At 70.8% G+C, this 56,448-nt stretch carries 51 protein-coding genes and 1 tRNA gene; 27 read left to right on the forward strand and 25 right to left on the reverse strand.

The features are described 5' to 3' along the window. Positions 1-113 precede the first annotated feature (113 nt). From GWK15_RS19515 to GWK15_RS19530, 4 genes are read right to left on the reverse strand one after another with little or no spacing between them, the layout of a single operon-like run. Entirely contained in the window at positions 114-1,085 is a 972-nt protein-coding gene (locus GWK15_RS19515) for an NAD-dependent epimerase/dehydratase family protein (protein ID WP_168043062.1), read from the reverse strand. Continuing rightward, positions 1,082-1,666, reverse strand: coding sequence for a D-sedoheptulose-7-phosphate isomerase (locus GWK15_RS19520; RefSeq protein ID WP_168043063.1), 585 nt, complete (start codon positions 1,664-1,666; stop codon positions 1,082-1,084). Before GWK15_RS19520 ends, GWK15_RS19515 begins: the two co-directional genes overlap by 4 nt. Before the next feature lies 1 nt (position 1,667). Next, the gene (locus tag GWK15_RS19525; RefSeq protein ID WP_168043064.1) at positions 1,668-2,636 is read right to left on the reverse strand and encodes a Bug family tripartite tricarboxylate transporter substrate binding protein; all 969 of its coding nucleotides are present in this window, start codon (positions 2,634-2,636) and stop codon (positions 1,668-1,670) included. A 57-nt stretch (positions 2,637-2,693) separates the two neighbouring features. Beyond that, complete coding sequence (locus GWK15_RS19530; RefSeq protein WP_168043065.1) at positions 2,694-3,578, reverse strand: LysR substrate-binding domain-containing protein; 885 nt, start codon at positions 3,576-3,578, stop codon at positions 2,694-2,696. A gap of 122 nt (positions 3,579-3,700) precedes the next feature. Between GWK15_RS19530 and GWK15_RS19535 the strand changes: the two genes are divergently transcribed. Together GWK15_RS19535 and mgtA are read left to right on the forward strand one after the other, a co-directional pair. Continuing rightward, positions 3,701-3,922, forward strand: coding sequence for a DUF1127 domain-containing protein (locus tag GWK15_RS19535; RefSeq protein ID WP_168043066.1), 222 nt, complete (start codon positions 3,701-3,703; stop codon positions 3,920-3,922). A 79-nt stretch (positions 3,923-4,001) separates the two neighbouring features. Continuing rightward, positions 4,002-6,563, forward strand: a complete 2,562-nt coding sequence (gene mgtA / locus GWK15_RS19540) for a magnesium-translocating P-type ATPase (protein WP_209442315.1) — start codon at positions 4,002-4,004, stop codon at positions 6,561-6,563. On the opposite strand, the gene cysE is transcribed toward mgtA, so the two are convergent. Further along, positions 6,550-7,203: a serine O-acetyltransferase gene (gene cysE, locus GWK15_RS19545; RefSeq protein WP_168043068.1), complete on the reverse strand. Its 654-nt coding sequence runs from the start codon at positions 7,201-7,203 to the stop codon at positions 6,550-6,552. The genes mgtA and cysE overlap by 14 nt on opposite strands. A 4-nt stretch (positions 7,204-7,207) precedes the next feature. Then, positions 7,208-8,230 (reverse strand): cysteine synthase A, encoded by a 1,023-nt coding sequence (locus GWK15_RS19550; RefSeq protein WP_168043069.1) that lies wholly within the window; start codon positions 8,228-8,230, stop codon positions 7,208-7,210. Between the two features lie 207 nt (positions 8,231-8,437). Here GWK15_RS19550 and GWK15_RS19555 point away from each other — a divergent pair, with 207 nt between their 5' ends. The 4 genes from GWK15_RS19555 (at position 8,438) to GWK15_RS19570 (ending at position 14,628) form a co-directional block, all read left to right on the forward strand. Continuing rightward, positions 8,438-9,178 (forward strand): ImuA family protein, encoded by a 741-nt coding sequence (locus GWK15_RS19555; protein ID WP_168043070.1) that lies wholly within the window; start codon positions 8,438-8,440, stop codon positions 9,176-9,178. A 155-nt stretch (positions 9,179-9,333) separates the two neighbouring features. Next, the gene (locus GWK15_RS19560; RefSeq protein WP_168043071.1) at positions 9,334-10,884 is read left to right on the forward strand and encodes a Y-family DNA polymerase; all 1,551 of its coding nucleotides are present in this window, start codon (positions 9,334-9,336) and stop codon (positions 10,882-10,884) included. Further along, complete coding sequence (locus GWK15_RS19565; protein ID WP_168043072.1) at positions 10,881-14,102, forward strand: error-prone DNA polymerase; 3,222 nt, start codon at positions 10,881-10,883, stop codon at positions 14,100-14,102. Before GWK15_RS19560 ends, GWK15_RS19565 begins: the two co-directional genes overlap by 4 nt. A 61-nt stretch (positions 14,103-14,163) precedes the next feature. After that, positions 14,164-14,628 carry a hypothetical protein gene (locus GWK15_RS19570; protein WP_168043073.1) on the forward strand — a complete coding sequence of 155 codons (465 nt, stop codon included), beginning with the start codon at positions 14,164-14,166 and terminating at the stop codon, positions 14,626-14,628. On the opposite strand, the gene GWK15_RS19575 is transcribed toward GWK15_RS19570, so the two are convergent. From GWK15_RS19575 to GWK15_RS19590, 4 genes are all read right to left on the reverse strand, one after another. Continuing rightward, a complete protein-coding gene (locus tag GWK15_RS19575; protein WP_168043074.1) occupies positions 14,588-16,597 on the reverse strand; it encodes an acetyl/propionyl/methylcrotonyl-CoA carboxylase subunit alpha in 2,010 nt (669 codons plus the stop codon). The genes GWK15_RS19570 and GWK15_RS19575 overlap by 41 nt on opposite strands. Then, on the reverse strand, positions 16,597-18,141 hold the full coding sequence (locus GWK15_RS19580; protein ID WP_168043177.1) for a carboxyl transferase domain-containing protein: 1,545 nt from the start codon (positions 18,139-18,141) through the stop codon (positions 16,597-16,599). The genes GWK15_RS19575 and GWK15_RS19580 overlap by 1 nt, the downstream gene beginning before the upstream one ends. A 62-nt stretch (positions 18,142-18,203) precedes the next feature. After that, positions 18,204-19,376, reverse strand: coding sequence for an isovaleryl-CoA dehydrogenase (locus tag GWK15_RS19585; RefSeq protein ID WP_168043075.1), 1,173 nt, complete (start codon positions 19,374-19,376; stop codon positions 18,204-18,206). A gap of 59 nt (positions 19,377-19,435) precedes the next feature. Further along, on the reverse strand, positions 19,436-20,176 hold the full coding sequence (locus tag GWK15_RS19590; protein WP_168043076.1) for a glycerophosphodiester phosphodiesterase: 741 nt from the start codon (positions 20,174-20,176) through the stop codon (positions 19,436-19,438). A gap of 183 nt (positions 20,177-20,359) precedes the next feature. On the opposite strand from GWK15_RS19590, the gene GWK15_RS19595 reads away from it, so the two are divergent. The 7 genes from GWK15_RS19595 to GWK15_RS19625 all read left to right on the forward strand — a co-directional run bounded on the left by GWK15_RS19595 (position 20,360) and on the right by GWK15_RS19625 (position 30,590). After that, positions 20,360-21,430 (forward strand): TRAP transporter substrate-binding protein, encoded by a 1,071-nt coding sequence (locus GWK15_RS19595; RefSeq protein ID WP_338147298.1) that lies wholly within the window; start codon positions 20,360-20,362, stop codon positions 21,428-21,430. A gap of 2 nt (positions 21,431-21,432) precedes the next feature. Continuing rightward, the gene (locus tag GWK15_RS19600) at positions 21,433-24,330 is read left to right on the forward strand and encodes an ATP-binding protein (protein WP_168043078.1); all 2,898 of its coding nucleotides are present in this window, start codon (positions 21,433-21,435) and stop codon (positions 24,328-24,330) included. Between the two features lie 58 nt (positions 24,331-24,388). Further along, the gene (locus GWK15_RS19605) at positions 24,389-25,279 is read left to right on the forward strand and encodes an alpha/beta fold hydrolase (protein ID WP_168043079.1); all 891 of its coding nucleotides are present in this window, start codon (positions 24,389-24,391) and stop codon (positions 25,277-25,279) included. Then, positions 25,276-26,160 (forward strand): DMT family transporter, encoded by an 885-nt coding sequence (locus tag GWK15_RS19610; protein WP_338147299.1) that lies wholly within the window; start codon positions 25,276-25,278, stop codon positions 26,158-26,160. The genes GWK15_RS19605 and GWK15_RS19610 overlap by 4 nt, the downstream gene beginning before the upstream one ends. A gap of 76 nt (positions 26,161-26,236) precedes the next feature. Further along, the gene (locus GWK15_RS19615; RefSeq protein WP_168043080.1) at positions 26,237-28,129 is read left to right on the forward strand and encodes a tripartite tricarboxylate transporter substrate-binding protein; all 1,893 of its coding nucleotides are present in this window, start codon (positions 26,237-26,239) and stop codon (positions 28,127-28,129) included. A 66-nt stretch (positions 28,130-28,195) separates the two neighbouring features. Further along, on the forward strand, positions 28,196-29,371 hold the full coding sequence (locus GWK15_RS19620; protein ID WP_168043081.1) for an acyl-CoA dehydrogenase family protein: 1,176 nt from the start codon (positions 28,196-28,198) through the stop codon (positions 29,369-29,371). A gap of 4 nt (positions 29,372-29,375) precedes the next feature. Next, a complete protein-coding gene (locus GWK15_RS19625) occupies positions 29,376-30,590 on the forward strand; it encodes a CaiB/BaiF CoA transferase family protein (protein ID WP_338147300.1) in 1,215 nt (404 codons plus the stop codon). Here GWK15_RS19625 and GWK15_RS19630 read toward each other — a convergent pair. The 8 genes from GWK15_RS19630 to GWK15_RS26070 form a co-directional block, all read right to left on the reverse strand. Further along, on the reverse strand, positions 30,577-31,389 hold the full coding sequence (locus GWK15_RS19630) for an enoyl-CoA hydratase-related protein (protein WP_168043083.1): 813 nt from the start codon (positions 31,387-31,389) through the stop codon (positions 30,577-30,579). The two genes, GWK15_RS19625 and GWK15_RS19630, sit on opposite strands and share 14 nt — an antisense overlap. Before the next feature lie 12 nt (positions 31,390-31,401). Beyond that, entirely contained in the window at positions 31,402-32,247 is an 846-nt protein-coding gene (locus GWK15_RS19635; RefSeq protein ID WP_168043084.1) for an SDR family oxidoreductase, read from the reverse strand. A gap of 1 nt (position 32,248) precedes the next feature. Further along, the gene (locus GWK15_RS19640; RefSeq protein ID WP_168043085.1) at positions 32,249-33,049 is read right to left on the reverse strand and encodes a crotonase/enoyl-CoA hydratase family protein; all 801 of its coding nucleotides are present in this window, start codon (positions 33,047-33,049) and stop codon (positions 32,249-32,251) included. 63 nt (positions 33,050-33,112) lie between these two features. Next, positions 33,113-34,102: a Bug family tripartite tricarboxylate transporter substrate binding protein gene (locus GWK15_RS19645; protein WP_245211768.1), complete on the reverse strand. Its 990-nt coding sequence runs from the start codon at positions 34,100-34,102 to the stop codon at positions 33,113-33,115. Beyond that, entirely contained in the window at positions 34,099-34,602 is a 504-nt protein-coding gene (locus GWK15_RS19650; protein WP_168043086.1) for a GAF domain-containing protein, read from the reverse strand. The genes GWK15_RS19645 and GWK15_RS19650 overlap by 4 nt, the downstream gene beginning before the upstream one ends. 46 nt (positions 34,603-34,648) lie before the next feature. Further along, entirely contained in the window at positions 34,649-36,193 is a 1,545-nt protein-coding gene (locus GWK15_RS19655; RefSeq protein WP_168043087.1) for a coiled-coil domain-containing protein, read from the reverse strand. A 138-nt stretch (positions 36,194-36,331) separates the two neighbouring features. Next, positions 36,332-37,186 carry an NUDIX hydrolase gene (locus GWK15_RS19660; protein ID WP_168043088.1) on the reverse strand — a complete coding sequence of 285 codons (855 nt, stop codon included), beginning with the start codon at positions 37,184-37,186 and terminating at the stop codon, positions 36,332-36,334. Between the two features lie 52 nt (positions 37,187-37,238). Further along, positions 37,239-37,403 (reverse strand): hypothetical protein, encoded by a 165-nt coding sequence (locus tag GWK15_RS26070; protein WP_245211769.1) that lies wholly within the window; start codon positions 37,401-37,403, stop codon positions 37,239-37,241. Between the two features lie 3 nt (positions 37,404-37,406). On the opposite strand from GWK15_RS26070, the gene GWK15_RS19665 reads away from it, so the two are divergent. The 6 genes from GWK15_RS19665 (at position 37,407) to GWK15_RS19690 (ending at position 42,456) form a co-directional block, all read left to right on the forward strand. Then, the gene (locus GWK15_RS19665; protein WP_245211770.1) at positions 37,407-39,281 is read left to right on the forward strand and encodes an ABCB family ABC transporter ATP-binding protein/permease; all 1,875 of its coding nucleotides are present in this window, start codon (positions 37,407-37,409) and stop codon (positions 39,279-39,281) included. 66 nt (positions 39,282-39,347) lie between these two features. Beyond that, positions 39,348-39,605, forward strand: coding sequence for a hypothetical protein (locus tag GWK15_RS19670; protein ID WP_168043090.1), 258 nt, complete (start codon positions 39,348-39,350; stop codon positions 39,603-39,605). A gap of 96 nt (positions 39,606-39,701) precedes the next feature. Continuing rightward, the gene (gene rpmB / locus GWK15_RS19675) at positions 39,702-39,995 is read left to right on the forward strand and encodes a 50S ribosomal protein L28 (protein WP_168043091.1); all 294 of its coding nucleotides are present in this window, start codon (positions 39,702-39,704) and stop codon (positions 39,993-39,995) included. A 152-nt stretch (positions 39,996-40,147) separates the two neighbouring features. Then, entirely contained in the window at positions 40,148-40,717 is a 570-nt protein-coding gene (locus GWK15_RS19680; RefSeq protein ID WP_168043092.1) for a NifU family protein, read from the forward strand. Positions 40,718-40,873: 156 nt separating this feature from the next. Next, on the forward strand, positions 40,874-41,470 hold the full coding sequence (locus tag GWK15_RS19685) for a malonic semialdehyde reductase (RefSeq protein ID WP_168043093.1): 597 nt from the start codon (positions 40,874-40,876) through the stop codon (positions 41,468-41,470). A 125-nt stretch (positions 41,471-41,595) separates the two neighbouring features. After that, the gene (locus tag GWK15_RS19690; RefSeq protein WP_168043094.1) at positions 41,596-42,456 is read left to right on the forward strand and encodes a DUF6683 family protein; all 861 of its coding nucleotides are present in this window, start codon (positions 41,596-41,598) and stop codon (positions 42,454-42,456) included. 12 nt (positions 42,457-42,468) lie between these two features. Here the strand turns inward: GWK15_RS19690 and lhpI are convergent, their stop codons facing one another. Continuing rightward, complete coding sequence (lhpI, locus tag GWK15_RS19695) at positions 42,469-43,407, reverse strand: bifunctional Delta(1)-pyrroline-2-carboxylate/Delta(1)-piperideine-2-carboxylate reductase (protein ID WP_168043095.1); 939 nt, start codon at positions 43,405-43,407, stop codon at positions 42,469-42,471. A 255-nt stretch (positions 43,408-43,662) separates the two neighbouring features. On the opposite strand from lhpI, the gene GWK15_RS19700 reads away from it, so the two are divergent. The 6 genes from GWK15_RS19700 (at position 43,663) to GWK15_RS19725 (ending at position 50,382) form a co-directional block, all read left to right on the forward strand. Then, positions 43,663-44,667, forward strand: coding sequence for an amino acid ABC transporter substrate-binding protein (locus GWK15_RS19700; RefSeq protein ID WP_245211778.1), 1,005 nt, complete (start codon positions 43,663-43,665; stop codon positions 44,665-44,667). A gap of 91 nt (positions 44,668-44,758) precedes the next feature. After that, a complete protein-coding gene (locus tag GWK15_RS19705) occupies positions 44,759-45,961 on the forward strand; it encodes an amino acid ABC transporter permease (RefSeq protein ID WP_168043097.1) in 1,203 nt (400 codons plus the stop codon). A 10-nt stretch (positions 45,962-45,971) separates the two neighbouring features. Further along, positions 45,972-47,114, forward strand: coding sequence for an amino acid ABC transporter permease (locus GWK15_RS19710; RefSeq protein ID WP_168043098.1), 1,143 nt, complete (start codon positions 45,972-45,974; stop codon positions 47,112-47,114). A gap of 67 nt (positions 47,115-47,181) precedes the next feature. Then, a complete protein-coding gene (locus GWK15_RS19715) occupies positions 47,182-47,979 on the forward strand; it encodes an amino acid ABC transporter ATP-binding protein (protein WP_168043099.1) in 798 nt (265 codons plus the stop codon). 130 nt (positions 47,980-48,109) lie between these two features. Further along, positions 48,110-50,008, forward strand: coding sequence for a potassium transporter Kup (locus tag GWK15_RS19720; protein WP_338147301.1), 1,899 nt, complete (start codon positions 48,110-48,112; stop codon positions 50,006-50,008). 2 nt (positions 50,009-50,010) lie between these two features. Continuing rightward, positions 50,011-50,382 (forward strand): hypothetical protein, encoded by a 372-nt coding sequence (locus tag GWK15_RS19725; protein WP_168043101.1) that lies wholly within the window; start codon positions 50,011-50,013, stop codon positions 50,380-50,382. A 65-nt stretch (positions 50,383-50,447) separates the two neighbouring features. Here GWK15_RS19725 and GWK15_RS19730 read toward each other — a convergent pair whose 3' ends face one another. Beyond that, a complete protein-coding gene (locus GWK15_RS19730) occupies positions 50,448-51,023 on the reverse strand; it encodes a PDDEXK family nuclease (RefSeq protein WP_168043102.1) in 576 nt (191 codons plus the stop codon). 124 nt (positions 51,024-51,147) lie between these two features. Next, a tRNA-Ala gene (locus tag GWK15_RS19735) sits at positions 51,148-51,223 on the reverse strand. Positions 51,224-51,346: 123 nt separating this feature from the next. Here GWK15_RS19735 and GWK15_RS19740 point away from each other — a divergent pair. Together GWK15_RS19740 and GWK15_RS19745 are read left to right on the forward strand one after the other, a co-directional pair. Further along, positions 51,347-52,084, forward strand: a complete 738-nt coding sequence (locus GWK15_RS19740) for a CoA transferase subunit A (protein WP_168043103.1) — start codon at positions 51,347-51,349, stop codon at positions 52,082-52,084. 13 nt (positions 52,085-52,097) lie between these two features. After that, positions 52,098-52,751, forward strand: a complete 654-nt coding sequence (locus tag GWK15_RS19745; RefSeq protein WP_168043104.1) for a CoA transferase subunit B — start codon at positions 52,098-52,100, stop codon at positions 52,749-52,751. Here GWK15_RS19745 and GWK15_RS19750 read toward each other — a convergent pair. Genes GWK15_RS19750 through phbB form a run of 4 tightly spaced genes read right to left on the reverse strand, consistent with a single transcriptional unit; the run spans position 52,735 to position 56,403 of the window. Next, a complete protein-coding gene (locus tag GWK15_RS19750) occupies positions 52,735-54,303 on the reverse strand; it encodes a hypothetical protein (RefSeq protein WP_168043105.1) in 1,569 nt (522 codons plus the stop codon). The two genes, GWK15_RS19745 and GWK15_RS19750, sit on opposite strands and share 17 nt — an antisense overlap. Positions 54,304-54,324: 21 nt before the next feature. Further along, positions 54,325-54,972 carry a YciI family protein gene (locus GWK15_RS19755; RefSeq protein ID WP_168043106.1) on the reverse strand — a complete coding sequence of 216 codons (648 nt, stop codon included), beginning with the start codon at positions 54,970-54,972 and terminating at the stop codon, positions 54,325-54,327. 52 nt (positions 54,973-55,024) lie between these two features. After that, on the reverse strand, positions 55,025-55,627 hold the full coding sequence (locus GWK15_RS19760) for a YciI family protein (RefSeq protein ID WP_168043107.1): 603 nt from the start codon (positions 55,625-55,627) through the stop codon (positions 55,025-55,027). A 53-nt stretch (positions 55,628-55,680) separates the two neighbouring features. Then, positions 55,681-56,403, reverse strand: a complete 723-nt coding sequence (gene phbB / locus GWK15_RS19765; protein ID WP_168043108.1) for an acetoacetyl-CoA reductase — start codon at positions 56,401-56,403, stop codon at positions 55,681-55,683. Positions 56,404-56,448 lie beyond the last annotated feature (45 nt).

Raw genomic sequence — 56,448 nt, forward strand, 5'->3', positions numbered from 1 at the left:
CCAGCGAAACCCCGCTTCCTCAGCGGGCCAACGAACCTAAGGCACCAACCCCAGCCCGTCAACCCCGCCCCACCAGCGGCGTGGCGGGCTTCTATGCCCCCTGGCGAAACCGGTCAACCCCCCTTCCGCCAGGAAAGATACCATTCCGCAAAACGCGGGATCCCGACCTCGATCGAGGTGCGCGGTTCGAAGCCGCACACCGCGCGGATCGCCTCGATATCGGCGAAGGTTTCCTCGACATCCGTCGCCGGGCGCGGCGTATCGACCACGGCCGCCTTACGCCCCAGCGCCGCTTCCAGAACCTCGACGAAGCGGCGCACCTCGACGCTGCGGTGGTTGCCGATGTTCAGCAGCCGCGGCGCATCACCGGGGGCCGGATGGTCGAGGCAGCCCAGCACGCCAGCGGCGATGTCCTCGACGAAGGTGAAGTCCCGCTTCAGCCGCCCGCCATCGTAGAGGGTGATCGGCCGGCCGGAGAGAATCGCATCCGCAAACAGCCAGGGCGCCATATCTGGCCGCCCCCACGGTCCATAGACCGTGAAGAACCGAAGCCCGGTCTGCGGCAGCCCGAACAGGTGCGCGTAGGATTCGCTGATCAGCTCGGCCGAACGCTTGGTCGCGGCATAGAGCGATACCGGGTGATCGACCCGGTCCGATTCGGCGAAAGGCAGCTTGCGGTTGCCGCCATAGACCGAGGAGGACGACGCATAGACGAAATGATCGACCCGCTTCAGGCGTCGCGAGGCTTCGAGCATCACGAGATGCCCCATCACGTTCGCCTGGACGTAGGCATAGGGATCGACCAGCGAATGCCGCACCCCCGGCTGAGCCGCGAGGTGTACGATTCGCGTCGCGTCCGGTTCCCGTTCCGCCAGCGACAGCATCGCCTCGCGATCCGCCACATCGGCCTCGACGAAGGCAAAACCGGCGTGGCCCTCCAGCCGGGCCAGGCGCGCCCGCTTCAGCCGGACGTCGTAGTAGGTCGAGAGGTTGTCGACGCCGATCACCCGCTCCCCGCGCGCGACGAGCGACTCGGCGACATGCATGCCGATGAAGCCCGCCGCGCCGGTCACCAGGACGGTCATGCGCGGATCAGCCGGTCCTCGAGCAATTCCATCACGGCATGCCCCAGCGCGATGTGCGCTTCCTGCACCCGTGCCGTCACCGGGCTCGGCACCAGCAACACATGGTCGCACAGCGCCCTCGCCGGCCCGCCATCCACGCCGAGCATCCCGACCGTGACGATGCCCATCTCCCGCGCCGTCTCGAAGGCCCGCAGCACGTTGGGGGACTTGCCGCTCGTCGTTATGCCGAACAGGACGTCGCCCCTTCGTCCAAGGCCGGACAGCGGCCGCGCGAAGACCTGCTCGAAGCCGTAATCATTGCCCCCGGCCGTCAGCGCCGTCGGGTCGAGCGTCAACGCGATAGCGGGCCAGGATGCCCGCTCCACACTGGACCGCAGGCGGATCAACAGCTCGGTCGCGAGATGCTGCGCATCTGCCGCGCTGCCGCCATTGCCGCAGAAGAACAGCCGCCCGCCGCCGCGAATCGCCGCCTCGCAGGCCGCGACGACTCCGAGCACGGCATCCGCGGCCTCGCCCGCGAGGCGACGCCGCAGCACGGCGCCCTCCTCCATCATCGCCGCGAAGCGGGCGGCCTCGTCCATCTCAGCTGTCCGCGGTGATGCCGTTGGTGCGGATCACGCGACCCCACTTGTCGATCTCGGCCGCGAGGAACCTCCCGCACACCTCGGGCGAGGAGGCCTGTACGTCGCAGCCCTGCTCCTCGATCTTCGCCTTCACATCGGGGTCGAGCACGGCACGCGTCAACGCCTCGTGCATCCTGCGCATGATCGGCTCCGGCGTGCCGGCGCGGCCGAGGAAGGCCCACCAGGTCGGCGCCTCGAAATCCGCGAGGCCCTGCTGGGCGAAGGAGCGCACGCCGGGCACGTGACGCGTCTCCTCCTTCGTCGTCACGCCGAGCGGCCGCAGGATGCCGCTGCGGATGTGCTGGCTGATGATGACGACGTTCGACATGAAAAGCGGCACGTTGCCCGCGACCGCGTCCTGCACGGCAGGCCCGCCGCCGCGATAGGGCACATGGGTCAGCCGGATGCCGGCCTCGCTCGTCAGCAGCGTCGTCGAGACATGCGCCAGGCCCCCCACGCCCGAGGTGGCGTAGCCGATCGTGTCCGGCGCGCGCTTCGCCGCATCGACCACGTCCTGGAAGGTCCGGTACGGCGTGTCCTTGTGCGCCACGAGTGCGAGCGGTCCCGTCGCCACCAAGCTGACCGGCGCGAAGGCCTCCATCGCCCGGTAGGGCAGGCGCATGACGGTCTGGTTCGTCGCCTCGTTGTCGTAGGCGAGCATCCAGGTGTAGCCGTCGGGCTGGGCGCGGGCCATCTCGATCCCGCCGATCGACCCGGAAGCGCCGCCGCGGTTGTCGATGATGACCGGCTTGCCGAGACCCTCGGACAGCTTCGCCTGGAACAGACGCGCAATGGTGTCGGTCGACCCGCCCGGCGGGAACGGAATGATCACGCGCACCGGTCGCTCGGGCCAATTGCCCTGGGCCAGCCCCAACCGCGGAGCGGCGAGCCCAACGGCCGCGATGGCCAGCATTGCGCGACGATTCATCCCTGGGCACTCCCGATAGCAACGTTGCGGGGCAGATGACACGGCGGCGCGGCGCGCTCAAGACTGGGTGACCGCGGCCTCCGCGAATCCGGCCCGTATCGCTTCGGCAAGGGTCTCGACGACCGAGCTGCTGCCGGCGCCGGTGAAAAGCAGGATCGCGAAGTCGGGCAGCGAAGGCATCCCGTCCTCGGCCCCGAGGAACCGAAGCCCGGACGGCAGCGGCCCCGGCAGCCCGATGGTGACCGCAAGCCCAGCCAACGCCGGCGCCAGCGTCCCGGCCTGGGAGGTGCTGGTATAGGCGACGCGCCAAGGCAGGCCGGCCTCGTCCAGCGCCTTCACCGCCGCCCGGTGCCAGACGCAGCGCGGCTGCGCGGTGGCAAGCGGGATCGGGGACCGACGATGCGTCGCGTGCTGGGTCGACCCGATCCAGCGCAGCCCGGCGCGCCACAGCGGCTGCCCCATCATCCCCGGCCTTTCATTGCCCTCGGAGAGCAGCGTCAGGTCGATCTCGTCATCCTCGAGTCGCTGGACCAACTCGTTGGATGGCGCACAGGTGACCTCGACCTCGACCGCCGGATGGACCTCGGCAAAGCGAGCCAGGATCCCCGGCAGCCAGCGCAACGCGTAGTCATCCGGGGTGCCGAGCCGCACCGTCCCCGAGACCGCCGGCGTGCGGAAGGTCGTGACGATCTCGTCATGCATGGCGAGCAACCGCCTGGCCCGGTCGAGCAGCCAAGCGCCATGCGGCGTGGTCTCGACCCCGCGCGGTCCGCGGAGCAGCAGAGGCTGGCCTAGTGTCTCCTCGAGCCGACGGATCTGCATCGACACCGCGGATTGCGTCCTCCCGACGGCATTGGCCGCGCGGGTGAAGGACCCGCCCTCCGCGATCAGCACGAAGGAGCGCAGCAGGTCGGGATCGATTCCAGGGGGAATGGACAGCATGGAATTGCCCTCCAGGCAGTCGATATCAATGATGCTGATCTTTAACGTCAAGCGATTTCGTTTTTCTGATGCTGCATGTGCTGCCAAGTTCCGGGCCCAGGCGCTTTCAGGAGGACCGCCACATGACGACCCGCAGCCTTGCCACCACCCTCACCGTCCGGACGCTCGCCGTGCAGGGCACGGCCTGGATCGCCTGGCTGCGACGCGTCCTCCAGGCCGCCGAGAGCCGCCGCCACCTCGCCGAGATGGATCGCCGGATGCTCTCCGACATCGGCATCACGCGGTCCGAGGCGCTCGAGGAAGCGGCCCGCGCGCCCTGGGACCTGACGCCCTCGCGCCGCTGAACGACCACGGGCATGCGGCGGCGCAAGACGCCGCCGCACCGGCTGCGGCACCATGCTCCGGGATCTTCCGGAGCGCCGCATGCCCGCCCCCATCCGCCCCGATTTCTGGGCCGCCCCGGCCGAGACGGTCTTCGCCGACCTCAGCGCATCACCGAGCGGGCTGACGCATGAGGACGCCGCTCAGCGCCTTGCTCTGTACGGGCGCAACAATGCCGGCGCCCCGGCGGCGCGGCGCATCCCCGCCCGCATCCTGGCCCGGCTGACCGAACCGCTCGTCGCGATCCTGATCGTCGCCGCCCTCATCTCCGGCGCAACCGGGGACTGGGCGAGCTTCACCATCATCCTCTGCATCCTCGCCGCCTCCGTGGCGCTCGACGTGGTGCAGGAACACCGGGCCGAGGCCGCGGCCGAGGCGCTGCGCCGCTCCGTCGCCATCCATGCCGTCGTATTGCGCGACGGCGCCCCCACGGAGATCCCGGCCGAGGAGGTCGTCCCCGGCGATATCGTAGACCTCACCGCCGGCGACCTGGTGCCGGCCGACGGCATCGTTCTTTCTGCCCACGCCGCCCAGGCGAATGAGGCGCTGCTGACCGGCGAGCCCTACCCGGTCGAAAAGCGCCCGGGCCCGGTCGCCGCCGAGACGCCAGCCGAGGCGACCTCGGCCCTGTTCGGCGGCACCTCGATCGTCGCCGGCGAGGCCCGGATGCTGGTGGTCGCGACCGGCGCCGCCGCGCGCTTCGGCGGCATCGCCGCGGCGCTCCGGGCCGAGGCCCCGCCCTCCGCCTTCCAGCGCGGCCTGCACGATTTCGGCGTGCTGATCCTGCGCCTGACCGGCTTCCTCGTGCTCTTCGTGCTGCTGACGCACCTTGTCTCGGGACGGCCGGCGCTCGAATCCTTCCTCTTCGCCGTCGCCCTCGCGGTCGGGCTGACGCCCGAGCTGCTGCCGATGGTGATGACCGTGACGCTGTCGCGCGGCGCGCTGCGCATGGCGGCGCGGCGCGTGGTGGTGAAGCGGCTCGCGGCTGTGCACGACCTCGGTTCGATGGATGTGCTCTGCACCGACAAGACCGGCACGCTGACCGAGGCACGCATCGCCCTGGTCGGCCATCCCGGAGCGGACGGCGCGGAGGATCCGCGGGTGCGCGACCTCGCGGCGATCGCGGCCGGGCTGGGCACCGGGCTGCGCAGCCCGCTGGACGCAGCCATCCTCGCAACCGCGACGCCGGCCGAGGGCTGGCGCCACATCGCCGACGTGCCCTTCACCTTCGACCGCCGGCGTAATTCGGTGCTCGCCGGCCAGGACGGGCGCCGACTGCTGGTCGTGAAGGGCGCGGCCGAGGAGATCCTGCCCCATTGCATCGCGACCGGCCTGCCGGACGGGACGCCCGCACCGCTCGACGCCGCAGGACGCGCGCGGATCGCCGCGCTCGAAGAAGCCAAGGCCGCTGACGGTCTGCGCTGCCTCGCCGTCGCCTGGCGCGCGATGCCGGTCGACGCCGACGATGCTGCCATCGAGGACGAGACCGACCTCGTCTTCGCCGGCTTCTGCGTCTTCGTCGACCCGCCCAAGGCGGGCGCGGCGGAGGCGATCGCGCGGCTCGGGCGGCTCGGCGTGCGGGTGAAGATCGTGTCGGGCGATTCGCCAGCCGTGGTGCGACATCTGGTGGACACGCTGGGCATCAAGGCGCATGGGCTGCTGACGGGGGCGGAGATCGCGCACCTGTCGGACGGGGCGCTCGCGGCGCAGGCGCTGCGGACCGACCTCTTCGCCCGCGTCTCCCCGGACCAGAAGACGCGCATCATCCGGGCGCTGAAGGCACGCGGGCATCGCGTCGGTTTCCTGGGTGACGGAATCAACGACGCGCCGGCAATCCATGCCGCCGATGCCGGCATCTCGGTGGACGGCGCGACCGATGTCGCACGCGCGGCGGCCGACATGATCCTGCTCGACCACGACCTCGGCGTGCTGGCGGACGGCGTGGAGGAGGGCCGCCGCACCCACGCGAACATCATGAAGTATGTCCGGATGGGCACCTCCTCGAACTTCGGCAACATGCTGTCGATGGCGGTCGCCTCGCTCGCCATCCCCTTCCTGCCGCTGACGCCGATCCAGGTGCTGCTCAACAACCTGATCTACGACCTGAGCGAGACCGGCATCCCCTTCGATTCAGTCGACCCGACCGAGGCCGCGCGGCCGCACGGATGGAACATGGCCGAGGTGCTGCGCTTCACCCTGGTGCTCGGGCCGCTCTCCTCGGTCTTCGACCTCGCGACCTTCGGCATCCTGATCTGGGGCTTCGGCGCGGCGCCGGAGGAATTCCGCACCGCCTGGTTCGTCGAATCCATGGCGACGCAGATCCTGGTGATCTTCCTGATCCGCACCTCGGCGCCGGCCTGGCGGTCGCGGCCGAACCCGATCCTGGTCGCGACCTCGCTCGGCGCGCTGGCCGTCGCGCTGCTGCTGGCACTGACGCCGGTCGGCGCGGCCTTCGGCTTCGCGCCGCTGCCCGGGTCGCTGCTGCTCGCGATGGGCGGGCTGGTGGTGCTGTACTTGGCGGCAGCCGAGATGCTGAAGCGCGTGGCGATGGCATCACCGCGGCCGCATGGCCGCCACACGCACCGACACCTCAGCGCATCGTGACGGGCTGGCGTTCCAGTTCCGCGACGCGCGAACGCAGCGCGGCAAGTTCCGCCCGCATCGCCGCGATCTGCTCGCCCACCGGATCGTCCTCGGGGTGCGTGATGCCATAGCCGACGGTCGGGTCGGCGCAGAGCGAGCCGGCCGGCGGCCGTGCGGGGATGCCGACGACGGTGCAGCCCGCGGGAACGTCCTTCGTCACCACGGCATTGGCGCCGATGCGCGCCCCGTCACCCACCAGGATCGGCCCGAGCACCTGCGCCCCCGCGCCGATCGCCACCCCGTTGCCGACCGTCGGGTGCCGCTTGCCGGGCTGGCCCGACAGACCGCCGAGCGTGACGCCGTGATAGATCAGCACGTCGTCGCCGATTTCCGCCGTCTCGCCGATCACCACGCCCATGCCGTGGTCGATGAACAACCGTCGCCCGATCCGCGCACCGGGATGGATCTCGATCCCCGTGAGGAAGCGGCCGATATGCGAGACGAAGCGCGCGAGCCCCTTCAGCCCCGACCGCCACAGCCCATGCGCCAAGCGGTGCCAGAGCACGGCATGCAGCCCGGCGTAGCAGAGGATCGCCTCCGGCCAGGACGGCCGCGCCGGGTCGCGGTTGCGGATCGTGCGCGCGAGTTCGACGGCTTCCATGGGATCACGCCAGCCAGGGCGGCACGGGCAGGCCCTTGCCGCGCAGGAATTCCGGATTGAACAGCTTGGACTGGTAACGGGCGCCGCCGTCGCAGAGCAGCGTCACGATGCGGTGCCCAGGACCGAGCGCCTTCGCCACCTTGATCGCCGCCGCAACGTTGATGCCGGCCGAACCGCCGATCGAGATCCCCTCATGGATCTGCAGATCGAAGACCTGCTCCAGCGCTTCCTCATCCGTCACCTGCACGGCGTCGTCGATCAGCGCGCGGTCGGGCTCGAGGTTGCCGGGCACGCGGGCGGCCTGGCCGATACCCTCGGTGATCGAGTTGCCCTCAGCCTTCAGCGTGCCGGTCTTCACCCAGGAATAGAGCGCGCTGCCCATCGGATCCGCGAGGACGATGCGCACACCCGGCTTCCGCGCCTTCAGCGCCCGCGCCACGCCGGCGAGCGAACCGCCGGTGCCGCAGGAACAGGTAAAGGCGTCCACACGCCCATCCGTCTGGGTCCAGATCTCCGGGCCCGTCGTCGCCTCATGCGCGGCACGGTTCGCCGTGTTGTCGAACTGGTTGGCATGGACGGCGCCGAGTTCCTCGGCGAGTCGCCGGCTGAAATGGACGTAGTTGCCAGGATCGGAATAGGGCTTCGCCGGCACCAGGCGCAGGTCGGCGCCGATCATGCGCAGGAAGTCGATCTTCTCGCGGCTCTGGGTCTCAGGGATGACGATGACGGCGCGATAGCCGCGCGCATTGGCCACCAGGGTGATGCCGATTCCGGTGTTGCCCGCGGTGCCCTCCACGATCGTGCCCGGCTTGCCGGGAGTGAGCAGGCCGCGCTTCTCGGCATCGAGGATGATGCCGAGTCCCGCGCGGTCCTTCACGGACCCGCCGGGGTTCATGAACTCCGCCTTGCCGAGGATCTCGCAGCCCGTCGCCGCGCTGGCCCTCCGCAGGCGGATCAGCGGCGTGTTGCCGACCGCGCCTTCGAAACCGTCCACGATGCCGGTGGCCGGGGGCGGGACTGCGTCCATGAGGGGCGTTCCTTACTCTCTTATAGGGTGATGGTCGGGTGGCGCGCGCGGCGGGACAAGGGGCAGGAAATCCTTTCTCCTGAAGGCTTTGCGGGCAGAAATCCTTGGCGTTTCCACCCACCGCGAGGCCAAACCATCCGCGGTCCTTGACCTTCTGGCAGGCGATACGAGAACATAAAGCGAACATCAACGGCCCCATCCCAGGCCATGTCCGCCCCCCCGACCCAAGCCCCGCTCGACCGTCCCGCCCTGATCTCCGCGCTGCGCGCCCGCATCGCGCGGCTGGAACGCGCCGGCGCGGCCGAGGCCCTGGCGGCCCGCGGGGAGGAAGTGGTCCCGCTCTCCCCCGCCATCGACGCCGCGCTGCCCTGGGGCGGCCTGCCGCGGGCGGCCCTGCACGAGGTGCTGGCCGCCGAACCCGGCGCGGCCGCTGGCTTCGCCGCGCTGGTGCTGGCGCGCGCCGGCGGCACCGTGCTCTGGATCGCGCCGGAGCCGGATGCCTGGCCGCCGGGCCTCGCACGCTTCGGCCTCTCCCCCGCGCAGCTCGTCCTGGTGCGCGCGCCGCGCGAACAGGACGCCCTCTGGGCCATGGAGGAGACCCTCCGCTGCCCCGCCGTCGGCGCCGCGCTGCTGGTCGCGGGCGATCTCGACCTCACCGCGGCCCGTCGCCTGCAACTGGCAGCCGAGGCCGGTGGCGTGCTCGGCCTGCTGCTGCGGCCGGACGAGGACAACGCCGCCCCGACTGCCGCCCTGACCCGCTGGCGCATCGGCGCCGCGCCCTCCGGCAGCCGCAGCCCGCATGACCTCGGGGATCCGGCCTGGGCGCTCGACCTGCTGCGCTGCCGCGGCGGCAAGCCGGCCACCTGGCGCGCGGCCTGGCACGGCGACCGGCTGGTGACCGAGGACGGGGCGGCGGCGCGGAACGCGCCGGCACGGAGGCGGGCGTGAGGCGGCGATGCTGCAGGCCGCCGCGGATGGGGATGTCGGCGGCGGGGGGCCAGCCCCCCGAGCCCCCCGCCGGGAGGCAAAGGCCTCCCGGACCCTCGATTCCGTTGGGGCGAGAAGAGGCAGGGCGCGCCATGCCTCTCCCTCTCTTCGCCCCATTGACCGCGGGGTCCGGGGAGGCCGCAGCCTCCCCGGCGGGGGTCCAGGGGGCGGCGCCCCCTGGCCGCGCCCCCCAACCGCAGCGCCGCACCCTCGCCCTCCTCCTCCCCCGCCTGCCTGTCGAGCGCCTGCGTCGTCCCGGCCCGGTCGCCGTCTGGGCGCAGCGTGGGGCGCGGCGGGTGGTGGTCTCGGTCAGCGCCGAGGCCTCGGCTGCCGGGCTGCGGGCCGGCCAGGCTTTGGCGGATGCGCAGGCGATCCTGCCGGAGGTGGTGCTGGTGCCGGAGGATCCGGCCGGCGACGCCGCGGCGCTGGAACGCCTGGCGCTCTGGGCACTGCGCTTCACGCCGCTGGTGGGGCTGGTGGCGGAGGACGGGTTGATCCTCGACATCACCGGCGTGGACCATTTGTTCGGCGGCGAGGCCGCCCTGCGGGAGGAGGTGCTGGGCCGGCTCGGGCGCATGGGGCTGACAGCCCGCGGGGCGGTCGCAGGGATGGCGGGCACGGCGGTCGCGCTGGTGCGGGGCGGCTGGGAGGGCGTGCTGCCCACGAGGCAGGAGGCACCCGCGGTCGCGCCGCTCGGCCTCGCGGCGCTGCGGCTGGAACCCGATCTCGTCGGGGCCTTGCAGGGGCTGGGGCTGCGCGATGTCGGCAGCGTGGCGGCGCAGCCCCGTGCGGGGCTGGTGCGACGCTTCGGTGCCGGCCTGGCACGCGCGCTGGATGAGGCCCTGGGCCACGCCGCGCGCCCGATCACCCCCATCCGCCCGCCGCCGGAGATGGCAGTGGCGCGCGACTTCGCCGATCCGGTGGTGACGCGGGAAGGGATCGAGGCAGCGCTGGCCGGCCTGCTGGACGATCTGTGCCGCGCGTTGCGCGAGGCGGGACGCGGCGCGCGGCGGATGCTGCTGCGCACGCACCGCGTGGATGGGGAGGTGCAGGACATCGCGATCGGCACGGGCCTCGCGACGCGGGACCCGAAGCACCTCGCGCGCCTCTTCCAGGGGAAACTGGACCGCCTGGCGCCGGAGTGCGGCTTCGAGCGGATCACGCTGGAAGCGCCACGCACGGATCCGCTGACCGGCGCGCAGGAAAACCTCGGCACGGCGGGACGCACGGCGCGGCAGGAGGAACTGGCGCAGCTGCTCGACCGGCTGTCGCAGCGCCTGCCGGTATGGCGGCTGGCGCCGCGCGCGAGCCACTGGCCGGAACGCGCCATGGCGCGCGCCGATCCCTTCGCGCCGGTGGCGGTGCCCGAGGGCTGGGCGCCGCGGCCGCGACCGGTGCGGCTGCTGCGCAAGCCGCCGGCGCTCGAGGTGATGGCGGAAGTGCCCGACGGCCCGCCCTTCCGGCTGCGCCTCGGCCGCGCCTGGCAGCGCGTACTGCGCGCCGAAGGCCCCGAGCGGATCGAACCGGAATGGTGGCGTGACCGGCCCGACCGGCTGCCGCGCGACTATTATCGCGTGGAGCTGGAATCGGGCGCGCGGCTCTGGGTCTGCCGCGCCGGTCCGATGGGGGCCGAGGCGCGCTGGGTGCTGCACGGGCACCTCCCGTGACCGGCTTCGCCGAGCTCGGTGCGCTGACGAATTTCTCCTTCCTCGAGGGCGCGTCGCATCCGCACGAGATCGTCGCGACGGCGAAGGCGCTCGGCCATGCCGCGATCGGCGTGGCGGACCGCAATTCCTTCGCCGGCGTGGTGCGCGTGCATGTCGCGGCGCGGGAGGAAGGGCTGCGCTTCGTCCCCGGCGTGCGACTCTGCCTGGAGGATGGCTTCGACTACCTCGCCTGGCCGACCGACCGTGCGGCCTGGGGGCGGCTGACGCGGCTGCTCTCGGCGGGGCGCATGGCGGCGCCGAAGGGGGAATGCCGCATCGATCGCGCGGCGCTGGTCGCGCATGCGGCGGGCAGCGTCATGGCCCTGGTCGCGCCCGCGGCGGCCGGGGCGGATTTCGCGGCAAGGCTGCGTGCCGATGCCGCGGCGCTGCATCCGCATCTCGCCCTGCCGCTCTTCTGCGCCGTCGCGCATCGCTTCCGCGGGGACGACCGCAAGCGGCTCGATGCGCTGGCGCGGATCGGCCCGCCGCTGCTCGCCGCCGGCGGTGCGCGCTTCCACGGGCCGGAACGACGGCGGCTGGCCGATGTGCTGACCGCAATCCGCCTGCGCACCACGGTCGATGCGCTCGGCTTCGCGGCGGAAGCGAATGCCGAGGCGCATTTGAAGCCGCCGGCCGAGATGTGGCGCCTCTTCCAGGGGCACGAGGAGGCGGTGGCGAACACGGCCCGCGTGGTCGAGGCCTGCCGCTTCAGCCTCGACGAACTGCGCTACGAATACCCGAAGGAGGTCCTCGACGCCGGCCGCACGGCGCAGGAGACGCTGCAGGCGCGCATCGCGGAGGCGCTGCGGGCACGCTGGCCGAACGGCCCGTCGGCGAAACTGCGCCGGCTGCTCGACGAGGAACTCGCGCTGATCGCGCAGCTCGACTACGCGCCCTATTTCCTCACGGTGCACGAGATCGTCCGCTTCGCGGAAAGCCAGGGCATCCTGTTCCAGGGGCGCGGCTCGGCGGCGAATTCTGCGGTCTGCTACGTGCTCGGCATCACCGCGGCGGATGTCGAGACGCATAACCTGCTCTTCGCCCGCTTCCTCTCGACCGCGCGCAACGAGCCGCCCGACATCGACGTGGACTTCGAGCATGAGCGGCGCGAGGAGGTGATCCAGCACATCTACCAGCGCTACGGCCGCGACCGCGCCGCGCTCTGCGCCACGCTGAACCGCTACCGGCCACGCGGCGCGATCCGCGAGGTCGGCAAGGCGCTCGGCCTGACGGAGGACATCACCGCCGGCCTCGCCAAGGCCGTCTGGGGCCCGCGCGGGGACCGCGACATGACGGAGGTCGCGGCCGAGAAGGGCCTCGACGCGGCGGCCGACCCGCGCCTCGCGCTCGCGATCGAACTGGCGGAGGAGATCCAGGACTTCCCCCGCCACCTCTCCACCCATGTCGGCGGCTTCGTCATCACCGAGGGGCCGCTGGTCGAACTCGCCGTCGTCTCCAACGCGGCGATGGAGGACCGCACCACCCTCGAATGGGACAAGGACGACATCGAGGCGCTGCGCATGCTGAAGGTCGATGTGCTCGGCCTCGGCATGCTGACCTGCCTGAAGCGCGGCTTCGCGTTGATCGAACGACACCACGGCAGGCGCATCGGGCTGCGGGACCTGCCGCCCACGGATCCCAGGGTCTATGCGATGCTGCGCAAGGCGGACGCGGTCGGCGTCTTCCAGGTGGAAAGCCGCGCGCAGATGAACATGCTGCCGCGCCTCAAGCCCAAGGAATTCTACGACCTGGTGGTGGAGGTCGCGATCGTCCGCCCGGGGCCGATCCAGGGCGACATGGTGCATCCCTACCTGCGACGGCGGGACGGACTGGAACCCGCGGACATCCCCTCCCCCACCCAGGGCGATCCGAACGAGCTCAGGGCCGTGCTGCAGCACACCTACGGCGTGCCGCTCTTCCAGGAACAGGCGATGCGCATCGCCATCGTCGCCGCCGGCTTCACGCCGACCGAGGCGGATGCGCTCCGCCGCGCCATGGCGACCTTCCGCAACGAGGGCAAGGTCGCCGCCTTCCGGCAGAAATTCATCGGCGGCATGCTCCGCCGCGGCTATCCGGAGGACTTCGCCGAGCGCTGCTTCCACCAGATCGAGGGCTTCGGCAGCTACGGCTTTCCGGAAAGCCACGCCATGTCCTTCGCCCTGCTCGTCTACGCGAGCGCCTGGGTGAAGTGCCACCACCCCGCGGTCTTCGCCTGCGCGCTGCTCAACAGCCAGCCCATGGGCTTCTACGCGCCGGCGCAGATCGTGCGGGACGCGAAGGACCACGACGTCGCGGTGCGCGCCATCGACGTGACCGCGAGCGACTGGGACTGCACCCTGGAGCACGATCCGCGCAGCGCGGAGGGATTCGCGCTCCGGCTTGGCCTGCGCCTGGTGACGGGCTTGGGGTCTGAGGATGCGCGGAAGCTCGCGGAGACGCGGGCAGAAGCGCCCTTCGCTTCCATCGCGGATCTCGCGCAGCGGACGCGGCTCGACCGCGGAGCGCTGGAGGCGCTGGCGCAGGCGGACGCTTTCCGCGGCCTCGGCCGTGACCGCCGCGCGGCACTCTGGGATGCCGCAGCGCTCTCGGTGCCAGCGCCCCCGCTCGCCGCGCATGAAGGCGCCGAGGCCGCCCCGCGCCTGCCGCGTGCGACGGCCGGCGAGCAGACGGTGCTCGACTATGCCGGCACCGGCCTGACGCTGCGCGCCCATCCGCTGGCGCTGCTCCGCCCGCAGTTCGAAGCGCTGCGCCTCGCGGACACGCGCGCGCTCGCGGCCGGGCGGCAGGGGCAAAGGCTGCGCCTGCCCGGCCTCGTCCTGGTGCGCCAGCGCCCCGGCAGCGCCAAGGGGGTGGTGTTCTTCACCATCGAGGACGAGCACGGCATCGCCAACCTCGTCATGTATCCCGACATCGCCGAGCGCTTCCGCGCCACGGTGGTCGGCGCGCGCCTGATCGTCGCGGAAGGCACCGTCGAGCGACACGACGCCTCCGAGGTGCCGATCCTCCACCTGCTCATCCGCCGGGTGGAAGACCGGACCGACCTGCTGGAAGGCCTGCACCTGCAGGAGACCCCCCGCTGGGACGCCGCCATGGCCCGCGCGGACGAGGTGCGTCGCCCCGACTACCGCCGCGATGCGCCCCCGCGGCTGCGCATGCCGCCGAGCCGCGATTTCCACTGACATCTAGTGTTATTGCGAATCATTCTCATTTGCTGTAGTCATGGCCCGGAAAGGAGTCCCGATGAGCACAGCAGGCATTCCCCGCTGGCCCTGGGCCGACGCCGAGACGGACGATCTGCCCCCGCCCGAGCGCCTGCTGCTGGACGCGATCCGCGCCTGGCACGCGGCCGCCCGCGCCGCCACGCCGCCCTTGCCCGCAGCGCAGATGGTGCTGGTGACCGAGGAAGCCGGCATCGCCGCCCCGATGCTGGATGCGCTGCTGCGTGCCGCCCCGGTCGCCGCGGGCTGCCCGCTCTGCCCGCGGGTGACGCTGCAGGAAGCAGCGCTGCTGCTCGCCTGCGCCCTAGCCCAACGCGGCGCGCGCAGCGAGGCGCTCGCCGCGCTGCTCCGCCTCGTGCCACTGCAATCGGCCTATGGCGCGATGCCGCCGGCGATCCACCTCGGCTGCGCGCTGCGCCGCGCCGGCCTGCTGATGCGCCACCCGATCAGGGAGGCGATCCGTCCCCGTCCAGCGGCGCGAGGGTGACGATCTCCGTTCCTTCCTCGACGCTGTCGCCCGCCGCGCAGCCGACATGGGCGACGATGCCGTCGGCCGGCGCGGCGATGCGCAACTCGGTCTTCATCGCCTCGAGGATCGCGACGACCTGGCCGCGCGCGACGCGGTCGCCGGCGGCGACCAGCACCTGCACGACGCGCCCCGGGATCGGCGCCGAGAGCCGCCCTTCCGCCGCTGCCTCGCCCGCCGCCGGCGCGTAGGAATCGACCAGGCCAAAGACGAACCGGTCGTCCAGCCAACCGATCTCGATCGTCTCCTCGTCCTTGGCGTAGCGGATCCGGCGCTCCGCGCCGCCGAGCCGCACGCTCGCGCCCCCCTCGCGCCAGCGCGCGGCGACATCCATCGCCGCGCCGCCATCCACGACGATGCTCATCGCCCCGCGCCGGAGGGAGACGTTCACCTCCCGGATCGCCGCGCCGTCCCTGAGGCGGAGATGAACCGTGGCCGCGCCCTGCAGCCGCCACCCATCCTTGCGGTCCCAGGGCGAGGCCGCCCCGCCACGCAGCGACGCGCCCGCATCCTCCCCCCAGCGACACAGGAGATGCATGGCAGCCGCCGCGGCGACGGCTTCGGCCGGTGCCGTCTCGGGCGGCGGAATCAATGAGTCGCGATGCCGGGCGAGAAAACCGGTGTCGAGTTCCGCCGCGCGCATCGCGGGATGGGCCGCCAGGCGCGCGAGGAAGCCGAGATTGGTGGCAAGGCCACCGACCTCGGTCCGCGCCAGGGCAGCATGCAGCCGGGCCAGCGCCGCCCCCCGGTCCGGCCCCCAGGCGACGATCTTGGCAATCATCGGATCGTAGTGCGGCGTGATCGAATCGCCCGAACGCACGCCGGTTTCGATGCGAAGGTCGTCCGACGCCGCCGGCGTGCCGAAGTGGCGCAGCCGCCCGGTCGAGGGCCGGAAGTCGTGCGCCGGGTCCTCGGCGTAGAGTCGCACCTCGACGCTGTGGCCGCGCGGTTCCGGCGCGGATGTCAGCGGCAATGGCTCGCCGGCGGCGACGCGGAGCTGCAACTCGACCAGGTCGAGGCCGGTCACCATCTCCGTCACCGGATGCTCGACCTGCAGCCTCGTGTTCATCTCCATGAAGAAGGCGTCCTCGCCTTCGACGATGAACTCGACGGTGCCCGCATTGACGTAGCCGACCGCGCGGGCCGCCGCGACGGCGGCGTCGTGCAGGCGGCCGCGCAGCGCGGGCGAGAGGTCCGGCGCCGGCGCTTCCTCCAGCACCTTCTGGTGGCGCCGCTGCACCGAGCAGTCGCGCGTATGCAGGTGCAGCGTGCCGCCATCGCGGTCGGCGAACACCTGCACCTCCACGTGTCGGGGCTTCTGGAGGTAGCGTTCCAGCAGCACGCGGTCGTCGCCGAAGGCGGCCCGCGCCTCGCGCCGCGCGCCCGCCAGCTCGTCGAGGAAGTCCGCGGCCGAATAGACCGGGCGCATGCCCTTGCCGCCGCCGCCCGCGCTCGCCTTGATCAGCACGGGAAAGCCGATGCGCGCAGCTTCCGCCGCCAGGCGTTCCTCCGACTGGTCCTCCCCGTGATAGCCCGGCACCACGGGCACGCCGGCCGCGACCATCAGCGCCTTGGATTCGGCCTTGCTGCCCATGGCGCGGATGGCGGAGGCCGGCGGGCCGACGAAGGCGATGCCGGCCGCCGTGCAGGCTTCGGCGAAATCGGCGTTCTCCGACAGGAAGCCGTAGCCGGGATGGATGGCCTCGGCGCCTACGGCGCGCGCGACCTCGATGATGCGGTCGGCGCGCAGGTAGGACTCGCGCGCCGGCGCAGGGCCGATCGGATGCGCCTCGTCGGCCAGCGCGACGTGCAGGGCGTTGGCGTCCGCCTCGCTGAAGACGGCGATGCAACGGATGCCCATGCGCTGCGCCGTGCGCATGATGCGGCAGGCAATCTCGCCCCGGTTGGCGATGAGGAGGCTGCGGAACATCACATGCGGAACACGCCGAAGCGCGTCTCCTCGATCGGGGCGTTCAGCGAGGCGGCCATGGCAAGTCCGAGCACGTCGCGCGTATCGGCGGGGTCGATGATGCCGTCGTCCCACAGCCGCGCGGTGGCGTAGTAGGGATCGCCCTCGCGCTCGTACTTCTCGCGGATCGGCGCCTTGAAGGCGTCCTCCGCCTCGGGGCTCCAGGATTCGCCGCGCGCCTCGATGTTGTCGCGGCGCAGGGTGGCGAGCACGCTCGCCGCCTGCTCCCCGCCCATCACCGAGATGCGCGAATTCGGCCAGGTGAACAGGAAGCGCGGCGAATAGGCGCGCCCGCACATGCCGTAGTTGCCCGCCCCGAAGGACCCGCCAGTGATGACGGTGAACTTCGGCACGTTCGCGCTGGCGACGGCCGTGACCAGCTTCGCGCCGTCCTTGGCGATGCCGCCGGCCTCGTATTTCCGCCCCACCATGAAGCCCGCGATGTTCTGCAGGAACAGCAACGGAATGCCGCGCTGGCAGCAGAGCTCGACGAAATGCGCCCCCTTCTGCGCCGATTCCGAGAACAGGATGCCGTTGTTCGCCAGGATCCCGACCGGCATCCCCCAGATCCGAGCGAAGCCGCAGACCAGCGTCGTGCCGTAGCGGTGCTTGAACTCATCGAGCTCCGATCCGTCGACGATCCGCGCGATGATCTCCCGCGCCTCGACCGGCGTGCGCAGGTCAGGCGGGACGATCCCGTGCAGTTCCGCCGGGTCGTAGCGCGGCGGCGTCGGATCGCGCGTCGCGAGTGTCGCGCGCGGCCCTGCCCCGAGATTGGCGACGATCCGCCGCACGATGCCGAGCGCATGCATGTCGTCCGCCGCGAAATGGTCGGCGACGCCGGACAGCCGCGTATGGACATCCGCGCCGCCGAGATCCTCGGCGCTCACCACCTCCCCCGTCGCCGCCTTCACCAGCGGCGGGCCGGCGAGGAAGATCGTGCCCTGCTCGCGCACGATCACCGCCTCGTCGCACATGGCGGGCACATAGGCGCCGCCGGCGGTGCAGGACCCCATCACCGAGGCGATCTGCGGAATGCCCGCCCCCGACATGCGCGCCTGGTTGTAGAAGATGCGGCCGAAATGCTCGCGATCGGGGAAGATCTCGTCCTGGTTCGGCAGGTTCGCCCCGCCCGAATCAACCAGATAGATGCACGGTAGCCGGTTCTGCGCGGCAATCTCCTGCGCCCGCAGGTGCTTCTTCACCGTGACCGGGTAGTAGGTGCCGCCCTTCACCGTCGCATCATTGGCAACGATGACGCATTCGCGGCCCGAGACGCGGCCGATGCCGGTGATCATCCCGGCGCCCGGAACCTCCCCGCCATACATGCCATGCGCTGCGAGCGGCGAGAGTTCCAGGAACGGGGCGCCGCGGTCGATCAGGCGCTCCACGCGCTCCCGCGGCAACAGCTTGCCGCGCGCGACGTGCTTCTGCCGCGCCGCCTCGGGCCCGCCGGCCGCGGCCTCGGCCGTGCGGGCGCCGAGCGTGTCGAGCAGCCCGCGCATCGTCGCCGCATTCGCGCGGAACGGTTCCGAGCGCGTGTCGACGGAGGAGGAAAGGACGTGGCTCACGCGGTTTCCTTGAACAATTCGCGGCCGATGAGCATGCGGCGGATCTCGCTGGTGCCGGCGCCGATCTCGTAGAGCTTGGCGTCGCGCAGCAGCCGGCCCGGCGCGTTCTCGTTGATGTAGCCATTGCCGCCGAGGATCTGGATGGCATCCAGCGCCGCCTTGGTCGCGGCCTCGGCGGCGAACAGGATCGCCCCGGCCGCGTCCTTGCGCGTCGTCTTGCCCTGGTCGCAGGCGCGCGCCACGGCATAGACGTAGGCCCGGCAGGCATTCAGCACCGTGTACATGTCCGCGAGCTTGGCCTGGATGAGCTGGAACTCGCCGATCGCCTGGCCGAACTGCTTGCGCTCATGGACATAGGGCACGACGAGATCCAGGCAGGCCTGCAGTATGCCGAGCGGCCCCGCCGCCAGCACCGCGCGCTCATAGTCGAGCCCCGACATCAGCACGCGCACGCCGCCGCCGACCTGCCCGAGCACATTCTCCTCGGGCACCTCGCAATCCTCGAAGACGAGTTCGCTGGTAGGCGATCCGCGCATGCCGAGCTTGTCGAGCTTCTGCGCCGGCCTGAACCCCTTGAAGTCGCGCTCGACGATGAAGGCGGTGATGCCCTTCGGGCCGGCCGCGAGGTCCGTCTTGGCATAGACCACCATGGTCTCGGCGTAATGCGCGTTGGTGATCCACATCTTCGTGCCATTCAGCACGTAGCGGTCGCCGCGCTTGTCGGCGCGCAGTCGCATGGACACGACGTCGCTGCCCGCCCCCGGCTCGCTCATCGCCAGGGCGCCGAGATGCTCGCCCGAGATCAGCTTCGGCAGATAGCGCCGCTTCTGCTCCTCGCTGCCGTTGCGGCGGATCTGGTTCACGCAGAGGTTGGAATGCGCCCCGTAGGAGAGGCCAACGGAGGCCGAGGCGCGGCTGACCTCCTCCATCGCGACGCAATGGGCGACGTAGCCCATGTTCGCCCCGCCATACTCCTCCTCGACCGTGATGCCGTGCAGGCCCAGCGCGCCCATCTCCGGCCACAGGTGCCGGGGGAATTCGTCAGTGCGGTCGATCTCGGCCGCGATCGGCGCGATCCGCTCGGACGCAAAGGACCGCACCGTGTCGCGCAGCATGTCGACCTCGTCGCCGAGGCCGAAGTCGAGGGTCGGGATCTGGTTCTTGGTCATGGCGTCTCCTCCCCTGCAGGATCGCCGCCGGGGGGCGCCGTGCCAAGCGTCTTCGCAGGCTACCCCCGAAGGGCTATGGCGAGCGGCGGGTCGTCCGTGGTCAGGCACTCGATCCCGAGGCCAAGCATCCGGCGGATCGACGCCTCATGGTTCGCCCCCCAGACCGAGACGCGGATGCCCGCGCCCTGGAAGGCCGCGCAGCCCTCGGCATCGAGAACCGATTGCGGCAGGCCGATCTCCGGAAACCCATACGCCTTGGTCACCGCGATCGCGCCGCGGATGCCGAGCGAGGCATAGGTCCGGCCTTCCATCAGCCAGGCGACGCCCGCAAGCCCACCTGCAGCCTGGGCTTCCGCCGCCGTCCCCGCATCGAAGGCGATGACCCAGGATTTGCGCCGCAGGCCGTACTGGTCGAGCGCCGCCATGACGCGCGACACCAGGCCCCGATAGGGCCGCCCATCGGTATCGCCCTTCACTTCAATCCGCGGCGCGATGGCGGTGCCGCGATAGACATCGAGCATCTCGCCGAGCAGCGGCACCGTCCCGCCCGCGCAGCCCTTCACCCGCAGCCGGGTGACGGCCGAGGTGGGCAGCGCCGCGACAGGCCCGGTGCCATCCGTGGTCCGGTCGAGGGTCGCGTCATGCATGACCACGGCATCCCCGTCGGCCGAGGCATGGACGTCGCATTCCACCTGCTCGAGCGCGAGGCCCGCGGTCGCGCGGAAGGCCGTCATGCTGTTCTCGGGCCAGAGGAAGGCACCGCCGCGGTGGCTGGCGATGGCGGTGCGGGGCTCGGTCATGGGGCGCTGTCTCGAATGTGTAGTGCCGGTCCGGAACCGCGAGGGCAGACCATCGCCTCGGCGACCCGTCCCGGGAAGGCGCCGCCAGACCCGCTTTCGTTAAGGAAAGCTGTGACACGCTTCGCCCAATGGTGGCAATAACGGCACGGGTTCGCGTGCCAGGAGGTATGCATGGTCCGGTCCGTGATCCACAGGATCGCGTCCGCCGCACTCTTGGGGGGCTTCCTGGCCCTTCTGCCGGCGTTCCCGGGGGCGCAACCCGCTCCCCAGGGGGAAACCCCGATCCGGCTCAAGATCGTCGGCGGCCTCGCGGATGTCAGCCAGTACGTCCGCTACGAGGAGCCGTTCTGGCGCCAGCACCTGCAGGAGGTCTCGGGCGGGCGGCTGCGCGCCGAGATCGCGCCCTTCGACCGCAGCGGCATCCGGGCGCAGGAAATGCTGGCCCTCATGCGCCTCGGCGTGGTGCCCTTCGGGACGGTGCTGCTGGCCGTGGTCAGCACCGAGGAACCCGAATTCAACGCCGTCGACCTGCCCGTCGTGAACCCGGACATGGCGGCGCTGCGCCAGACGATCGCGCTCTACCGCCCGCATCTCGAGGCCCTGCTGGCCGAGCGCTACGATGTCGAGCTCCTCGGCATCTACACCTACCCGGCCCAGGTCGTGTTCTGCAAAGCGCCCTTCAGCGGGCTCTCCGGCCTGGCCGGGCGCCGGATCCGGACCTCCTCGGTCGGCCAGTCGGAGATGTTCGCCGCCCTCGGCGCCACCCCGGTCGTGATCCCGTTTGGGGAAACACTTGCCGCCCTGCGGTCGGGTGTCGTGGAATGCGCGGTGACCGGCACCCTCTCGGCGAACTCCATCGGCCTGCATGAGGTGACCACTCATGTGCATGCCATGGCGATCACCTGGGGCCTGTCGGTCTTCGGCGCCAACCGCGCCGCATGGCAGGCACTGCCCGAATGGGCCCGGACCCTCATCCGGGAGGAGGTCGGAAAGCTTGAGCAGGAGATCTGGCAGGCTGCCGAGGTCGAGACCGGCGAGGGCCTCGCCTGCAACACCGGGCAGGGGAACTGTGCCACGGGGCGGCGCGGGACGATGACGCTCGTGCCCGTCTCCCCGGCCGACGAGACCCGCCGGCTCCGCCTGCTGACGGAAAGCGTCCTGCCCGGCTGGGTGCGCCGCTGCGGGGAAGCCTGCGTCGACGCCTGGAACACGCGCCTGGCGCCGGCGCTCGGCGTGGCGGCCCGCAACGACTAGCGATGCAGAACACGCGCTTCCTCCGCCGCGCCATCCTTCTCGGAGCCCTGGTGCTGCTCGTTGCCCAGACGGTCGTGACCCTCACGATCATCGGCCGGGCGCGGGACGCCCAGGTCCGGGCGGCGGAGGAAACGGTCGAGCGCGTGAGCATCGCGACCGAGGCGTCCATCAATCGCGCCTTCGTGCAGATCGACGCCATGCTGGCCGGCCTGCCGGCCATGATGGCCCCCTTCGCGATGAACGACCGGATGGAGGTCAACTCGCTGAACCGCGTGCTGCGGCAGCTGATCAACCAGAACTTCACCTACCGGGACATCCTGCTGCTTGGATCCAACGGCCTGCCGATCGCGACCGCCCTGCCGGTGTCGCGCCGGCGGCGGCTGCCCCTGCCGGTCGACACGGGCTTCTCGGACCTCGCGGCGACCAGCGGCGGCCTCGCCATCGGCGGCCCGGTCCAGAACCCCAGCACGGGGGAATGGACGCTGTTCTTCGCCCGCAACATCGTGGTTGCCGGCATCGGCCCGGTCCTGGCAGTGGCGGAGGTGCCCGTCCCCTCTGTCCGGACGCTGCTTTCCGCCGCCGGCGAGCGGCCGGGCATCCGCACCACGCTCGAACGCGACGACGGCACGCTGCTGGCCGCCGTGCCGCATGACGAGCTCCGCATCGGTCAGCACATCGGACGGCCGGCGATCCCGGTCGCCCCTGCCGCGCCGGTCCAGGTCACCAACAGCCGCTTCGACAACGAGCTCGTCTTCGCCGTCGCGCGCCCCGCGCTCTACGCGACGCTCGTCATCACGACGAGCTTCGATGTCGACGCCGCCATGTCCGGCTGGGACCAGGACCGGATCCGCGCGCTGTCCATCTCGAGCATGCTCGGCGCGATCGTCATCCTCATCGCGATCGCGCTGATGCTGATCCTGCGGCAGCGCGACAAGGCGGAGGAGGAAAGGGCCCGCGCGCGGCAGACGCTGGAGAACGCGCTGGAGGCCATGTCCGACGGCTTCGTCATGTTCGACGCCGAGGATCGCCTCGTCGCCTGCAACAGCCGCTACCTCGACTTCTACCGCCTCAGCGCGGAGTTCATCAAACCGGGCGCCCGCTTCGAGGACATCATGCGGGAGGGGTTCCGGCTCGGGCAGTACCCGCAGGCCGGCGACGACGTCGAGGCCTTCATCGCCTCGAGCAAGGTGTTCCACCACGGCAACCAGCCGCCCATGGAACGCCTGCTGCCCGATGGCCGCTGGGTCCTGATCACCGAGCGGCGGACCCCGGATGGCGGGACGGTCGGCATCCGCACGGACATCACCGCGCTGAAGCGCGCCATGCAGGACCTCGCCGCCGCACGCGATGCGGCGGCCGCGGCGGGCGAGGCGAAGACGCGCTTCCTGGCCCGCGTCTCGCACGAATTGCGCACGCCGCTGAACGGCGTCCTCGGCTTCGCGCAGGTCCTGCTGCACGACCCGCGCCTCACGCCGGAACAGCGCGAGCAGGTCAACACGCTTCACGAGGCCGGCCGCCACCTCCTCGAGCTGGTGAACGGCCTGCTGGACCTCTCAAAGATCGAGGCCGGGCGCCTCGACCTGGCACCCGAGGCGGTGGACCTTCGGCGCCTGCTCAACGGCTGCGCCACGCTGCTCGAACCCGAGATCGCGCGGAAGGCGCTCGCCTTCACCCTCGACGTCGATCCGGCATTGCCGGCGGCGGCGCGGCTCGACCCGCTCCGCATGCGGCAGTTGCTGCTGAACCTGCTGTCCAACGCCGTGAAGTTCACCCCTGCCGGCGGCCGGGTCGACCTTCGCGTCATGGCCGCGGCGGGTTCGCGCATGCGCGTCGAGGTGGCGGACACCGGCCCCGGCATCCCCAAGGAGAAGCAGCACCTTCTCTTCGAGGATTTCGTGCAGCTAACGCCGAATGCGGGCCCGGAAGCGCAGGGAACGGGCCTCGGCCTCGCGATCTCCGCCCGCCTCGCGGCGCTGATGGGCGGCAGCATCGGCTGCGAATCCCCCGCGGCCGGCGGTGCGCTCTTCTGGCTCGAGCTGCCGCTGGACGTCGCGCGGGCGGAAGATGTCCGCAGCACCGCCCATGTGCCCGACACGGGCGCGCAGGAAGGCGCCTCCCGACGCATCCTCGTCGTCGACGACGTCCCGGCGAACCGACAGATCGCGCAGGCCATGCTGGAATCCGCAGGGCATCGCGTGACGGTGGTGGACGACGGCGCGGCCGCGCTGCTGGCACTGACGCGCGACACCTTCGACGTCGTGCTGATGGACCTGCAGATGCCGCAGATGGACGGGTTCGAGACGACCCGCCGCATCCGCGCCATGGACAAGCCAGCCTGCGAGGTGCCGATCGTCGCGCTGACCGCCTCCGCCCTGCCCGAGCAGATCGAGGCGACCCGACGTGCCGGGATGGACGCGCATCTGTCGAAGCCGCTCGACCGCACCGCACTTCTGCAACTGCTGCGCGACATGCCCTCCCGCAGCGCCTTGCCGAGCGCGCAGCCCGACCAGCCGGAGACGCCAATCCTCGATCCTTCCGCGCTCGACGTGCTGGAGCGCGAACTCGGCCACGCGGCGCACGGCATTCTCGCCGAGTTCGTCGGCGAATTGCGCCGCGCGCTGGCGCTGCTCGCCAACGCCTCGCCGGCCGAGCGTAGCGACGCGGCCCATGTGCAGCACGCGGCGCATCGGCTGGTCGGCGCCGCGCGGACCCTCGGGGCCGTCCGCCTGGCGCAGGAGGCGGACACCTTGCAGAAGTCGGCGCGTGGCGGCGACGCCTCGGCCGAGCTGCAGGCGAACGTCATCGCCATCGCGCGCGCCACGCTGCCCGAGATCGAGCGGCGGCTCGGCGTCGCCGACATGGCGATCGGTCCCGCCCTGCAACGGATCGAGGCCGCCTAGCCCCCCGCCGTCTGGACCGCGCGCCGTGCTCGCCTAGGATGGCGCGACACGCGGCGGAATGGATGAGGAACGCATGGGCTTCGGGACCTGGAGCGCGAATTCGGGGCGCGAGGAGCCGCATGCCGTCCTCCGGGCCGTGGCCGAGCGGGCCCGGCGGGCTGAAACCCCCTGCGGCACCGGGTCCATCGTCTGGCGGGCCTGGGGCGAGGGACGGCCGATCGTGCTGCTGCACGGCGGATCGGGGTCCTGGCGCCATTGGCTGCGCAACATCCCGGTCCTCGCCGCGGACCGGATGGTGCTCTGCCCCGACCTTCCGGGCCTCGGCGACAGCGACATGCCGCCAGGCCAGGCCACCCCCGAGAGCATTGGCGCACTGCTGCGGGACGGGCTCCGGCTGCTGCTCGGCGGCGGAGGGTATGACCTGGTCGGCTTCTCCTTCGGGGCGCTGTGCTCGGGCCATCTTGCCGCCCAGGACCATGAGGGCTGCCGGTCGCTCACCATCGTCGGCGCCGGCGCGCTCGGCTTCACCCGCAGCCCGACGGAACTGGTGAAGGTCCGCCACCTCGAGGGCGCGGCGCGGGACGACGCGAACCGGCACAACCTGGCAGAACTGATGTTTGCCGATGCCTCCCGGATCGACGAGGTCGCGCTCGCCATGCAGGACCTCCATACGCGCAGGGCCCGCTTCAAGAGCCGCGGCTGGGCGAACACAGACTCCCTCAAGCAGGCCATCCTGCGCAGCCGCGCGCCGCTCGGCGCGATCTACGGGGAGCAGGACGCCATCGCCCGCCCCTACGTCCAGCTACGGCTCGACCTGGTGCACGAAATGCGCCCCGGGTCACGCACCGCGAAGATCCCCGGCGCCGGCCACTGGGTTGCCTATGAGGCGGCGGACGCATTCAACGCCGCGCTCGCCCGCGTCCTGGCCCGCGACGCGGCCGCGGCGTGACCGCGCCCCAGGGGCGACCGACGCGGGCCGCGACGCTGCGCGGCATGGCCTGGATGGCCGCCGCCGGCTTCCAGTTCTGCCTGCTGAATACCATCGCGCGCGGGCTGGCGTTGGAACTCGACCCGTTCCAGACGCAGTTCCTGCGCTACCTCGCGGGGCTGCTGGTGCTGATCCCGTTCATGCTGCGCACCGGCCTGACCGCCTGGCTGCCGCATGACCTGAAGGGCCAGGGCTGGCGCGGCGCGATCCACACCGCGGGCCTGCTGCTCTGGTTCTGGGCGCTGCCGCATGTGCCGCTGGCGGACATGACGGCGATCGGCTTCACGGGGCCCATCTTCATCATGGCCGGTGCGGTGATCTTCCTCGGCGAGCCGATGGTCCGCGCGCGCTGGATCGCGGCCGGCATCGGCTTCCTCGGCGTGATGGTGATCGTGGCGCCGAAGTTCACCGGCACGGGCGGGGGCTTCTGGTCGCTCGTGATGCTGTCCTCGGCGCCGCTTTTCGCGGCCTCCTTCCTCATCACCAAGGCGTTGACCCGGCGCGACCGGCCGGAGGTGATCGTCGCCTGGCAGGCCATCACCGTTGCCGTCTTCACCCTGCCCTTCGCGATCCCTGGCTGGACCTGGCCGTCCGCGACGCAGCTCGGCTGGTTCCTGATGACGGGGTTGCTCGGCAGCGCGGGACATTGGTGCCTGACCGAGGCCTTCCGCATCGCCGACATCTCGGCCACGCAGCCGATCAAGTTCGTCGACATGATCTGGGCCTCGACGCTCGGCTGGATCGTCTTCTCGGAGATTCCCTCGGCGTGGACCTTCGCCGGCGCGGCCGTCATCTTCACCGCCACAACCTGGATCGCCCGACGGGAAGCGAAGGCGCGCTGACCCCGCCTTGCGCCCGTGGCCGGTCCGTCGGATCGTTGCCGCGAAGGCGCGCGGGAAGGGTGCCGTGGAGGAACGCATGACGATGACGGCGCCGCTGCGTCGCCGCGGGCTGGCGGCCCTGGCGGCCGGGCTGGCCGCCCCTGGCTTGGCGCGATCGCAGGAATCCTGGCCCAATCGGCCCGTCCGCATCGTCATTCCCTTCGCGCCGGGTGGCCCGATCGACACGGTCGGCCGGCTCGTGGGCGAAAGGCTGCGGGAGCGCCTCGGCCAGCCCTTCCTCATCGACAACCGCGCCGGCGCCGGCGGATCGATCGGCCTGCGCTCGGTCGTGCAGTCTCCGCCGGACGGCTATGCGCTCGTCCTCACCTCCTCCTCCCTCGCCATCCTGCCGGCGATCTACGCGAATCTCGGCTTCGACCCGCGGACGGACCTGGCGCCGGTCTCTCTGGTCGCCGAGATCGCGACGACGATCGCCGTGCGCGCGAACCATCGCTTCGCGACGCTGCAGGACATGGTCACGGAGGCCCGAGCCAAGCCCGGCACCGTCACCTACGGCACCTCGGGCATCGGGTCCTCGAACCACCTCTCGGGTGCGCTGCTCGCCGCCACGGCGGGGCTCGACCTGGTTCACGTACCCTATCGCGGCGCGGCACAGGCGATGAATGCGCTCTATGCCGGCGATGTCGACGTGGTCTTCGCGAGCACGGTCGAAACCCTCGGCCATGCGCGGGAAGGACGGGCGCGCATCCTCGCGGTCACCACGGCGCGGCGCATTCCCGCGCTGCCCGAGGTTCCGGCGGCGATCGAGGTCGTGCCGGGCTATGTCGCGCCGAACTGGTTCGCCATCGCCGCGCCGCGCGGCCTTCCCGCACCCATCCTGGCACGGCTGTCGGCGGAACTCGCCCAGCTCGCCACCGACCCCGACTTCCGGGCTCGCTTTGCCACCCTCGGCGCCGAGCCGCTGATGACCACGCCCGACATCCTCGCCGCCCGCCTCGCGGAAGACGTCCCCACCTGGCAGCGCGTCGCCGCCGAGGCCGGCATCCGCGCCGAAAGACCCCATAGACCGACGACAGGACGGACCATGCGCAAACTGACCATCGGCGACGTGACCATCACCAGCATCATCGAGCGCGACGGGCCATGGCGTGCGCCCGAGGCCATGTTCCCCAAGGCCGCCGCGGCACCTGACCTGCTCGCCGAGCGCCTGAAGGAGGTCGAGCCGGAAACCTACGACGCGGCCTCCGGCAAGATGGTCATCACCTACCAGACCTATGTCGTGCGCACCCCACACCACACCATCCTCGTCGATACCTGCACCGGGGAGGACAAGGGCTGGCCCGCGCCGATGGACTTTCCGAAGCAGCCCTGGCTCGACGGGCTGAAGGCCGAGGGCCTGTCCTTCGAGGACATCGACTACGTCTTTTGCACCCACCTGCACATCGACCATTCCGGCTGGAACACGGTGCTGCGTGACGGTCGCTGGGTACCGACCTTTCCGAACGCGAAATACGTCTTCCACAAGCGCGAATATGCGGCCTGGGCGGAAACGACGAAGGCCGGCATCGAACGGCCGGGCGGCGGCGGCAACGTCCACCGCTTCAACTGCGAACCCATCGTCGAGGCCGGCCAGGCCCTGCTGGTCGACGACGATTTCCAGCTCGACGACCGCATCACGATCCAGCCGACGCCGGGCCATTCGCCCTGCCATTGCTGCGTCCATATCCGCAGCGGCGGGCAACATGCCGTGGTCACTGGGGACCTGATGCACCACGCGCTGCAGGTCCACCAGCCGGACTGGTCCACGGTCTTCTGCTGGGACCCCGCCGAGGCCGAGGCCAGCAGGCGGAAGTTCTTCGGCCAGGTGGCCGGCACCGACGCGAAGATCCTGCCGATCCACTTCCCCGATCCCTCGGTCGGGCGCATCGAGGCGAACGGGGACCGCTTCCGGTGGCGCTACATCCGCTGACGCTGGCCCCTGCTTGACGCCGCCGCCCCTGGGTGGTCGGTTCCGGCGAATTCGGAGGATCGCACCATGGACCACAACCAGCCCCACGCCGCGAGCGAGGAGACCCGGATGCTCCGGGACCTGGTCGCGAAGTTCGTGGAACGCGACCTCATGCCGCTGGAACCGGCGGTGCTGAAGCGGGAGGCGACCGGCGGCGGCTTCAAGCTGTCCGAGGAGGAGGAGAAGACCCTCCTCGCCCGCTGCCAGGAACTCGGCCTGTGGGGCCTCGACGTGCCGGAGGAATTCGGCGGCGCCAACCTGCCGCTGCTCTCCCTTGCGGCGGCGGAGGAGGAGATGGCCCGCGCCTGCGTGCCCTTCACCATCCCGCCCGACAGCCCGAACCTGCACATGATGCTTTCGGTCGCGAGCCCGCTGCAGCGGGTGAAGTATCTCGACCCCTATGCGCGCGGCGAGCAGCGGTCTGCCATGGCGATCTCCGAGCCGGGCGCGGGCGGCGATCCGGCGGGCATGACGACGCGTGCGGTGAAGGACGGCGACCACTGGGTCATCAACGGCCGCAAGATCTGGGTCTCGAACGTTCCGCGCGCCGACTTCATCATCCTCATGGCCCGCACCGGCGACGGCAAGCGCCAGGACGGCATCACCGCCTTCATCGTCGAGAAGGGCACGCCCGGCTTCGTCATCGAGCGCGAGATCCCGATGGTCGGCGGCCGCCGCACCTATGAGCTCGTCTTCGAGGATTGCCGCGTGCCGGCCGAGAACGTGCTCGGCGAACTCGGCCGCGGCTACGCCCCGATGCAGCTGCGCCTCAACGTGCGCCGCATGCAGATGGGCGCGCGCTGCATCGGCATGGCCCGCCGCGCGCTCGAGATGATGACCGAGCAGGCGCAGAACCGCGTCACCTGGGGCGTGCGCCTCGCCGACCGCCAGGCGATCCAGTGGTTCGCCGCCGAGGCGGTGATGGAGATCCACGCCTGCCGGCTGATGGTGCAGGATCTTGCCGCGAAGCTCGATGCCGGCGCCGATGTCCGGATGGAGGCCTCCATCCTGAAGGTCCGTGCGACGGAAATGGCGCAGTCGGTGCTCGACAACGCCATGCAGACCTGGGGCGCGATGGGTGTCACGAAGGAACTGCCGCTGCAGCTGATGCACCAGCAGGTGCGGCTGATGCGCGTCTATGAAGGTCCGTCCGAGGTCCATCGCAGCGCGATCGGTCGCCGCACGCTCGGCGGGAAGGTCTGACGCCGTGGCGCTGCCGCTCGAGGGGATCCTCGTCCTCGACCTCGGGCACATCTACCAGGCGCCCTATGCCGGCTTCCTGATGGCGCAGGCGGGTGCGACCGTCATCAAGATCGAGCCGCCGACCGGCGAGCCGCTGCGTCGCCGTGCCATGGTCGCCGGCGGCTCGGTGCCGATGGCGATGCTCAACTCGAACAAGAAGGGCCTGTCGCTCGACCTCAAGAACCCGAAGGGACAGGAGGTGTTCCTGCGCCTGGTCGACAAGGCCGACGTCGTCATCGAGAATTTCTCGCCCGGCGTGATGGGGCGGCTTGGGCTGGGGCACGAGGCGCTGCTGAAGCGCAATCCGCGCCTGGTCTACGCGGCGGGCTCGGGCTACGGGCAGACGGGGCCGGACAAGGACCGGCTGGCGATGGACCTCACGGTCCAGGCCGCGGTCGGCATCATGCACACCACGGGCTACCCGGACGGCCCGCCGACCAAGGCCGGGCCGACGGTCTGCGACTTCCTCGGCGGCACGCACCTGTATGGCGCCATCATGACGGCGCTGTTCGCGCGCGAGCGCAGCGACAAGGGCACCTATGTCGAGGTCGCCATGCAGGATGCGGCCTATTCGACGCTTGCGTCGGCCATCGGCATGCATTTCGGCGGGCAGCTGAAGAACGTGCCGCCCCGGACGGGCAACAGCCATGCCGGCCTCGCCATGGCGCCCTACAATGTCTACCCGGCGAAGGATGGCTGGATCGCCATCATCGTCGTGACGGAAGGCCATTGGGACCGCCTGCTCCGTGCCATGGGCCAGGCGAACCTGATCGGTGACGAGCGCTTCCGCAGCAACCCCGACCGCGTGAAGCACATGGCCGAGGTGGACCGTCTGGTCACCGCCTGGACCTCCGCCCACAGCCGCGCCGAGCTCGAGGCCCTGACGCGCGAGCACGGCGTGCCCGCCGCGCCGGTCCGCACGCTGGAGGAAGTGCTGAACGACGCGGGCATGCACGAACGCGGCATGCTGCGTTGGGTGGATCATCCGGAGGTCGGCCATGTCGTGCTGCCCTCGACGCCCCTGCGCATCGAGGGCGCGCCGCCGCCGGCCTTCGCGCCGAGCCCCTTCCTGAACCAGCACGAGGCCGATGTGCTCGGCGGCCTGCTGGGCATGGGCGAGCAGGAGCGGGAAGCGGTCCGCGAGGCCGGGGGACTTGGGCCGCGCTTCAGCGGCCGGTGAACTTCGGCTTGCGCTTTTCCAGGAAGGCCGTCGCCCCTTCCCGCCTGTCCTCGGTGCCGATGGTCGCGGCCTGCTCCGTCTCGGCGAGCTCGATCGCCTCGGACAGCGACTGCAGCGGCGCGAGCGCCAGTTGCCGCCGGATGATGCGCAGCGAGCGCGGCGAGCAGTTCTCGACGATATCGGCGACATAGGTCCGAACCGCCGCGGCGAAGCCCTCGGCCGGCAGCACGCGCACCAGGCCCATCGCGGCCGCTTCTTCCGCCGTGATGGTTCGGCCCGACAGCAGCAGGTCGGCGGCGTTCATGGGTCCGATCGCGCGCGGCAGGGTCCAGGCGATGCCGTGCTCGGCGATCAGCCCGCGGCGCGGGAAGGCACAGGCGAGCTTCGCGCCCGCGGCCATGACGCGCAGGTCGCAATACATCGTCACGGCCAGCCCGACGCCCGCGACGGCGCCGTTGATCGCGGCGATCACCGGCTTGCCGATGTTCAGGATGTAGGAATAGCGGCGCGACAAATCCTCGACCGGCGGCGGATCGCCCGGCGGGGGCGTCACGCCCGTGAAGGGCGGCCGGTCGGGCTTGCGCCCCGCGATCCCGGTGACGTCGGCGCCGACGCAGAAGGTGCTGCCGGCGCCGGTCAGGATCACCGCGCGAACGTCGTCATCCGCGGCGATCAGGCCGAAGGCCTCGCGCACCTCGGCTTCCGTCACCGGCGACCACGCGTTGCGCTTCTCCGGCCGGTTCAGCGTGATCGTCGCGATACGGTCGGCGACATCGTAGGTGATTTCCGTGAAGGCCATGCGGGCGGCTCCTCAACGCGACGGCGTACGGGCACGCTGGGCGGCCCATTGCTCGTCGGTCCAGTCCAGCATTTCCTGCGCCCCGGCCCGCGCGCCGCCGAGCAGCCGCCGACCGCCATCGGCGACGACGCATTCGCCGGTGATGTAGCCGGCATGATCGGAGACGAGGAAAGCGGCGAGGTCCGTCAGTTCCTCGTGCTTTCCCGCGCGACGCAGCGGCACGCCGCCATGCTCGATGCCGCCGGGCCGCAGGCGCGCGACCGCGGCCTCCGTGGGGAAGGTGCCAGGCGCGATCGCCACCAGGCGGATCCCGCGCGGTCCCCACTCCACGGCGAGGCTCTGCGTCATTGCGAGCAGCCCGGCCTTCGCCATGGCGGATGGCGCGGTGAAGGCGCCGCCCTGCAGCGCCGAGAGCGTCAGGATCGAGAGCACCACGCCCGGCTGCCCGGCTTCGATCCAGCGCCGCCCGCACCCGATGGTGCAATAAGCGGCACCATGCAGCGTCGTGCCGAGCACCGCATCGACGGCACGTGCGGAAAGCCGATGCGTCTGCGCGAGGAAATTCGCCGCCGCGTTGTTCACCAGAATGTCCGCGGGCCCCGCCTGCCAGACATCGTCGAGCATCGCCTCGACCGCCGTGGCGTCACGGATGTCGCAGGGATGCGTCGTGACCTGCGCGCCCGGGAGTTCGGCGCGGAGTGCCTCGGCCGTCGCCTCCAGCACCGCCGCGCGTCGCCCACAGATCGCAAGCGACGCGCCGAGCTCGAGGAACCGCTTGCCGATGGCGCGGCCGAGCCCAGTGCCGCCGCCCGTCACCAGCGCGCGGCGTCTGGCGAGCAGCCCCGGCGCGAAGGCCATCTCAGGCGCCCTTGTAGGTCGGCTTGCGCTTCTCGCGCATCGCCGCGAGGGCCTCCTTGTGGTCGTCCGTGGTGTGCGCGACCGCCTGCATCGCGGACGACATCTCGAGCACCGTGTCGAGCCGGTTGTTCCACGCCTCCCGCAGCAGCCGCCGCGCCATGCGCACGGCCTGGGGCGGGTTGGCGGCGACGCGCGCGGCGAGCGCCTTCGCCGCCGGGATCAGTTCCGCATCCGGCACCACGCGGGAGACCAGCCCGGCCGCCAGCGCTTCCTGCGCCGTCAGCGAATCGCCCGTCAGCGCCATCTCGGACGCCTTTGCGAAGCCGACGATGCGCGGCAGCAGCCAGGCGCCGCCATCGCCGGGAATGATGCCGAGCTTCACGAAGGATTCGGCGAAGCGCGCGCTCTCGGCCGCGATGCGCAGGTCGCACATGCAGGCAAGGTCGCAGCCCGCGCCCATCGCCGGCCCGTTCACTGCCGCAATCACCGGCATCTCGAGCTGCTCGAGCAGGCGCGGAATGCGCTGGATGCCCCAGCGGTAATAGCCGCGCGCCTGGGCCGGGGTGCGCTCCTTGGGCCCGCTCGCCGCCTCGCCCATGCGGCGCACATTGCCGCCGGCGCAGAAGGCGGTGCCGGCGCCGGTCAGGATCGCGACCCGCACCTCCTGCCCCGCATCCAGGGAGGACAGCGTGTCGAGCAGCGCGTCCTGCATCTCGGGGTCAAGCGGGTTGCGCGACTCCGCACGATTCATGGTGAGGAGGGCAATGCCCTCCTCAATCTCGACCTTCAGCGGCGCGTCCATCGGCATTTCCCCCGTATCAGTCGGCGGAGGATGGAGCGCAGCCGCGGGGCCGGCAAGCCGGGCTCAGCTGGCCTCGATGCCCAGGCGCCGGATCAGCGCCCCCCACTTCTCCGCGTCGGTGCGCACGCGCTGCCCGAAGGCGTCGGTCGATTCCGGCGCCATCTCGACGCCCATGCCCTCGAGCCGTTCCTTCACCGCGGGCGTCATCAGGATGCGGTTCAGTTCGGCATTCAGGCGCTGCTGCAGCGCCGGGTCCATGCCCTTGGGGCCGAAGGCCCCGTACCACACCGCCATCTCGTAGCCCGGCACGCTCTCGCCCACCGTCGGCACGTTCGGCCGGCGGCTCCAGCGCGTCGCCTCGGTCACCGCGAGCAGCCGCAGCCGCCCGCCCTCGACATGCGGCATGGTCTGGGTCGCGGCGCTGAAGAACAGCTGCGTCTGCCCGCCGACCGTGTCGGTCACCGCCGGCTGCCCGCCGCGATAGGGCACGTGGACCATCCGCACGCCGGTCATGTTCTCGAACAGTGCGGCGCAGAGGTGATTGGTCGATCCCGGCCCGGCCGATGCATAGGCCAGCTTGTCCGGGTTGGCGCGGACATAGGCGATGAACTCCGGCACCGTCTGCGCGGGCACCGACGGATGCACGACCATCGTGTTGATCGCGAAGCCGAGCATGGCGAGCGGCGTGAAGTCCGCCACGCCGTCGAAGGGCATGGACCGCATCAGCGCGTGGTTCATCGCATGCGTCGACATCGACCCGAACAGCAGCGTCTGCCCGTCCGGCACCGCCTTGGCGACGGCATCGGACCCGATGTTGCCCGAGGCACCGGTGCGGTTCTCGACCAGCACGGGCTGCCCCAGCGCCTGACCCAGCGGCTCGGCGACGATGCGCCCGAGGATGTCCGTGGTGCCGCCGGGCGCCCAGGGAATGATCAGCCGGATCGGCCGGCTGAAGGCGGTCTGCGCGGCCAGCGGCAGCGGTGCGAGGAGCGCCGGCGCGGCGAGCAGCGGCCGGCGGCGGATCAGGCGGTGCATGGTGGTCTCCCGGGTCATCGATCGTCATCCGGCGCGAGCAGGGCCGGCGCCGCCAACGCTGCAAACACTGCGCCAAGCGCCGCGTCATCCTCGGTGAAATGGCCCGCGGCGTGCAGCAGGTTCACCGACCCGAGCGGCCGCCCGTTCCAGCGCACCGGCAGGTTCATCGCGCTCCCGAGGCCCATGGCGACGATCTTCTCATGGTCGGGATAGGCCCAGGCGATGTCGGCGGCGTCGCGCCCGATCCAGGCGCGGCCTTCGACCAGCACGCGCTGCGTCCAGGGATGCTCCCAGTTCACCGGCTTGAAGCCGGAGACGGGATAGGCCTTCGGATCGCTGCTGTGGACGCGCCGGTTGCAACCTGCTGCCGCGTCATGGCGCATGATGGTGAACAGGCGATGGCCGATGCAGGCGGCGGTCGCTGCCTCGAGCGCGGCAAACAGCGCTGCCGGCTGGCCCGGCGAGGCCATGGCGGCGGCCGCCGCGCGAAAATGGGGCGTGGGATCCGGTCGGGTCATCGACAAGCCATAGCGCAAAGCCGCGCCCGGCTCACGGGGGGTAGGGTCAGCGTGGCGCGGGGGCCTGGCCCGGCACGGTGATACTCATGGAATCGGATCCGACCGCTTCCCGCGCCCGGCGCACTCGCGCCTCGAGCTCCGCGAGCTCGGCGCGCCGTTCCGCGAGCCGCGCCTCGGTCGCCGCGATCTGCCCGGCGATCTCCGCACGGCGGCGCTCGACGGCCGCGACCTCGGTCCGCATGGCGTCGACCTGCTGCGCGACCTCGGCGCGGCGCTGCTCGGCCGTGGCGACCGTCGCACGAACGGCATCGGCCTGCGCCGCCGCCTCGCTCCGGCGCAGATCGGCCGCCTGGACGTCGGCGCGCAGCCGGTCGGCTTCGGCGGTGAGTTCGCCACGACGGCGGTCGGCGGCCGCGACCTCGCCACGCAGCGCCTCGATCTGGGTCGCGAGTTCGGCGCGGCGGCGGTCCGCACCCGCCACCTCGCCGCGCAGCGCCTCGTTCTGGCGGGCGAGGTCCTGCCGCTGCCGCTCGGACGCCGCGACCTCCTGCCGCAGCGCCTCGGCCTGGCGCTGCAACGCCTCCGCTTCGCCACGCGCGGCCTGCACCGTCCCCGCGGCCCGGCGGGCCTCCTCGGCCTGGGCGCGGGCGCGCTCGGCCTCTTGGTCCGCCGTGCGCGTGGCGGCCGCGGCGCGGCGCTCGGCCTCCGCGGCGGCCTCGCGCCGTTCGGTTAGCGTGCGCTCGGCCGTCGCCGCCTCCCCGCGCAGGGCCGCCAGGCGACGTTCCTCGCCCCCCGCCGTGTCGCGCAGTTCCGTCGCCCGGCGTTCGGCGGCGGCGACCTCGCCGCGCAGCTCGCCGACACGGCCCTGCAGGCCGCGCAGGTCCGTCGCGGCCTGGTCACGCGAGGCTGTCAGCCGACCGATCTCGGCCTCGAGCTGCGCCACGCCCTGGCGGCGTGCATTCGCCTCGCCCTGGGCGACATTCGCTGCCTCGCGCGTCTGGGCAAGGCGCTGTTCCGCCGCGACGACCTCGGCGCGCAGGCCCTCGCGGCGCCGCTCCTCCTCGCCTGCCCGCGCCATCAGCGTGCCGAGCCGGGCTTCAGCCGCAGCGACCTCCCCGCGCGCCGCTGCCGCGCGCTGCTGCTCGGACTGCGTGTCGCCCCGCAGCACGCCGAGCCGACGTTCCGCCGCGGCGGCCTCGGCCATCCGGTTCTCCAGCTGAAGCTGGGTCTGCTGCGATTCGGCCCGCAGGGCTTCGAGGCGCCGCGTCTGCGCCTCGAGGCGCTGTCGCAGGGCCTCGGCCTCCTGGTCCGCCGATCCCCGGTTCTGCTGCGCCGCCGCCAGGTCGCGCCGCGCTGCGGCCAGTTGGCGCTGAACGGCCGCGAGGTCGCCCCGCGCCCGCCGTTCCGCCGCGAGGGTCTGCTCCAGTTCCGTGACCCGCGTCGTCAGTTCCTGGCCCCGTGCCTGGGAAGCGGCGAGGTCGCGTTCCAACCCCTCGACCCGTGCGCTGCGCTCGACGGTCAGGCCGCAGGCGGGCAGCAGGCTCACGGAGGCGAACAGCGCCGCCTTCACGAGTGCGCGGGATCGCGGCATGGCGGGGGGCTCTCCTTCGGTCCGGCGACGCGCGGGGTCTGCGCCCCGCGACGCCAATCCGTATAGCAAGGGGCCACCACCCCCCGGGAGTCGAGTCACGCCCGGTTGCAGGCGCGCACGTTGCGCGTGTGCCCGCGCTCACTCCGGCCCCTGGTCGAGCCCCGCGCGCAGCCCGCCATCGGGGTCCGCGACCAGGCCCTCGCGCAGGAACAGGTCGATCAGCACCAGGTTGACGTTGAACTTCACCTCATCCGTCCGCCGCACGGCATCCAGCACCCGCGCTACCGGCCAGAGCTCGAAGCGCTCGACCTCGTCGTCGTTGGGTCGCGGCGTGACCCCCTCGGGGATCTCGAGGTCGTAGACGTGCAGCACGTCCCGCCGCAGCCCCTCGCCGTTCTGCATGACGTAGGAGACGCGGCCGGCCCGCCGCGCCGTGGCGGCGAGGCCCGGCGGCAGCGACGCCTCCTCCTCCGCTTCCTTGACCAGGCATTCGTCGGGCGACAGGCCGGCAGGGATCCCGCCAGCCACGATGTTGTCGAGCTGCCCCGGTGCGACCGCCTTGTCGCGCGACCGCACGCCGACCCAAAGGTGCAGCCCGTCCGCCCGCCGGACGATCCCGTTGACGTGCACGCCCTGGGACATGACGCCGAAGGCCGGCAGGGCGCCGCGGTCCAGCGTCGCGAGCACCGGGCCGTTGCTCGTCTCCCGCACGTCGAACAATTCGCGGCGGATCCTCAGGAAGCCGCCCGCGGCGAGGGAAGGCAGCGCCTGGGCCAGCGCCTCGCTGCGCGCCCCGGGGCTGCGGAGCCGGCCGGCCATCGCGACGCCATCCGCGTCGAAATGAAAGTCCCGCGGCCGGAAGGTCAGCGCCTGGGCCAGGTCCGGGCTGACCCAGCCGACCTGCGCCGTGCCGATCCGGAACGGAATCAGTCCCGCCGGCGAGGTGATGTTGTTGCAGGCGTCGATGTGGCGCTGGAGGCTGGGGTCGGGCATGGGCCGATCTTGTCCCGCGCCGCGCGGCCGGCGCAAACCGCGCGCCGCCCGGTTACGCCGCGGCCCCGACGATGGCCTGCCCCGGGCTTCCGGGCAGCGCGGTTTTCGAGGCATCCTGCAGCCCGCCCCAGCGCACCGGGATGGCGTCCATGCGCGCGGCGCGCTTCCCCTCGCCGCGCTTCGGCCCCATCTGCGCGAGCCAGTCCGGAGTCCACACCGCTTGCCCCCTTCGACAGCCAAGGCCGATGGCAGCCATGTCCGCGCCCTGATCCGCATCGCCCCCTATCTCTGGCCGAAGGGGGAGGTCGAACTGCGCCTGCGCGTCGTCGCGGCGCTGGTGCTGGTGGCCGCGGCCAAGGCGGCGAACGTGCTGGTGCCGATCGCCTATGCGCGCGCGGTCGACGCGCTGGCGCCCAAGGATGGCGTCGGCGCCGTCCTCGCCATCCCGGTCGCGCTCATCGTCGGCTACGGGCTGCTGCGCGTCATGTCCTCGGCCTTCGGCGAGTTGCGCAACGCCATTTTCGCGAAGGTACAGGCGCGCGCCGCACGGCGCGTGGCGCTCGAGGTCTTCGAGCACCTGCACGCGCTGTCCATGCGCTTCCACATGGACCGGGCGACGGGCGGCCTGTCGCGCGTGATCGAGCGCGGCGTGCGCGGCATCGCCACCTCGCTGAACTTCCTGCTGTTCAACATCATCCCGACCATCGTCGAGATCCTGTTTGTTGCCGTCATCCTGTGGTGGCTGTTCGCGGTGTCCTTCACCGTGACGATGCTCGGGACCATCGCGGCCTATGTCGCCTTCACCCTGCTCTTCACCAATTGGCGCCTGCGCTTCCGGCGGCAGATGAACCAGCTGGACGAGGAGGCGAACACCAAGGCGGTGGACAGCCTGCTGAACTACGAAACGGTCAAGTACTTCAACAACGAGCCGCACGAGGCCCGCCGCTACGAGGAAAGCCTGACGCGCTACGAGCGCGCCTATGTGCGGTCCGAGACCACGCTCAACATGCTGAACGCCGGCCAGGCCTTCATCATGGCGGTGGGGCTGACGATCACCATGCTGCTCGCGGGGTCCGGCATCGCCCAGGGGCACATGACCGTCGGCGACTTCGTGATGGTCAACACCTACCTGATCCAGATCTACCAGCCGCTGAACATCCTCGGTTTCGCCTATCGCGAGATCAAGCAGGGGCTGACCGACATGGAGCAGATGTTCACGCTGCTCGAGGTGCCGGCCGAGGTGAAGGACGCGCCGGGCGCGCCCGCCCTCGCCAAGGGCCCCGGCGAGATCCGTTTCGAGGATGTCCGCTTCGGCTACCGGCCGGACCGCGAGATCCTGAAGGGCGTCACCTTCACCGTCCCGCCTGGCCGGATGCTCGCGATCGTCGGGCCGACCGGCGCGGGCAAGTCGACCATCTCCCGCCTGCTGTTCCGTTTCTACGACGCGACCGGCGGCCGCGTGACGGTCGATGGCGAGGACGTGCGGGGCGTGACGCAGGCCAGCCTGCGCCAGGCGATCGGCGTCGTGCCGCAGGACACCGTGCTGTTCAACGACACCATCCGCTACAACATCGCCTATGGCCGCCCGGGGGCGAGCGAGGCCGAGATCGAGGACGCCGCCCGCCACGCCCAGGTGCACGACTTCGTCATGCGCCTGCCCGAGGGCTACGCGACCCGGGTGGGCGAGCGTGGCCTGAAGCTCTCGGGCGGGGAGAAGCAGCGCGTCGCCATTGCGCGCACCATCCTCAAGGACCCGCGCATCCTGATCCTGGACGAGGCGACGAGCGCGCTCGACACCCGCACCGAGCAGGAGATCCAGGCCGCGCTGCGCGACGTCTCGCGCAACCGCACGACGCTCGTCATCGCGCACCGACTGTCCACGGTGGTGGAGGCCGACGAGATCATCGTCCTGCAGGACGGCCGCATCGCAGAGCGCGGCACCCATGGCAGCCTGATCGCCGCGGACGGGCTCTACGCCGAGATGTGGCACCGCCAGGCCCAGGCCGTCGCCGCCGCCGAGGCCGCCGCCCGCGCCCAGGCCGAGGCGGACCTCGACCGTCCCCGCACGGCCCGCATCGGGGAAGCGACGGTCTGACGCCCAAGGGCTTCCCCGCGCCCCCTACCGGTCCTATCTGCCTTCAGGAAACAAGGAGAACACGGCATGCAACAGGACCCCTCGGGCATGGCCCCGGAGGATCTGAGCCACGCCGGCTCGGTCGTGGACAAGGCGATCGAGTACATGATGGAGCAGCGCATCGCGCCGATCTCCATCGCGTCCGCCCTGCTCGGCGGGGCGCTCGGCCTGCTCGCCCGGACCATGGACGACCGGTCGGTGGCGGCCGTGCTGCGCAATGCCCTGGCCTCAGTCGAGAATGGCGAACTGGCCGAGGCACGGCAGAGCCAGCCACCCCAGGCTTGACGTGGCGGCCCGGCTGGGTCAAAAGCCGCGCCTTCCTCGGTTCCACCCGCGTGCGGGAGTCCTTCCGCGCGCCATGATCGTTTCGGGAATACCACCATGGCCCGCCGCTGCGGCATCACCGGCAAGGGCGTCCTGACGGGCAACAACGTCAGCCACGCCAACAACAAGACCCGCCGGCGCTTCCTGCCGAACCTGCAGGAGACCTCGTTCTGGTCCGACGTGCTCGGCACCCAGGTGAAGATCCGCCTGTCCACCACGGGCATCCGCACCGTGGAGCACAATGGCGGCCTCGATGCCTTCCTGCTCGGCACCCCCGACCGCAAGCTGGCGGCCGAGGCCGTGACCCTGAAGCGCCGGATCGAGCGCGCCCAGGCCAAGAAGGCGGCCTGAACCGCGCCGCCTGCGGGCGGATGGAAGGGCGGCGCCTCCAGGGGCGGCCGCCTTTTTTCATGCCTGGACGCCCCGCCGGGACCGGCCTGTTGCGCCCGGCCCGATTCCGGACCACATAGGTCGGGAATCAACGACAGCCGCGGAACGCCGCCATGTTCATCGAAACCGAAGCGACCCCGAACCCCGCCACGCTGAAATTCCTGCCCGGGCGGGATGTGCTCGGCGACCGCGGCACGGCGGATTTCACCGCCCCCGGCGACGCCGCCGGCCGCTCCCCGCTTGCCGAGCGCGTCTTCCAGGTGGGCGAGGTCGCGCGCGTCTTCCTCGGCGCCGACTTCGTCACCGTGACCAAGGCCGAGGACGCCGACTGGGTGCTGCTGCGCCCCCGCGTGCTGGGCGCCATCATGGAACACTACCTGTCCGGCCTGCCCGTCATGGAAGACGGCGAGGCCGATGGCGAGCACGGCGAGGATTTCGAGGCCGCCGACCAGGAGGTCGTCGCGCAGATCAAGGAACTGCTCGACACGCGCGTGCGCCCCGCGGTGGCCGGCGACGGCGGGGACATCGTCTTCCGCGGCTTCCGCGACGGCATCGTGAAGCTGCGGATGCAGGGCGCCTGTTCGGGCTGCCCCTCCTCCCGCGCCACGCTGAAGCACGGCGTCGAGAACATGCTGCGCCACTACGTCCCGGAAGTGGTGGCCGTGGAGCAGGTCGAGGCCTGATCGCGGCGTCCGGCGCGCCCGGGCCCTGCGGCCGGGCGCGTCATTCTTTTTGATGATCGCGGCCATTCGCGGCGCGCCCTGGCCATCCCGGGCCTGGCCGCCATATCGAGGGCACAGCGATACTCCTTCCGCAGGAACCCCGACATGGATGTGAACATGGCCACCGAGACCCTCGACGATCGCGCGCTCGATCAGCTCTTCCGCGAGGCCCGCACCCACAACAAGTGGCAGGACCGCCCGGTTCCGGACGCGAAGCTGCGCGAATTGTACGACCTGCTGAAGTTCGCGCCGACCTCGGCCAACGCCTCGCCCGGCCGCTTCGTCTTCGTGCGCACGCCGGAAGGCAAGGCGAAGCTGAAGCCCGCCCTGTCGGCCGGCAATCTCGAGAAGACGATGAACGCGCCGGTCACCGTCATCGTGGCGCACGACCTGCATTTCTACGACCATCTGCCGAAGCTTTTCCCGCATGCGCCGGATGCGAAGAACTGGTTCACCGGCAGCCTGTCCTTCGCCGAGCAGACCGCGTTCCGGAACGGCTCGCTGCAGGGCGCCTACCTGATCCTCGCCGCCCGCGCGCTCGGCCTCGATGCCGGCCCGATGAGCGGCTTCGACGCGGCCAAGGTCGACGAGGCCTTCTTCCAGGGCACCAACTGGAAGACGAACTTCCTGATCAACCTCGGCTATGGCGACCCGGAGGGCCTCTTCCCGCGCAACCCGCGCCTCGACTTCGAGGAAGCCGCGCGCTTCGAGTGAACCGCGGCGGGGCGCCGGCGACGGCGCCCCGAAGCGTTTCAGGGCGCCGCCCGCGCATTGCTTGAACCGCGGCCCCCGCCATCCGATTGTAGGGCCTCGCGTTCGGCAGCACGGGTGACACGGGAATGTCTCGGCGCTTCCTTCGACAGGCGATGATGCTGGCCCTGGTCGCCCATGCGGCCCCGGCGCTGGCCCAGAAGGCCGGGCCCGAGAGCCCTGCGGTCGGCGGCTTCGGGCTGGGCGGGCTCGGCGCAGACGGCAGCGCGGCAATCGGCGCGGGGCTGCGGCTGTTCCCGGGCACCACGACGGCCCCGCAGCAGGCGCCTCCTCCGCCCGCGGCCCCGGCGGCCGTGACGGGGCCTGCCGCCAAGCCCGCTGCCGCCACCGCACCGCAGCCGATGGCGACCACCGGAAAGCCGGTGCCGCTCGCACGCCCGGGCGCGGCGGCCATGCCGTCGGCGAGCCCGACGGCCTTCCGTGCGGACCCCGCCATCTCGCAGCGTGTGCGCCAGCAGGTCCTGGCCGCGGCGCTGCCCTCCAGCCCGAACCCGGCGGGGCTGCGCCAGGCGGTCGAATCCGGTGCGCCGTGGCAGGAATTCGACCGGCTGCTCACCCAGCACGGCTACAATCCGCGGGATCTCGCCGACGTCGTGGCGGCCTTCTACCTCATCGCCTGGGAGGTCGCGACCGGCGGCGACGCGACCACGCAGCGCGCCGGCATCGCCGCCGTGCGTGGCCAGGCGCGGCAGATGCTGGCCGGCAACTCCCCGCTCGCCCGTCAGTCCGAGGCCGAGCGCCAGGCGACGGCCGAGACGCTCGCCTTCTACGCCATGGCCGCCGCCGCCCGCGCCAACGACCTGCGCGCGGCGGGCAACGTCGCCGCCCTCAGCGCCTTCCGCGCCGAGGTCGCGGCCACGGTCGCCCAGCAGCAGGGCATCGACCTGCGCCGCTATGCGCTGACCCCGGCGGGCTTCCAGGCCCGCTGACGCGGCAGGGCGTCAGGCGGCGCCCTGCCGTCGATACGCGAGGATCGCCGCGGCGAGGTCCTCGCCCGCCCAGCCGACCGACTTGAACAGCGTGATCTCCCCGGCAGAGCGCCGCCCCGGGTGCGTCCCCCGGCACAGATCGGCCAGTTCGGCCACCACGGCCGCCTCGGTGATCGCGCCCTCGGCGATCGCCTGCACGATGTCGCCGGCCTCGGCCAGGGCACCCGTGCGCGTGTCGACGACCACGGTCGCTCGGGCGAGCAGCGCCCCGTCGGCCTCCCGCATGTCGCGCCGGTAGGCGCCGATCAGGTCGACATGCGTCCCCGGCGCCACATCCGCCCCGCGCACCAGGGCGGCGGTCGCGAGCGTCGCCGCGGAAACGATATCCGCCCCCGCCGGATCCGGCCGCTCCACGGCGCGCGCCGGCAGCCCTTCGTCGGCGAGCGCGGCGGCGAGGCGCGTGGCGTTCGCCGCCGTCGGCGACCAGACCCGGATGTCGCGGAGCGGGAAGCGCGCGGCGTAGCCCTCGGCCAGGGCGCGCGCGACCTTGCCGCTGCCCAGCAGCAGCAGCCGCGAGGAGTCCTGGCGCGCAAGGTAGCGCGCCGCCAGCAGGCTTGCCGCCGCGGTCCGCCGGTCGGTCAGCTCCCCCCCGTCCATCAGCGCGAGCGGCGCGCCCGTCACGGCGTCGGAGAGCAGGTAGGCCGCATGCACCGCGGGCAGCCCCAGTGCCGCGTTTCCGGGCGCCACATGCACGATCTTGACGCCCGTATGGCCGCCGGCCCGCCAGGCGGGCATCAGCAGCAGGGTGTTCTCGATCCCCTCGCCGCCCGGCATCGCATGGCGGTGGCGCAGCGGCGCCTCGCAGCCGTCCCGGAACATGGCCTCCAAGGCCTCGATCAGGGCGTCCCAGGGCAGGGCGGCGCGCACCGCCTCGCGGTCCAGTTGCAGCATCCTCGGTCGGTCTCCGGCAGGGAGGAACGGTTTGCCTTTCCGGCCCGTCCTTTGCTAGGCCCGCCCGCCCGAGGGGGCGTCGAAAGGGGGCGGAGCGTGCGATGCGCGTTGATCCGCGCCCGGCCGTAGCGCAGCATGGACCCTCGGGAGATGGAACGCCGGCCCGCCGGGACGATTGGACGGGCTGGAAGACAAGGGAGACTGAAAGTGCATCAGATTTCACGGCCCGGCTTCCTGCGGGCGATCGGCGCGGCGATGATCGCCGCGGCCGTCGCGATGCCCGCCGCCGCGCAGCAACCCGCGGCCGGCGGTTCCTCGCCCACCATGGATGCCATCCGCGCGCGCGGCACGCTGATCTGCGGCGTGAACACCGGCCTCGCGGGCTTCGCCCAGCCGGACAGCCAGGGCGTGTGGCGCGGCTTCGACGTCGACTATTGCCGCGCGGTCGCCATCGCGCTGTTCAACGATCCGGACAAGGTCCGCTACGTCCCGACCACGGCGCAGAACCGCTTCACGGCGCTGCAGTCGGGCGAGGTCGACATGCTCGCACGCAACACGACCTGGACCCTGTCGCGCGACACCTCGCTTGGCTTCGATTTCCCGGCCATCACCTTCTATGACGGTCAGGGCTTCATGGTGAAGGCGAGCCTCGGCGTGCGGAGCGCGAGCGAGCTTAACGGCGCCACCATCTGCGTGCAGCCCGGCACCACCACTGAGCAGAACCTGACCGACTGGGCGCGCGCCAACCGCATCCAGTTCCAGCCGGTGGTGATCGAGCGGCTCGAGGAAGTGGTGAACGCCTACCTCGCCGGCCGCTGCGACGCCTATACGACGGACGTCTCGGGCCTCGCCGCCACGCGCTCGGTGCAGCCGCGCCCGGCCGAGCACGTCATCCTGCCCGACGTGATCAGCAAGGAGCCGCTCGGCCCGGCCGTGCGCCACGGCGACCAGCGCTTCGCCGATCTCGTGCGCTGGATCCATTTCGGCCTGGTGACCGCCGAGGAACTCGGTCTGACCAGCCAGAACATCGGCCAGGCGGCGGGCGACGCGCGCCCCGACGTGCAGCGCCTGATCGGCCGCACGGGCGACCTCGGGCGGATGCTCGGCGTCGACAACGCCTTCATGGTGAACATCGTCACGCGGCTGGGGAACTACGGCCAGATGTTCGAGCGCAGCCTGACGCCGATCGGCATCCAGCGCGGCCCGAACGCCCTGTGGCCGGCCGCGGGCGGCCTGCAGTACGCGCCGCCCTTCCGCTGATGTCCTGAACCGCGGGGCGGGGGCACCCCCCGCCCCGCCGCATTCTCCCGCCGGTCCGGCGGGCAACAAGATCCTGGTGAGGCTCAACCTGATGTCCGACGCGACCGCCGACCCCCGCTTCCGTCGCAAACCGCCCAAACGGCCGATCCGCCTGTCCTGGGCCGATGAGCGGATCCGCGGCATCGTCTGGCAGATCCTCGTGGTCGGCATCATCGGTTCGATCATCTGGTGGCTGTGGTCCAACACGGTCCACAACCTCGAGGTCCGGCGCATCGCCACCGGCTTCGGCTTCCTCAACCGCGAAGCAGGGCTGCCGATCGCCGAAAGCCTCATTTCCTACGAGCCGACCGACACCTATTTCCGCGCCCTCGTCGTCGGCGTGCTGAACACGCTGAAGGTGGCGGTGGTCGGGATCGTGCTCGCCACCTTCCTCGGCACCGCCATCGGCATCGCGCGGCTGTCGAAGAACTTCCTGGTCTCCAAGATCGCGGCCTTCTACGTCGAGGTGATCCGCGACCTGCCGCTGCTGCTGCAGCTGCTGTTCTGGTACACGATCATGCAGGGCCTGCCCGGCCCGCGGCAGGCGATGCAGCCCATCGAGGGCGTGTTCCTGTCGAACCGCGGCTTCAAGGTGCCCGCCCTGGTCTGGGAACCGGCGCATACCGCGGCGCTGGTCGCCTGCATCGCCGGCATCGTTCTCACCTGGCTCTATGCGCGCTCGGCGCGGGCGAAGCAGATGGCCGACGGGCAGCCGCGCAAGATCTGGCCGGCGGCCATCGCCCTGATCCTCGGCCTGCCGGTGCTGACCTGGCAGGTGATGGGCGCGCCGTGGCAGGTCGACTGGCCGGCGCTGCGCGGCTTCAACTTCCGCGGCGGCATGTCGATCAGCCCCGAATACGCCGCGCTGCTCATCGGCCTCGTTACCTACACCGCCGGCTTCATCGCCGAGGTGGTCCGTGCCGGCATCCTGTCGGTGAACCTCGGCCAATGGGAAGCGGCGCAGGCGCTCGGCCTTCGCCACGGCCAGCTGCTCCGGCTCATCGTGCTGCCGCAGGCGCTGCGCGTCATCATCCCGCCGATGACGTCGAACTACCTGAACCTGACGAAGAACTCCTCCCTCGCGGTCGCCATCGGCTACCAGGACATCGTCAGCATCGCGAACACCACGCTGAACCAGACGGGCCAGGCGATCGAGGGCATCGCCATCATCATGCTCGTCTACCTGACCATCAGCCTTTCGATCAGCCTCTTCATGAACTGGTACAACGCGAAGATCGCGTTGGTGGAACGGTGAGGGCCCGGCCATGAGCGACATCACCGCAAACACGCCCGCACTGCCGTCGAGCCCGCCGCGGAGCGCCCCGCTCACCGCGGTCGGCCCGATCGCCTGGCTGCGGGCCAACCTGTTCTCGGGCTGGCTATCCACCGCCGTCACGCTGGCGCTGGGCTACCTGATCGTCCGCGCCGTCATGGGCTTCGTGGACTGGGCCTTCATCAACGCCATCTGGTCGGTGCCCATCTCGCCGACCGGCGTGGCGCAGACCCAGGCTTGCCGCGATCTTCATGGCAGCGGCGCCTGCTGGGCCGTGGTGACCGAGAAGCACCGCTTCATGCTCTTCGGCACCTACCCCTACGAGCAGCACTGGCGGCCGGCGATCGTCTGCCTGCTGTTCGTCGCGCTCTACATCGTCTCCTCGATGCGGCGCTTCTGGAACTGGACGCTGATCCCGATCTGGATCGGCACGCTGACCACGATCGGCATCCTGATGTGGGGCGGCATCCTTGGCCTGCCCTATGTCCCGCAGGAGCGCTGGGGCGGCCTGCCGATCACCCTGATCCTCGCGACCTTCGGCCTCGCCCTCGCCTTCCCGCTGTCGATCCTGGTGGCGCTGGGGCGGCGGTCGAGCCTGCCGGCGATCAAGGTGCTCTGCGTGCTGTATGTCGAGTTGATCCGCGGCGTGCCGCTGATCTCGCTGCTCTTCATGGCCTCCGTCATGTTCCCGCTCTTCCTCCCGGAAGGCATGAACATCGACAAGCTGCTGCGCGCGCAGATCGCCATCACGCTCTTCGCCGGCGCCTACCTGGCCGAGGTCGTGCGCGGCGGCCTGCAGGCGCTGCCGAAGGGCCAGTACGAGGCGGCCGACGCGATGGGCCTGTCCTACTGGCAGAAGACCGGCTTCATCATCCTGCCGCAGGCGCTGCGGCTGGTGATCCCGCCGCTGGTCAACACCTTCATCGGCTTCTTCAAGGACACCTCGCTGGTGCTGATCATCGGCATCTTCGACCTGCTGACGGCAGGCAAGACCGCGATCGTCGAACCCTCCTGGCAGGGCTTCGGCGTCGAGGTCTACGTCTTCGTCGGCCTGATCTACCTCTGCTTCTGCTTCGCCATGTCGAAGTACAGCCAGGGGCTGGAGGCGGAACTGAACCGCCACCGCCGCCGGTGAGCCCCGCCATGACCGACGACACCCGCCCCCTGGGCGCAACGTTCAACGATCTGGGACACGTGACCGCATGAGTGCAGCCATCGAACCGACGGAAGTCCATGTCGCTTCCGCCATGCGCACCGACGCCCCGCCGGCGATCGTGCTCGACAAGGTGAACAAGTGGTTCGGCGCCCTGCACGTCCTGAGGGACGTCGACCTGCAGGTCGCCACCGGCGAACGTGTGGTGGTCTGCGGGCCCTCGGGCTCCGGCAAGTCCACCATGATCCGCTGCATCAACCGGCTGGAGACCCACCAGGAAGGCAGGATCCTGGTGGATGGGATCGAGCTGTCGGACGATGTCCGCGCGCTCGACGCCATCCGCCGCGACGTCGGGATGGTGTTCCAGTCCTTCAACCTCTTCCCGCACCTCACCATCCTCGAGAATTGCACCCTGGCGCCGATCTGGGTGCGGAAGATGCCGAAGAAGCAGGCCGAGGAACTGGCCATGGAATACCTGACCCGTGTGCGCATCCCGGAGCAGGCGAAGAAGTATCCCGGCCAGCTCTCGGGCGGGCAGCAGCAGCGCGTGGCCATCGCGCGCGCTCTGTGCATGAAGCCCAAGATCATGCTGTTCGACGAGCCGACCTCGGCCCTCGACCCCGAGATGATCAAGGAGGTGCTCGACACAATGGTCATGCTCGCGGCCGAAGGCATGACCATGATCTGCGTGACGCACGAGATGGGCTTCGCCCGCCAGGTCGCCGACCGCGTGGTCTTCATGGACCGGGGCGAGGTGGTGGAATCGGGCACGCCCGAGGAAGTGTTCAACGACCCCAAGACCGAGCGCCTGAAGCTCTTCCTCAGCCAGATCCTGCGGGGTCACTGATGACCGGGGCGGCGGGCCCGGCGCCCGCCGCCTTCATGCCGGCCGCGCATCAACCTCTTTGCGGCAGGATTGCGGCGGTCGCGCCGGTGTGCCTATCAATCGCGCCGATGTTGCACCGCCGCGAGGCCCCGTGACCGCTCCTGCCACCGACCAGGCCCATTCTCCCGCCCGCCAGGCGCTCACCCCGGCCCTCATCCTCGGCGTCCTAGGCGTCGTCTACGGCGACATCGGCACCTCGCCGCTCTACGCCCTTCGCGCCGCACTGCTCCATTTCAGCGACGACGGGCTCGAGCGCTGGGAGATCCTCGGCGTCCTCAGCCTCATCATCTGGTCGCTGATCCTCACCGTCACGGTGAAGTACGTCGTCTTCATCCTGCAGGCGGACAATCGCGGCGAAGGCGGCATCCTCGCCTTGATGGCGCTGGCGCAGCGAACGGTAGAAGGCGAACGCGCGAAGTGGTTCGTCGCGCTGATCGGGATCACCGGCGCCTGCCTGTTCTTCGGCGACGGCATCATCACGCCGGCGATCTCGGTGCTGTCGGCGGTGGAGGGTCTGAAGGTCGTCTCCGACGCCTTCGACCACATGGTAATCCCGATCGCGCTGGTGATCCTGCTGGCGCTCTTCCTGGTGCAGTTCCGGGGCACCGGCAGCATGGGCGCCGTCTTCGGTCCCGTCTGCGCGGCCTGGTTCGGGACGTTGGGCATCCTCGGCATCGTCGAGATCGTCCACAACCCGTCCGTGTTGGCGGCGCTGTCGCCGCACTACGCGATTCAGTTCTGCCTCGCTTACCGGTTCGCGGCCTTCATCGCCTTCGGCTCCGTTGTCTTGGCCGTAACTGGGGCGGAGGCGCTCTATGCCGACATGGGCCATTTCGGCCGCCGCCCGATCCGCTGGGCCTGGCTGTGGCTGGTGCTGCCGTCGCTGACGCTGAACTACCTCGGCCAGGGCGCCCTGGTCCTGCGCGTTCCGGAGGCGCTGGAAAACCCCTTCTACCTGCTCGCCCCGGAATGGTTCCGCCTGCCGATGGTGATCCTGGCGACCGCGGCGACCATCATCGCGAGCCAGGCGATGATCTCGGGCGCCTACACGATCGCGCGGCAATGCGTGCAGCTGGGCTTCATCCCCCGGCTCGAGGTCAAGCACACCAGCGAGACCGAGGAAGGGCAGATCTACATGCCCCAGGTCAACATCCTGCTGCTGATCGGCGTGGTCATCCTGGTGCTGTCCTTCCACAACTCGGACAACCTGGCGGCGGCCTACGGCATCGCGGTGACGGGGACCTTCGTCTGCACCTCCTGCCTCGCGCTGCTGGTCTTCCGCCGGCAGTTCGGCTGGGCCTGGCCGCTGGTCATCGGGGTGTTCGGCCCGCTGCTGTTGCTCGACCTGCTGTTCTTCCTGTCGAACGTGCTGAAGATCCCGCAGGGCGGCTATGTCCCGCTGGTGCTGGGCGCCGGCCTCTTTGCCATGATGACGACCTGGCACCGCGGCCGGGAGTTGCTCTTCGCCCGGTTCCGCCAGGACGGCCTACCGCTCAAGTCCTTCATCGCCCGCCTGCCGCAGTCGCGCACCGTGCGCGTGCCCGGCATGGCGGTGTTCATGACCAGCCAGGCCGATTTCCTGCCCGGGGCGCTGCTGCACAACCTCAAGCACAACAAGGTCCTGCACGAGCGCGTGCTGTTCGTGACGGTGACGAACGAGGGCATTCCCGTCGTGCCGCCCGATCGCCGGCGCACGGTCGAGGAGCTTGCCCCAGACATCCACCGCGTCTCCCTGCGCTACGGCTTCCAGGAGAGCCCGAACATCCCCAAGGAGCTCGAATCCCTGCGCGACATCGGCATCGCCTTCGAGCCGATGCAGACCTCCTACTTCCTGGGGCGCGAGACCGTCGTCGCCGCGGCGGTGCCGAAGATGTCCCATTGGCGCCAGTGGCTCTTCACCATCATGTCCCGCAACGCCGTGCCGGCGACGGAATTCTTCCGCATCCCCTCCGACCGCGTGGTGGAACTCGGGGTGCGGGTGGCGATCTGACCATGACGACGGTGACGGTCCTCCTCGCCCTCGCGGCCGGGCCCGGCTTCCCGGAGGGCAGCCCGGAGCATCGCTACGAGATCGGCCTCGTGCTCGACGCCGGCGGCCACCCGGATGCCGACGCCTGGGCGGCCGATCCCGAGCCGTGGCGGGCGCGGCGCATCGTGCCGGGCGCCGAGCCTGAGCAGGGCGACGTGCAGCACGACCCTGACCATGGCTGGTCGATTCGCTTCTTCGGCCGCGTCGCCGAAGGCCCGGACGCACCGGAAACCGGCTTCGACTGCGGCCCGGATCCGGTGCGACCCGGCGAGCACGTGACGGTGACGGAGCCGGACGGCCGGCAGTTCACCTATCGCGTCGTCGGAATCGCCTGACCGCCGGAAGTCCTTGGGGAGCCCCGGGGCGGCGCGCGCGACCTCTGTCGGCCTTGGCCAACGCCTCAGGCCGGAAGGGCAAGCGGCGGAACTGCGGGGGCGTTCGTGTGGCCGTCGTGCTCGACGATGGTCAGACCGAAGGTGCCGCGCGCGATGCCGTCGGCCACCTCGCCCCAGGCCTGCATCGCTTCTGCGGTCGTCGCCCGGTCGGGAAGGTCGAGCAATTCCTTCAGCTCGGCGCTTGGGATGATCAGGATTCCCGCCCGGATGGTCCCGTGCCGGAACGCTGCGGCCATCGCCGCGACGCTGCGGCGCAGGCCGCCGAGGTCGCCGGCGGCCCAGTCGAAGGCGGTGGTCATCCCGTCCTCGGTCTCGGCAAGGACATCGAAGCCACCCGAGCCCTCCGTCACGGCGCGGATGCCCTCGTCATGGAGCAGATGGCGCACGAAGCGCGCGCGGAGCCAGGCCGGATCGTTGGCGATGCCTGCCTCCGGCCGACGAAGCGTGAGCGCGCCGCTCCCCCGAGGGTTGTCGATCCGCTGGATGGCGTTGCGGTGCGCGACAAACAGCGCGTCCCAGGCCGCGGAGTCGACCACGACCTCGTCCTCGTCCCGCATGAACTGGGTCGCAAGATAACGCATGCGGACCACCCCCTCGCGCGGCGCCGTCGCCCGGCGTCGGTCGTGTCGGATTTTGGCGCAGGATCGGATCAGGGTCCAAAAAGCAAACCGCCGGTCCCGATCACTCGGAAACCGGCGGAAAACTTGGTGGAGCCAAGGGGAGTCGAACCCCTGACCTCTTGAATGCCATTCAAGCGCTCTCCCAACTGAGCTATGGCCCCCCGGGAAGAGGCGCGCCGTATAACCCCCGCCGCCGAACCCCGCAAGGGGGGCATGAACCCCTTTCGGCGCAGCGCGCGGGACGGTAGGGAGAAGTCCTCACGGTTCGTGATCGGGGAGTACCCATGGGCAAGGTCTATCCTGACGCCAAGGCAGCACTGGCCGGCGTCCTGCGCGACGGCATGGTGATCCATTCCGGCGGCTTCGGCCTCTGCGGCATCCCTTCCCTGCTGATCGAGGCGATCCGCGAATCAGGGGTGAAGGACCTCACCGTCGTGTCGAACAATGCCGGCATCGACGATGCGGGGCTCGGCCTGCTGCTCAAGACGCGGCAGATCCGCAAGATGATCTCCTCCTATGTCGGCGAGAATGCGGAATTCGCCCGCCAGTACCTGGCCGGGGAGCTCGAGATCGAGTTCAACCCGCAGGGCACGCTGGCCGAGCGCATCCGCGCCGGCGGCGCCGGCATCCCCGCCTTCTTCACCAAGACCGGCGTCGGCACCGAGGTCGCGAAGGGCAAGGAGACGCGCGAGTTCGACGGCGAGACCTACGTGATGGAACGCGGCATCTTCGCCGACCTCGCCATCGTGCATGCCTACATGGGCGATGCCGAAGGCAACCTCGTCTATCGGAAGACGGCGCGGAATTTCAATCCGATGATGGCGACGGCGGCAAAGGTGACGGTCGCGCAGGTCGAGCACTTGGTCCGCGCGGGCGAGATCGATGCCGACCACATCCACACGCCGGGCATCTTCGTGAAGCGGATGATCGCCTGCCCCGCCGGCTACGAGAAGCGGATCGAGCAGCGCACCGTGCGCAAGCACGCCGCCGCCGCCGCCGGCCCCGACCACCTCCCGCGGTAAGGAGAAGACGCACATGGCCTGGAACCGCGACGAGATGGCGGCGCGTGCCGCCCGCGAACTGCAGGACGGCTTCTACGTGAACCTCGGCATCGGCATCCCGACGCTGGTGGCGAACCACGTGCCCGCCGGCATGAACGTTCAGCTGCAGAGCGAGAACGGCATGCTCGGCCTCGGCCCGTTTCCCTATGAGGGCGAGGAGGACGCGGACCTGATCAACGCCGGCAAGCAGACGATCACGCAGTTGCCGACGTCCTCCTTCTTCGATTCCGCCCAGTCCTTCGGGATGATCCGCGGCGGGCATATCGACCTCTCCATCCTCGGCGCGCTGCAGGTGGCCGCGAACGGGGACCTCGCGAACTGGATGATCCCCGGCAAGATGGTGAAGGGGATGGGCGGCGCGATGGACCTGGTGGCGGGCGTGAAGAAGGTGATCGTGCTGATGGAGCACACCGCCGGCGGCAAGCCCAAGCTGCTGAAGTCCTGCACCCTGCCGCTGACCGGCGCGCGCGTGGTGGACATGGTGATCACCGACCTCGGCGTGTTCGAGATCGCGCGCAAGGGGCCGGAGCGGATCGTGCTGACGGAACTCGCGCCGGGGGTGAGCCTCGAGGAGATGCGGGAGAAGACGGAGGCGGGGTTCGAGGTGGGCGTCAGGGAGGCGGCGTAACCGCCCCGCGTGATTGATCGCGCGGCACCCGGAACAACCGTGCGAAGCCTTCGTCTCGTGTCAAGTCAAGGCCGGGCGGGATGAGAACTCCTGCTTCGGCATTGATCTGAAGCACGAAGTCGAAATCCCGGCGCCACTGCCGCAGATAGCCGAACTCCGGCACCTTCGGTGCGTCTGGGTCGTCCAGCGCGACCAGCGGCGGCAGGCCTCCGCCTGGAATCGAGAGCCGATCATATGGCGGCAGCACGCGCAGTGGCTGCTTTCCGGCCTCGCTGAAGACGAGGGGCGTAAAGCTTCGGCGCCACGGGACGGCAAGTGCGCCGTAGTGGAGCGCCGTACTCTGGAAGCCGGCACTGCGCCATGGGTTCTTTGGAAACCATTCGAACTGCTGCGCCGGTTCCAGCGCAACAAGGATGCGAGCCCCTGGCGGCACTGCCTCGAGGGCCACAGCTATGCTCCGCAAGTCATTGCGCGCTTCAAGCCACGTCGCAGTAATGGCCGCCGTACGCAGAACGGCAGCGAGCCCAAGCATCGCGGCCACTCCGCCCCAGCGCAGGCTGAAGGAAGTAACAACCGGCGTGAGCGCGGACACAAATAGAAGCCCCGCAAGCGTGGCAAACCGGATATCCACCTGCATTGTGCTTCCGATCCTGCTCGGGGCTATCAGCGCAAGCAGTGCAAGGGATCCTGCCACCACCGCCAAGCCGTGGTGCCGTTTGATTGCACCGCGGCGGATCGCAAGCAAGAGCGCGCCCAGGAAGCCAATACCGCACAGGGACTCGACGGCCGGAAAATAGCTGACGAAGTAGCTCAACGCAGTGCCGATCTTTCCGACAGCCCCGATCCATTGCAGTGTACCGCGAGGGCCCTCGCCACCATTGGTAAACTTCGGCGCCGCCGACGCGAATAGCAGCGCTGCCGTGGTGAGAACTGGAATTGAGGCCGCAAGTGCCGCCTGTGGAAGCCGCGACCACCACCTCAGCCCCGGACCTAAGGCGAGACCTGTCAGCGTGGCGGCATGCGCGACCGCCCCAAACGGATGGATAATCGCAATCAGGAGCGCTGCCATCACACGCAGGCCAATGCGACCGACGCTACTCGGCAAGAAGCGTTCCGCGACCGCCGCCAGCAGCGCCAATCCAACCGCGATCTGCTGATTCATGAAACCGAGGTTGAAGCACGTATGCCACGCCCAAAGCGGGATCGCGAGCATGAGCGGATGCAGCCGGCCCGAGACTGCATACGCCAGGGCGAGCCCGCCCATCACCGGAACAAGCAAGGACAGCGCAAGCATAACGCGCGCCAGAACATCCGCGCCGATCGCGGGTCCTAGCAACCCCGCAACCACGTCAATACCAATATTCGTGACTGCCCGGCTCCATTCGACAGCATACATCGCGTCCAGCGGAGGTTGGCGCACACCGCCGGAAATGAGCCACATGCGCGCTAGGTGGTTCGGAAAGTCCACCACTGGCGGGATCGCCACAACGAAGAATGGAACGCCGAGCGCAACAAGGGAGAGCACAAGGCTCGTGGCCGTTAATCGCCTCATGATTCGTGCGGTATACAGAGCTCAAGTTAGCTCAGCTCTGCTGGGTAGGTCTTGGTACGGCAACGGCGCAAACCGCGTCCCATGCAGCGCGATATCCTGCCACACCCCGCCCGTCACGTACGGATCCTCCGCCATCCAAGCCCGCGCAGCCTCATCGCTCGCATGCCGCGTCACCGCGATCGACCCGCGCATCCCCCCGGCGTCGTCCAGGATCGCCCCGCCCAGCGCCAGCGTCCCGTCCTTCGCCGCCGGCACCACACGCGCCAGGTGCTGCTCCCGCACTGCTGCGCGCCGTGCCGGTGCGGCCGCATCCGTCCCGTCCATCGCCACGATCACCGTATGCGTCCGGCTGGCCGCGATCGGCTCCCCGGGCTGCGGCAGCGGCCGATATGGCAGCGGCGCGATGCGGAAGGAGTGCGCCGTCCAACGCGCCCAGACGCCCTCCACCGCGAAGGGCTCCTCGGCGAGATAGGCGTCGAGCCCCGCCTTGTCCGGCACCTCGAGCACCATCAGCGACCCCGCCGGCTTCCACTCCGGCGTGAAGAGCGGCACGCCGAGCGCGAGGCGCCCATCCGCGGCCCAGCGCGTGATGACGGCAAGGTGCCGGTCGCGCACCGCCATGCGGCGCTCGGGATCCGGCCCGTCCCAGGCGATGATGGCGTAGCCCATGCGCGTCCTCCGCAATTCCGTCGTGTCAGACTGCCACGTGCCGCGCGCGCCGTCAGCGCATGCCGGGCAGCGGATGATACGGCAGCGGGCGGAACACGGTCGCGTGCGGCGTCCAGCGGCACGCAGCGAGCGACGGTTCGCTCGCCACCCAGCTCAGCGCCGCCGCATCCCCGCCATGCGCCGTCACCAGGATGGCACCCGGCGCATCCAGCGTCTCGGCCGCGAAGCACAAGGTCCCTGCCGCGGCCGATGGCCCGAGCCGCTGCACGCCGGCCTCACCCTCCGCGACCAGGATGGTGTGCCCTCGCCCCGACGGCATCGGCGACTCCATGGCCGGCCAGGGCCTGAAGGGGAGCGCCGGGATGCGGATGGGACGGCAGGCGATCTCCTGCCATACGCCCTCCGCCGCGAAGGGCTCGCGCGCCAGATACGCAACAACGCCGGCCTCGTCGCCCGCGGCGATGATCATCAGCGAACCGCGCGACCGTCCTTCCGGCGAATGCAACGGCAGCCCGAGCAGCAACGTCCCGTCCGCCGCGAAGCGGCCGATGGCGGCGATGTGCCTGTCGCGTGCGGCCGCGCGGCGCGACGGATCCGCGCCGTCGAAGGCCAGGATGCCGTGGGCCCTGATCCCAGCCTCGTCGCACGCCGTCATGCCAGGAACGGATCCGGGGCGGGCGCCGCGCAGCGCGGCCCCTGCCGCCACGATCAGTACATGTGCTGCCCACCGTTGATCGACAGCGTGGATCCCGTGATGAAGTCCGCGTCGTCCGCGGTCAGGAACACCACGCCGCGCGCGATGTCATAGGCACGGCCAAGGCGCCCCATCGGAATGCGCGCGACGATCTTCTCGAGCACGTCCGGCGGCACGGCGCGCACCATCTCGGTGTCCACATAGCCTGGCGCGATCGCATTCACCGTGATCTGCGACCGCGCGCCTTCCTGCGCGAGCGCCTTGGTGAAGCCGTGGATGCCCGACTTGGCCGCGGCGTAGTTCACCTGGCCGTACTGGCCCGCCTGGCCGTTGACCGAGCCGATGTTGACGATGCGGCCGAACTTCTTCGCCGTCATCCCGTCCCAGACCAGCTTGCACATGTTGTAGCAGGAGCCGAGGTTCGTATCGATCACCGCGTCCCACATGTCGCGCGACAGGCGCTTCATGGTCGCGTCGCGGGTGATGCCGGCGTTGTTCACCAGCACCTCGACCGGGCCGACCTCCTGTTCGATCTGCTTCAGCGCGGCGGTGCAGGATTCGTAGTCCGCAACGTCGAACTTGTAGCAGGGAATGCCCGTTCGCTTGGTGAAGGCCTCGGCCGCGGCGTCGTTGCCGGCATAGGACGCGACGACCTTTCGGCCGGCGGCCTGCAGGGCCTCACTGATCGCAGCGCCGATGCCGCGCTGGCCTCCGGTAACGAGTGCGACGCGTGCCATGACTGGTCTCTCCCTGTGCAAGTTCTCGGTCCACGGCCATTTCGT

Origin of the sequence: Neoroseomonas oryzicola, assembly GCF_012163135.1 — a bacterium.
Taxonomy (GTDB): Bacteria; Pseudomonadota; Alphaproteobacteria; order Acetobacterales; family Acetobacteraceae; genus Neoroseomonas; species Neoroseomonas oryzicola.

Excerpts from the sequence above, each read along its gene's own strand:
- GWK15_RS19515 (WP_168043062.1), bottom strand. The coding sequence starts at position 1,085 with ATGACCGTCCTGGTGACCGGCGCGGCGGGCTTCATCGGCATGCATGTC.
- GWK15_RS19520 (WP_168043063.1), bottom strand. The coding sequence starts at position 1,666 with ATGGACGAGGCCGCCCGCTTCGCGGCGATGATGGAGGAGGGCGCCGTG.
- GWK15_RS19525 (WP_168043064.1), bottom strand. The coding sequence starts at position 2,636 with ATGAATCGTCGCGCAATGCTGGCCATCGCGGCCGTTGGGCTCGCCGCT.
- GWK15_RS19530 (WP_168043065.1), bottom strand. The coding sequence starts at position 3,578 with ATGCTGTCCATTCCCCCTGGAATCGATCCCGACCTGCTGCGCTCCTTC.
- GWK15_RS19535 (WP_168043066.1), top strand. The coding sequence starts at position 3,701 with ATGACGACCCGCAGCCTTGCCACCACCCTCACCGTCCGGACGCTCGCC.
- mgtA (WP_209442315.1), top strand. The coding sequence starts at position 4,002 with ATGCCCGCCCCCATCCGCCCCGATTTCTGGGCCGCCCCGGCCGAGACG.
- cysE (WP_168043068.1), bottom strand. The coding sequence starts at position 7,203 with ATGGAAGCCGTCGAACTCGCGCGCACGATCCGCAACCGCGACCCGGCG.
- GWK15_RS19550 (WP_168043069.1), bottom strand. The coding sequence starts at position 8,230 with ATGGACGCAGTCCCGCCCCCGGCCACCGGCATCGTGGACGGTTTCGAA.
- GWK15_RS19555 (WP_168043070.1), top strand. The coding sequence starts at position 8,438 with ATGTCCGCCCCCCCGACCCAAGCCCCGCTCGACCGTCCCGCCCTGATC.
- GWK15_RS19570 (WP_168043073.1), top strand. The coding sequence starts at position 14,164 with ATGAGCACAGCAGGCATTCCCCGCTGGCCCTGGGCCGACGCCGAGACG.
- GWK15_RS19575 (WP_168043074.1), bottom strand. The coding sequence starts at position 16,597 with ATGTTCCGCAGCCTCCTCATCGCCAACCGGGGCGAGATTGCCTGCCGC.
- GWK15_RS19580 (WP_168043177.1), bottom strand. The coding sequence starts at position 18,141 with ATGCGCGGGCTGCTCGACACGCTCGGCGCCCGCACGGCCGAGGCCGCG.
- GWK15_RS19585 (WP_168043075.1), bottom strand. The coding sequence starts at position 19,376 with ATGACCAAGAACCAGATCCCGACCCTCGACTTCGGCCTCGGCGACGAG.
- GWK15_RS19590 (WP_168043076.1), bottom strand. The coding sequence starts at position 20,176 with ATGACCGAGCCCCGCACCGCCATCGCCAGCCACCGCGGCGGTGCCTTC.
- GWK15_RS19600 (WP_168043078.1), top strand. The coding sequence starts at position 21,433 with ATGCAGAACACGCGCTTCCTCCGCCGCGCCATCCTTCTCGGAGCCCTG.
- GWK15_RS19605 (WP_168043079.1), top strand. The coding sequence starts at position 24,389 with ATGGATGAGGAACGCATGGGCTTCGGGACCTGGAGCGCGAATTCGGGG.
- GWK15_RS19615 (WP_168043080.1), top strand. The coding sequence starts at position 26,237 with ATGACGATGACGGCGCCGCTGCGTCGCCGCGGGCTGGCGGCCCTGGCG.
- GWK15_RS19620 (WP_168043081.1), top strand. The coding sequence starts at position 28,196 with ATGGACCACAACCAGCCCCACGCCGCGAGCGAGGAGACCCGGATGCTC.
- GWK15_RS19630 (WP_168043083.1), bottom strand. The coding sequence starts at position 31,389 with ATGGCCTTCACGGAAATCACCTACGATGTCGCCGACCGTATCGCGACG.
- GWK15_RS19635 (WP_168043084.1), bottom strand. The coding sequence starts at position 32,247 with ATGGCCTTCGCGCCGGGGCTGCTCGCCAGACGCCGCGCGCTGGTGACG.
- GWK15_RS19640 (WP_168043085.1), bottom strand. The coding sequence starts at position 33,049 with ATGGACGCGCCGCTGAAGGTCGAGATTGAGGAGGGCATTGCCCTCCTC.
- GWK15_RS19645 (WP_245211768.1), bottom strand. The coding sequence starts at position 34,102 with ATGACCCGGGAGACCACCATGCACCGCCTGATCCGCCGCCGGCCGCTG.
- GWK15_RS19650 (WP_168043086.1), bottom strand. The coding sequence starts at position 34,602 with ATGACCCGACCGGATCCCACGCCCCATTTTCGCGCGGCGGCCGCCGCC.
- GWK15_RS19655 (WP_168043087.1), bottom strand. The coding sequence starts at position 36,193 with ATGCCGCGATCCCGCGCACTCGTGAAGGCGGCGCTGTTCGCCTCCGTG.
- GWK15_RS19660 (WP_168043088.1), bottom strand. The coding sequence starts at position 37,186 with ATGCCCGACCCCAGCCTCCAGCGCCACATCGACGCCTGCAACAACATC.
- GWK15_RS19670 (WP_168043090.1), top strand. The coding sequence starts at position 39,348 with ATGCAACAGGACCCCTCGGGCATGGCCCCGGAGGATCTGAGCCACGCC.
- rpmB (WP_168043091.1), top strand. The coding sequence starts at position 39,702 with ATGGCCCGCCGCTGCGGCATCACCGGCAAGGGCGTCCTGACGGGCAAC.
- GWK15_RS19680 (WP_168043092.1), top strand. The coding sequence starts at position 40,148 with ATGTTCATCGAAACCGAAGCGACCCCGAACCCCGCCACGCTGAAATTC.
- GWK15_RS19685 (WP_168043093.1), top strand. The coding sequence starts at position 40,874 with ATGGCCACCGAGACCCTCGACGATCGCGCGCTCGATCAGCTCTTCCGC.
- GWK15_RS19690 (WP_168043094.1), top strand. The coding sequence starts at position 41,596 with ATGTCTCGGCGCTTCCTTCGACAGGCGATGATGCTGGCCCTGGTCGCC.
- lhpI (WP_168043095.1), bottom strand. The coding sequence starts at position 43,407 with ATGCTGCAACTGGACCGCGAGGCGGTGCGCGCCGCCCTGCCCTGGGAC.
- GWK15_RS19700 (WP_245211778.1), top strand. The coding sequence starts at position 43,663 with ATGATCGCCGCGGCCGTCGCGATGCCCGCCGCCGCGCAGCAACCCGCG.
- GWK15_RS19705 (WP_168043097.1), top strand. The coding sequence starts at position 44,759 with ATGTCCGACGCGACCGCCGACCCCCGCTTCCGTCGCAAACCGCCCAAA.
- GWK15_RS19710 (WP_168043098.1), top strand. The coding sequence starts at position 45,972 with ATGAGCGACATCACCGCAAACACGCCCGCACTGCCGTCGAGCCCGCCG.
- GWK15_RS19715 (WP_168043099.1), top strand. The coding sequence starts at position 47,182 with ATGAGTGCAGCCATCGAACCGACGGAAGTCCATGTCGCTTCCGCCATG.
- GWK15_RS19725 (WP_168043101.1), top strand. The coding sequence starts at position 50,011 with ATGACGACGGTGACGGTCCTCCTCGCCCTCGCGGCCGGGCCCGGCTTC.
- GWK15_RS19730 (WP_168043102.1), bottom strand. The coding sequence starts at position 51,023 with ATGCGTTATCTTGCGACCCAGTTCATGCGGGACGAGGACGAGGTCGTG.
- GWK15_RS19740 (WP_168043103.1), top strand. The coding sequence starts at position 51,347 with ATGGGCAAGGTCTATCCTGACGCCAAGGCAGCACTGGCCGGCGTCCTG.
- GWK15_RS19745 (WP_168043104.1), top strand. The coding sequence starts at position 52,098 with ATGGCCTGGAACCGCGACGAGATGGCGGCGCGTGCCGCCCGCGAACTG.
- GWK15_RS19750 (WP_168043105.1), bottom strand. The coding sequence starts at position 54,303 with ATGAGGCGATTAACGGCCACGAGCCTTGTGCTCTCCCTTGTTGCGCTC.
- GWK15_RS19755 (WP_168043106.1), bottom strand. The coding sequence starts at position 54,972 with ATGGGCTACGCCATCATCGCCTGGGACGGGCCGGATCCCGAGCGCCGC.
- GWK15_RS19760 (WP_168043107.1), bottom strand. The coding sequence starts at position 55,627 with ATGACGGCGTGCGACGAGGCTGGGATCAGGGCCCACGGCATCCTGGCC.
- phbB (WP_168043108.1), bottom strand. The coding sequence starts at position 56,403 with ATGGCACGCGTCGCACTCGTTACCGGAGGCCAGCGCGGCATCGGCGCT.